Origin of the sequence: Buchnera aphidicola str. Ua (Uroleucon ambrosiae) (assembly GCF_000225465.1) — a bacterium.
Lineage (GTDB): Bacteria > Pseudomonadota > Gammaproteobacteria > Enterobacterales > Enterobacteriaceae > Buchnera > Buchnera aphidicola_B.
This window is the reverse complement of sequence record NC_017259.1, coordinates 519045-575873: the sequence shown is the minus strand read 5'-3', so window position 1 is coordinate 575873 and position 56829 is coordinate 519045. Positions and strand designations below refer to the sequence as shown.

Genomic DNA, 56829 nt, shown 5'->3' with positions numbered 1-56829 from the left:
GTAATAACCAACAAAAAACAGTTGTATATAATCCAGGCTTACATTTTAAATTACCATTTTTAGAAAAAGTTAAAATGTTAGATGTTCGTATTCATACTATGGATAATCAAGCAGATCGTTTTGTAACTAAAGAAAAAAAAGATTTGATTGTGGACTCTTATATAAAATGGCGCATTAATGATTTTAATCGATACTATCTTGCTACTGGCGGAGGAGATATTTTTCAAGCAGAAGTATTGTTGAAAAGAAAATTTAGTGATCGATTACGCTCTGAAATTGGTCGTTTAAATGTTAAAGAAATTGTGACAGATTCGCGAGGAAGATTAACTACTGATGTTCTTAATGAATTAAATAAAGGAACAATTAATCTAGAAAAAACATCTGCAATTAACGTGAATAGTATGAATGCATTAGGTATTCAAGTAGTAGATGTACGTATTAAACAAATTAATTTACCTATTGAAGTTTCGGATGCTATATATAATCGAATGAGAGCTGAAAGAGAAGCAGTAGCTCGTAGTCAACGTTCTCAAGGTCAAGAACAAGCGGAAAAAATACGTGCTGCAGCTGATTATCAAGTATCAACTATATTAGCTCAGGCGCAAAAAGAATCTTTAATTATCAAAGGCGAAGGAGAAGCTGCAGTAACAAAATTATTTGCAAATAATTTTAGTAAAGAACCAGATTTTTATTTTTTTATTCGTAGCTTGCGTGCTTATGAGAATAGCTTTAAAAATAATGAAAACATTATGTTAATTGATTCAAATAGTATTTTTTTTCAGTATATAAATAAAATAATGAAGCTAAAAGATTAATGCCTGAAATATAAAAATAAAAAATTGTAATTGTAATAGGTGGTATAAATAAAAAATGAAGAAAAATATTGTTATATTAGGCACACAATGGGGTGATGAAGGAAAAGGGAAAATAGTAGACTGTATTAGTTCAGATGCTGCATATGTTGTAAGATATCAAGGAGGACATAATGCTGGTCATACTTTAGTTATCAATGATCAAAAAATTGTTCTTCATTTAATTCCATCTGGATTATTGCATAAAAATGTTATTGGTATTATTGCAAATGGAGTTGTAGTTTCACCTACGGAATTAATAAAAGAAATACAAATGTTAGAAAAAAATAATATTATTGTTAATAAACGTTTATTTATTTCTAGTTCTTCTCCTTTAATTTTACCATATCATATTGAAATGGATCTTGCTCGTGAAAAAAAATTAGGCATGAACGCATTAGGAACAACAGGAAGAGGTATTGGACCTGCATATGAAGATAAAATTGCACGTCGAGCTTTACGTATAGGAGATTTAAAAAATGAAAAAACTTTATCTGTACGTTTAGAAAAAATAGTTGATTATTACAATCATCAATTCGTTAATTTTTATCAATATAAATCAATGAATTATAAAATAATTTTAAATAATTTATTACCAATAATAGAATTAATTTATGATATGATAAAAGATACTACTAATATTTTACATTCAGCTATTAAAAATAAGAAAAAAATAGTTTTTGAAGGTGCTCAAGGTACTTTATTAGACATTGATCATGGTACATATCCTTATGTAACTTCTTCTAATAGTACTATTGGTGGAGTAATGACAGGAACAGGAATAGGACCTAGAAATATAGATTGTATTATTGGTATAACAAAAGCATATTCTACAAGAGTTGGTTGTGGTCCCTTTCCTACTGAATTATTTGATAATATAGATAAACATTTTTCTAGTAAAGGTCATGAATTTGGTTCTACAACTGGAAGAAAAAGAAGAACAGGTTGGTTAGATGCTGTATCTTTATGTCGATCAGTGCATATTAATTCTATTTCCAGTTTATGTATAACAAAGTTAGATGTATTAGATGGATTAGATGAAATAAAAATTTGTACATCTTATAAAAATATTTATACTTCAGAAATAATATTGTTTCCTGACATCAATGAATGGGACGATGTTTTACCAATATATGAAACTCATCCTGGATGGAAGCAAAAAACATTAGGTATAAAAAAAATAGAAGATTTACCAAAGCAAGCACGTAATTATATCAATCGTATACAAGAAATAACAAATATTCCTATTAGCATCATTTCTACTGGTCCAGATCGTTCAGATATTATTTTTATTAATGATATTTTTCATATCAAAAAATCAATCATTTAAAATTACAATAATAAATTCATGATTGATTAATATATCATCATATTTATTATCAAATAATATATATGGAGAAGTAAATATGGTAGTCAATTCCTACCAAAAAAAAGTAATTAGTAAATGTCATAATTCTATTCCTAGTCGAGAATCTATCATTTTATGGTTAAAAAAATCTACAAACTTTATCAGTCAAAAAAATTTAGAAAAAAAATTTTGTATTCATAATGAAGAAAATAAGAAAATATTACGTCGTAGATTACGATTAATGGAACAAGATGGCCAAGTAATATATATTAAACATCGTTTTTATACAGTTCCTGAAAATTGCAAAATAATTAAAGGAACAGTAATAGGACATAAAGATGGTTATGGTTTTTTAAAAACAGAAATATTGAAAGATGATCTTTTTTTATCATCAGAACAAATGAAATATTGTATTCATGGTGATATTATCCTTGCTTATATTGTTTCTTCTAATAAATATAAAAGAAAGTCAGCAAAATTTTTAAAATTATTAAAAGCAAATAATATATTAATTGTTGGTAGATATTATGTTAATAAAAAAATTAATTTTGTTATCCCTGATGATGCGCGTTTTAATTTTAAAATTTCTATTATTTCAGATTTTAAAGATAAGATTGCTATAGGATCTATTGTAGTTGTAAAATTAATACAAAAATCTATACGAACTATCAAAATAAAAGGATATATAGTAGAGATTCTTGGAACAAAAATGGGTACTAATTTAGCTATAGATATCGCGTTACGTACATATTCTATTCCTTCTGTATGGTCAAAAGAAGTGAAAAATCAATTATATGATATTAATAATAAAGCAAAAAAAAATGATTTTAATCATCGTATTGATTTAAGACATTTACCTTTTATTACTATTGATGATGAAGATGCTCATGATTTTGACGACGCTGTTTTTTGTAAAAAAAAAAATAATACAGAAGAAAATTGGAATTTATGGGTAGCTATTGCAGATGTAAGTTTTTTTATTGAACCTAATACCGCTTTAGATAAAGAAGCTTTTTCAAGAGGAACATCTATATATTTCCCATCATTAGTAATACCTATGTTTCCAGAAAAAATTTCTACAGATTTATGTTCTTTAAAACCTTATGTTGAACGTTTATGTTTAATTTGTGAAATGAATTTATCTCATAAAGGCGAGTTAATAAGTTATAAACATTATGAAGCAGTTATATGCTCTCATGGACGATTTACATATAATGAAATTGCTAAAATATGGCATGGTGATCTTATTTTACAAGATAAATATAAAAAATTTTTAAAAGATATTCAAAATTTATTTTTTTTACAAAAAATTTTTAATCAGTATAAAGTATCTAAAAAAGGTATTTATTTTAATAATATAGAGCCAAAATTTATTTTAGATTCTAATTTTCGTATTAAAAAAATATGTGAAAAAATTCGAAATGATGCACATAAATTTATTGAATCATGTATGATTTTAGCAAATATATCTTCAGCTTGTTTTATTCAAAAATATGCACATCCTGTTTTATTTCGTAATCATGCACCCCCAAAAAAAGAAAATATTGTTCGTCTACGTTTGTTTTTACATGAAATAGGTTTAACATTATCAGGTGGAGAAATACCTCAATCTATTCATTATTCTAATCTATTAAAAAAAATTGCTAATCATTCTCAATATGAAATTATTCAAACAATATTACTACGTTCTATGACACAAGCTATATATTCTCCTGATAATTGTGGTCATTTTGGTTTATCTTTATCTAGTTATGTACATTTTACTTCACCTATTCGACGTTATCCTGATTTAATAGTACATAGAATTATTAAATATTTATTATTGCATGATAAAAAAAATATTATTCACGAAACAGATAATATTTATACAAATTGTTTATATAATACTGATACAATAAGAGAAATAGGAATGCATTGTTCTATGACTGAAAGACGCGCAGATGAAGCTAATAGAGATGTTATTGATTGGTTGAAATGTGATTTTATGTATAAAAAAATTGGTCACATATTAAATGGTGTAATTTCTAATGTTACTTCATTTGGATTTTTTGTGCGTTTAAATCAGTTTTTTATTGATGGATTAGTTCATATTACTTCTTTAAATGATGATTATTATTATTTTGATTCATTAAGTTTAAAATTAATTGGAAAATCTAATAAAAATATTTATCGTCTTGGTGATGCTTTGCAAGTTCAAGTAGTTTCTGTAAATTTAAAAGAACGAAAAATAGAATTATCTTTATATAAATCTTGTTGATATTTTTTTTCAGATGATTAAATTGTATTGATTTTTCTTATAAACTAAAATACTATATAAAATAATTAATTTTTTAAATTATTTAAAAGTTCCTTATTTTCTTTAAAAAAAAATATAAAATATTTTATAGAAAGCTAAATTATCCAAAGGATCAAATGTTCATGCGTCATTATGAAATAATATTTATTGTTCATCCTGATCACAGTGATAAAATACCATCACTTAATGAAAAATATAAAAAAATTATTGAAGAAGATAATGGAATTATACATCGTCTAGAAGATTGGGGTAGACGTCAATTATCATATTCTATTAATAAACTAAATAAAGCACATTATATTTTAATGAATATAGAAGCTTTTCCTAAAACTATTAATATTTTAGAAACAGATTTTCGTTTTAATAAAATCATTCTTAGAAATATGATTATGTGTGTAAAGAAAGCAATATGTGAATTATCTCCTATTTTAAAATTACAAGATGAAAAAAAAGAAAAAAATAAACATTGTTTTTTGAGTCAAAAAATAAATTTTTATTTTAATTAGTTTAAGCATATAGTATTTTACTACTTAAAATATTTTAGGAGAAAAATAGATGGCACGTTATTTCCGACGTAGAAAATTTTGCCGTTTTACTGCAGAAGGTATTCAAGAAATAGATTATAAAGATCTGTCTATTTTAAAAAATTATATTACAGAAAGTGGTAAAATTGTTCCAAGTCGTATCACAGGGACCAGAGCAAAATATCAAAGACAATTATCGAAAGCTATTAAACGAGCACGTTATCTTGCTTTATTACCATATACTGATCATCATCGTTAAAATTTTTAAAATCATTAATCAATATTGAGATAGAGAAAATAAATTATGGAAATTATTCTATTATCAAAAATTAATAAATTAGGTGATTCTGGAAAAGTAATTAATGTTAAATCTGGTTATGCAAGAAATTTTTTAATACCTACAGGAAAGGCTATTTTAGCTAATAAAAAAAATATTGAATCTTTTGAAGCTCAACGCATTGCGTTAGAACAAGAGAATATTAGTAAAATTCTTACAGCAAAAGAACGAGCTGAGAAAATACAAAAAATTAATTCAATAACAATTCTATCAAAAGTTGGAAAAGCAGGAAAAATATTTGGTTCTGTTGGTATTAGAAATATTATTAAAGAAATCATGTTATTAGGTTTAAAAGTCAATAAAAAAGAAATTCGCTTACCTAATGGTTTATTACGTAAAGTTGGTGAACATAGAGTAATTTTCCAACCGCATCAAAAAGTATCTATTGATTTTATAGTAAATATTATTGAAAAAAAATAATTATTTAACAGTATACTCTTAATACTATATTAATATACAATGGCATCAAATGTTGAATAAAATTTGTCAATTAGCACGTCATGCTGGTCATGCTGTTATGAATTTTTATAATTCTAAAGAATGTTTAAATATTACTTATAAATTTGATAACACTCCTGTTACGAATGTTGATCATGAAATTAATAATATCATTAAAAATGGACTTTTTTTAATAACCCCTAATATTCCAGTCATTTCTGAAGAAGAAAATTATAATTTAAATATTTGTAAAAATTGGAATAATTATTGGTTAATTGATCCATTAGATGGAACAAAAGAATTTTTAAAAAGAAATGGTGAGTTTACAGTAAATATTAGTTTAATTCAAAATGGTATTCCTATATTAGGTGTAATATATGTTCCGGTTTTAGATGTTTTATATTCTGCATATAAAAATCATGCATGGAAAGAAACAGAATTAGGTATAAAAGAAAAAATTCAAGTTGTACAATCAAAAATTCCATTATTATTGATTAGTCGCTCACATGTTGACAAAGAGTTAAAAGATTATTTATTAAAAATTAAACATTACAAAATAAAAAAATTAGGTTCCTCATTAAAATTTTGTTTAATAGCTGAAGGGAAAGCTCAAATGTATCCAAGATTCGGGAATACTCATATCTGGGATACTGCTGCGGGTCATGCTATTATTATTGCAGCTGGAGGGAAAATTATAACATGGACAAATGAAAATTTAAATTACTCATTATCTGCTCGTTGTTCTTTGATTAATCCTGGTTTTTGTGCATCTGTATTATAACTTTCTGATTACTTATATTTTATGTAATTAACTTTTAAAATATATAATTATTATGAATAAAATAGAAATAAAAATTTTAAGAAATCATATAAAAAAAAATTTTTTTTTACCTACTTTTTCAACTTTAGGATCATCTGGTTTAGATCTTAGAGCATGTCTTGAAGAAAAAATTAAACTTAAATCGCAAAAAACAATATTAATTCCAACTGGTATAGCAATATACATAGCTAATCCTAATATTACAGCATTGATTTTACCAAGATCTGGATTAGGTCATAAAAAAGGCATTGTGTTGGGTAATTTAGTTGGTTTAATTGATTCTGATTATCAAGGTGAATTAATGATATCTCTTTGGAATCGAAGTCAAAAAGATTTTTATATTTACCCAAATGCTCGAGTAGCTCAAATAGTATTTGTGCCTATTATTAGACCTAATTTTTCTTTAGTTAATGATTTTAATCTTACTACACGTTCAAAACAAGGTTTTGGTCATTCTGGTATTTTGTAAAGTAAGATATATTATATACCATATTTTTTACGATATTTTATCAAATCAGGAATATGTTTACTTAATTTTGAATCTTCCAATAAATAAGAAATTAAATCTTCAATAGTAATTATTGAAGTAATTTTATAGCTATTATTATTTGAAATATGTTGAATAGTAGATAAATTTCTTTTACCTTTTTCTTGTCTATCTAACAGAACAAAGATAGAAGAAATTGTTGCTTTTTGTTCTTCTATAATTTTAATAGAATGGTGTACTGCTGTTCCTGATGTCATTACATCATCTAAAATAATCACTTTTTTTCTATATATTTCTGTTCCAATTAAATCTCCTTTTTCTCCGTATGTTTTTTTTTCTTTTCGATTAAATGCATATGAAACATTAAAGTTATAGTGATGTTTTAATGCCATAGTTGTAGCAACAACTATAGGAATTCCTTTATATGCAGGACCAAATAATATATCAAAGTCTATTTTTGAATTCATAATAGAGTGAGCGTAGAATAAACCAATTTTTGTAATATCTTTTCCTGTAGATAGTAATCCTGAATTAAAAAAATAAGGACTAGTTCGTCCTGATTTTAATTTAAAAGTTCCAAATTGTAATGCTTTTTTTTTAAAAGAAAAATCAATAAATTCTTTTTTCCAGTGCATAAAAATTGCATCCTAATCAATCTTAAAAATTTAGAATAGAATTTTATATATTAATTTTGAATTGGTACTAAAATTAGTATTATTTTTTAGAGTAAATATTTATAAGAAGTTAATTATTTTTATGGCCCTTGCTGGATTTGAACCAGCGACCAAGCGATTATGAGTCGCCTGCTCTTACCACTGAGCTAAAGGGCCTTATGTTTTTATTATTCTTACTATAGATCAATTTTTTATAATAATCTAGAATTCTTTTTAAATATTTTATATTTTTTAAAAAATTTTTTTTATATATATATTTGACAGATATAAAAATTTTTGCTATATATATTTCTATTCCTCTGTAGTTCAGTTGGTAGAACGGCGGACTGTTAATCCGTATGTCACTGGTTCGAATCCAGTCGGAGGAGCAAAGCAAATAATAATTAATCAATAATTAATTTTAATTCTTTTGATAAATTTATTTTCTCTTTATATAATTTTGCACTTTTAACAATATAATCATCTACTCTATCTTCATAATCATTTTTCATTATAAAAATTATTTTTTTAATTTCTTCATAATTCATATCGCTTGTAATATATTGATTTAAATTATTTAAAAGTAGTATTCTTTTTTTGTTATCTCTTATTTTTTTTTCAAGATCAGAAATTTCTCTTTTAATTTTGTTTTTTCTTCTAAATTTATGTACAAATTCTAGTACATTTTTAAATGATTTAGTTGTGTGTGACATGATAAAAACCTTTTAATTTATATTTGATTATTTTATTTGAATCAAAAAATTATGCAATTGAAAAACAATATATCTACTTATTTATTTTATGATTATGAAACTTTTGGAAAAAATACTGCTTTAGATAAACCAGCTCAATTTGCATGTATTAGAACTGATATAGAATTTAATATAATTGATCAACCAAAATTTTTTTATTGTATTCCATCTGACGATTATTTACCAGATCCATATTCTGTTTTAATTACCTATATTACTCCTCAATATACACATAAATATGGAATTAATGAATATAATTTTTCTAAAAAAATATATGATATTTTGACAATACCTAATACTTGTATTATTGGTTATAATAATATTCATTTTGATGATGAAATTACACGCAATATTTTTTATAGAAATTTTTTTGATTCTTATGAATGGAGTTGGAAAAACAATAATTCTCGTTGGGATTTATTAAATTTATTACGAGCGTGTTATGCATTTCGGCCAAATAGTATAAAATGGCCGAAAAATAAACTAGGGCTCACGAGTTTTAAACTATCAGATATAACACAAGAAAACAATATTATGCATCAAAATGCGCATGATGCAATATCTGATGTATATGCAACAATTGAAGTTGCTAAACTTATTAAAACAAAAGAACCTAGATTATTTAACTTTTTTTTTAAAATGAGAAAAAAATGTGAGTTACAGAAATTAATTGACTTAACAAAATTTAAACCTATTGTTTATGTTTCTGGTTATTTTTCTGTTATGCACTACTGTTGTAGTATTATACTACCTATAACATATTATAAAAATAATAAAAATGTATTAATTGCTATAGATTTATTAAAAGACATCCAAAATATAATAAATTTTTTTAAAGTAAAATATATAAATGATGCTATTTGTATTAAAGATTTATTTAGTTTAGGAATAGTATTTGTATATTTAAATCGTTGTCCTATTTTAGCTCCAATTCAAACAATTCGAACAGAAGATTATCATCGATTAGATTATAATTTTTCTTTATGCAAAAAAAATATTAATTTAATTAAACAAAATGATTTTTTAATTAAATATATTAAAAAAATTTTTTTGAAACAAGATAATATGAAAAAATCTGTTAATATTGATTTAAAAATATATGATGCTTTTTTTAATTTTCATGATCAAAAAATGATAAAAGTTATTAGAAATACGCAACCAAAATTTTTAAAAAATATTAATTATAATTTTCATGATACTCGTTTAAAAATTTTATTATTTCGTTATCGTGCTCGTAATTTTTTTTAATACATTAAATCAATTTGAAAAAAAAAGATGGTTACGATATTGTATAGAAATGTTTAATCCAGAATTTTTAGAAAAATATCAAAATCAAATTAAAATATTATTAAAAGAAAATAGTTATAATTTTAAAAAAGTAATATTATTGAAGCAATTATTAAATTATTCAATTAAAAAATATCAGAAGTTGTTGGATGAAATAATTAATTTAAATTAATATATGAAATTTTTTTGAATTGATATCTTTTTAAATATATAAATATTTTTGTTAAGTAATTATCATGTTTAGAGTATAAAAAAATATTATTTTTAATAGTTTGCTGTAAGTTAAATTTATATATACAATTTTTAATATCTAATACAATTTTTTTTCTTGAATCAATAAAATTTATTGATGATGTTAAATGTAAAGTATCTTTAATTTCTTTTTTTAAGAATAAGAAATGCGTGCATCCTAATATAATTGTATCAGGTTTAATATTCAAATTTATCCACGGTTTAAAAATACTTTTTAAATCTTTTTGTGCAAATGGAATCTTTCTAATTTTTTTTTCAGCTATTAAAGCTAATTGATTTGTACTAATTATTTGAATGATATTATTAAAAGATTTTTGATATATCAATTTTTGAATATATTCTGAATGAATAGTTGTTCTAGTAGCTATTAAACCGATAATATTATTTTTTGTTATTTTTTCAGCAGTTTTTATATCAGGAAATATTCCAATAATTGGTAAATTAAATTTTTTTTTTAAAAAAGACACAGATACAGTACTCACGGTATTACAAGCAATAACTACTATATTAATAGGATAAAGTTTTTTAATTTTTTTAATAATTGAAATAATTCTTTGGATGATAAAATATTCTGTTTTATTTCCATAAGGAAATGCTTCATTATCTAAAAAATAAATATAATGAATATTTGGTAAAACTATTTTGATAGTTTGTAATATAGATAAACCACCAACACCAGAATCAAAGATAAGCATTATAAGAGTTTTGTTATAAATGAAATAAAATGATATATAATATTCAAAATTAAAATACATTAAATATTATTTAATTTTTAATAATTTATTTTGTTTCGTTAAATAAAAATAATTTCATTTGATTTTCAATAAGTTTACGATCTTCATAATTAGATGTATTTAATTGTTTTTCATTAATTAAAATTGTTTGTTGTTTCATCCATTTTTCCCATGCTATTTTTGAAATATGATTATATATTTTTTCTCCTAGTTTTCCAGGGTAAGATTGAAATTCTTGTCCTTGAGATTTTTTTTTCAAGAATTTGCAAAAAATTATTCGATTCATAATTTTTATAATCCTTTTGTTAAACATTATCTTTTTTAAAGATATCAAGTATTTTTTGTACTGGTTGAGGTAATCCTATATATTGAGGATTTTTTAAATCATACCAAATACCTTCTATATTGTATTGATGAAAGTTCAAAATATTAGTTAATTGAATGAATATTGGTTGAATATATAAAATAAAATGACTAAATTTGTGAGTAAATGATATCATTTTTTGAGAAGTATTAATATTTATTTTTTTTTCTTTTAACCAGATTAAAGCTTTTTTTTCATCATCAAATTTTGGGAAACAAAAAAGATTTTTCCAGATATCTTTTTTGGTATTTTTTGTTAACCAAAAATTATTTTTATATCTTATAACAATAAAATAAGATGTCTTTTTAGGGTATATTTTTTTTGTATTTTTAATAGGATAATGATCCCATTCTTTTTTAATATTTATAATACATTTTATATTTAATGGACAAAATTTACATTTTGGTTTAATTCGTGTACAAATTAATGAACCTAAATCCATCATACCTTGATTAAATTGACCAGTATGATGTATTGGTGTAATCGATTCAATTATATTCCATAATTTTTTTTCTGTTGTTTTATCTGTTAATGAACTAATAATCCCATAATAACGAATTAAAATTCTTTTGACATTTCCATCTAATATAGGATAATGAAAATTTAATGATAATGATAAAATAGCTCCTGCTGTAGACCTTCCTATTCCTGGTAATTTTATAACATTAATAAATTGATTTGGAAATATTCCATTATATTCTTTTGTTATTATTTTTGCTGATCTGTGAATGTTTTTTGCTCGATTATAATATCCAAGACCGCTCCAAACATATAAAATATTATCTAGTGTACTCTGATTAAGAGTATTAATATCAGGAAAGTATAACATAAATTTTTGAAAATAAGGAATTACAAATTTAACTTGTGTTTGTTGTAACATTATTTCAGATATCCAAATTTTATATAATGTTTTATTTTTTTGCCATGGTAAATTTTTTCTACCATGTTTATGGTACCAATTTATTATTAATTGTGAAAAAAAATATTTTGTCATTATCATTTCAACTATATAAGTAAAAATTTTTTAATTTCTTTGAAATAATTATTTTATTATTCTTAATAATAATTATAAAATTAATTGATTCATTAAATCAGAAAACATAAATAAATTATGAATAATAATATATTTACACTAAAATATAAAAAAGATGGTACTTTTTTGCGTGAAATTCATAGTTTTACATCGCGAAAAAGTCGTCTTACTATTTCTCAAATGAATGCTATTCAAAAATATTGGTCTTATATTGGTATTAATTTTCAAATTCAATTATTAAATTTATCATCTATATTTCATTCGAATCATTCATTTGTGTTAGAAATTGGTTTTGGTTCAGGAGAAAATATAATTCATAACGCTATCAATTTTCCTAAAAAAAATTTTTTAGGGATAGAAGTATATAAATCTGGAATAGGTTCGTGTTTAAATTTAGCACATATTCATCAGATTAAAAATTTGAGAATTATTTATTATGATGCCATTGAAGTAATGAATTATATGATTCCTAATGATATTTTATCTACTGTACAAATTTTTTTTCCAGATCCGTGGAATAAAAAACGTCACCATAAAAGAAGATTATTAAATAAAAAATTTTTAAAGATTATTGCAAAAAAATTAATAGTAAATGGTATATTACATATTGTTACTGATTCTGAATCATATGCTTTTTATATATTAAATGAAATTAAATACATGCATAAATATCATAACTTATCTGAAAATAATAATTTTGTTGAACGTTCTAAATCTCGTATAATAACAAAATTTGAAATAAAAGCACGTTTAAAAGGACATCATATTTTTAATTTAATGTTTCAGTTAATATAATATTATGATAATATACGATAACATTTAACTTAAAAAAATTTCTAGCAATATATTTAAAAAAAGTTTTCCTTTTTTTGTGATATACCAATAATTTTTGTGATCTATTATAAAACCTTCTTGTTTTGCTATTTGAATATTTTTTTCTATAGCATTTACATGAATATTAGTCATCTTGCTAAAATGATTTTTAAAAATAGGTTTATATAATCTTAAAACATTCATAAAATATTCAACTATTTTTTCTTTTTCAGATACTATATGTGTTGAATGTAGATAATTTCCATTTAAAAAATAATTAATATTTTTATTTTTTATAGTTCTGATAATTTGTCCATTTTTTTGAGTAATTTTTCCATGAGCACTACAACCTATACCTATATAATCTCCAAAATTCCAATAATTAAGATTATGTTTACATTGGTAATGAATTTTTGAATATGAAGATATTTCATATTTTTTATACCCTGATTTTTTTAATAATTTTTCTCCTTCAATAAACATTTGAAATATTAAATCTTCATGCGGTAATAATATATTTTTTTTATAAAATATAGTATTAGGTTCAATAGTAAATTGATACCATGATATATGAGATGGATTGTACTGAATAGCTATTTTTAAGTCTAATAATGCATCTTCTAATAATTGATGAGGCAAACCGTACATTAAATCTAAATTTAAATTATCATAATATTTTTTTGCTTCTATAATTGCAGATATTGCTTTTTTTTGATTATATGTGCGTTCTATTTGTTTTAATAAAGAAGAATTAAATGTTTGAATACCTAGTGATAAACGATTAATTCCAATATGTTTATAGTACATAAAATTCTGGTATTCTAATTTTGTAGGATTCGCTTCTATACTTATTTCTGTATTATGAAAAATTTGATTTCTTTTTTTTATACCTAATATTAATTTATTAATAGAATGTATTTTTAATAAACTAGGGGTTCCACCTCCAATAAAAATAGTATGAATTTTTCTGTTATTAATTTTTAATAAATCTTGTTCAAAATCTTTTAAAATATGTTTGACGTATTTTTCTTCAGGAATATTTTCTTGACTAACATATGAATAAAAATCACAATATCCACATTTTTTTAAACACCAAGGAATATGAATATATAAACTAATAGATGGTAATCTACACATAATGATATTTATCTTGTAAATAAGTTATATTATTATCATAATAATATTATTTTTTTTTCAAAAATTTAATATTTTATTATTTTTTATATGTCTATATTTTTTAAATGATTTTTTATTTTATATTGTGTTATTATTTTTTGAACATCAATTTTCAATCGTTAATTTCTATCTTTATTTTGTTAGATAATTTTTATAAAATCAAAATTTATTTTATATAAAATTATTTTTTTTTGGAATTAATTTGATGATAAATATAAGTATTTATTAGTTTTATTACTTTTTTGAAACATTATATTTTTAATAAAATATTTATTTCATATCATATTGATTTAACCAACTTTCTAGTATAATTACAGCAGCATAAGAATGAATTTTTTCCGTTTTTTTTAAGGCTTTAAAACCATTTTTATAAAACAGAATTGATTTAGCTTCTACAGTAGTTAAACGTTCATCATGCATTTTAACAGCAATATTAAATTTAGATTGTAATAAATTAGCAAATTTTTCTGATTTATTAGTGATAATTTGTTTTGTACCATTTATATTTAATGGTAAACCTACAATAATTAATTGAGGTTGCCAAAAATTTATTAAATATTTTACTGAATTCCAATTAGGATATCCATTTTGAGCATGTAAAAAGTGTAAAGGTCTTCCCTTTTTTATAATATTTTCTCCTACAGCTACTCCAATTTTTTTAATTCCAAAATCAAATGCAAGTATTATCATTTTATGATCTCTAGTATTGTATTTTATTTTCTATATAATCTAATAACATTCCAGTAATAGAGATATTTTTTTCTGATTCAATTTCACAAATACATGTTGGACTTGTGACATTAATTTCTATTAATTTATCTCCTATGACATCAAGACCAACAATAATTAAACCTTTTTTTTTCAAAATAGGAGATAAAGCATTAGCAATTTTCCAGTCTGTTTGACTTAAAGATTGTATTCTTCCTGTACCCCCAGCAGCTAAATTAGCTCTTGTTTCTCCAATTTTTGCAATTCTAGCTAAACACCAAGGTATTGCTTCTCCATTGATCATTAAAATTCTTTTATCTCCAAATTGTATATCTGATAAATAATTTTGTATCATACAATATTTTTTTTCATAATTTGTCATTGTTTCTGCAATTACTGAAAAATTTGGATCATTTTTTTTAATACGAAAAATATTAGTACCTCCCATACCATCTAGTGGTTTAATGATAATATCTTGATTTTTTTTCCAGAATTGACGAATTTGATTCATATTTCTTGTGACTAAAGTATTAGCAGTTAATTCCGGGAACCATGATATAAACATTTTTTCATTACAATCTCTTAAACTTTGGGGTTTATTAATTATTAAAACGCCCATATTTTCTGCACGTTCTAAAATATATGTTGAATAAATAAATTCAATATTAAATGGTGGATCTTTTCGCATTAAAATAACATCTAATTCACTTAAAGCCATATTTTTTTCTTGAGTAAATTTATACCATTTTTCTGCATTTTTTTTAACTTTTATTAAACGAATTCTTGCATATGGAATTCCTTTCATTAAATAAAGATCATTCATTTCCATATAATGTATAACATGATGTCTTTTTTGAGCTTCTAATATAATAGAAAAGCTTGAATCTTTTTTAATATTAATTAATTGGATAGAATCCATTACGATTCCAATTTTTATATTTATTTTTTTTTGCATATTTAATTTTATCGTTAATTGTTAAAAAAAGAAGATTTCGAGTACGTTTAATAACTAGTAACAGTTATTCAGTATTTAAAATATATTATTTTAATTATTTAATTTTTTAAATATTTTTTATAAAAAATTAATTTTTTATTGTGTAGTTAAAAAATTAAATAATTAAAAAAATATTTTCGTTATTCAATAATTGATTTTTTATTTATAAAATCAATGATAAATTAATTTTTTTACAGAAAATAGAATATTTAATCATATTTTGGACCTGCATAATTATCAAATCTAGACCAATGTCCATTAAAAGTTAAACGAATTGTACCAATTGGACCATTACGTTGTTTTCCTATTATAATTTCAGCAATGCCTTTAAAATCACTATTTTCATTATAAATTTCATCACGGTATATAAACATTATTAAATCTGCATCTTGTTCTAAAGAGCCTGATTCACGTAAATCAGAATTCACTGGTCTTTTGTCTGATCTTTGTTCTAAAGAACGATTTAGTTGTGATAATGCTATTACTGGAACTTGCAATTCTTTTGCTAATGCTTTTAACGTTCTAGATATTTCTGCAATTTCTAGTGTACGATTTTCAGATAGTGAAGGTACTCTCATTAGTTGTAAATAATCCACCATAATTAAAGTTAATCCATTATTTTCACGATAAATACGACGCGCTCGTGAACGTACTTCACTAGGAGTCAGTGCTGAAGAATCATCAATATAAATATTCTTTTTTTTAAGTAATATATTGATAGTTCCAGATATTCGAGCCCAATCTTCATTATTTAATTGCCCTGTTCTAATGTTTGTTTGATTAACTCGTGATAAAGAAGCTAACATACGCATCATAATTTGTTCACCAGGCATTTCTAAACTAAATATTAATACAGGTTTATCGTACAGCATAGCAGCATTTTCACATAAATTCATAGCAAACGTTGTTTTTCCCATAGAAGGTCTAGCTGCAATAATAATTAATTCAGAATGTTGTAAACCTGACGTTTTTTTATTCAAATCTTGATATCCAGTATTAATCCCTGTCACTCCATCATGTGGTGATAAAAACAATTTTTCAATGCTAGTAATTGTTTCATCAAGAATTTGTTCAATATTTTTTGGTCCTGAATCTTTTTTAAAGCGTTTTTCTGCAATTTTAAACACACTAGATTCTGCATAATCTAACAATTCTTCACTTTTTCTACCTTGTGTATCATATCCAGCATTAGCGATTTTATTAGCTACTAATATCATTTCTCTTACTATAGCACGTTCTCGAACAATATCAGCATATGCAGTAATATTTGCTGTACTGGGTGTATTTTTTGATAATTCTGCTAAATATGAAAATCTACCTACACTTTCTAATTTTCCTTTTTGTTCTAAAGATTCAGAAAGAGTAATTAAATCTATTGGATATCCTAAGTCAAGCAATTTTTGCATTTCTTGAAATATTAATTTATGAGGTTTACTAAAAAAATCATCAGCAACTACATGTTCTGAAACATTGTCCCATTGTTCATTATCTAACATTAATCCACCTAATACTGATTGCTCTGCTTCTAGAGAATGTGGTGGAATTTTTAATCTATTAATTTGATTTAAATATAATTTATTTTTAGTCATATTTATTGCATATACCATTATTTAGTGAATCTATATGAAATTATATCGTCATATTGCAATAATACACTTTCTATAGACTAATCTACTTGTAGTCGTTTTTAAAATATTTTGCATTTTTTTATCTATTATTTATATTTCATAAAATAAATAATAAAAAATATATTAATATACATCATATGAATTATTTTTATATTATAAGATTATTAGCTATTATTTTTTTATGTCATTCTTGATTAAATTTTTTAATATATTTTAAATATAGAATTTCATTAATAATTTATAATTAATAATATAAAAATTTTGATGTGATTAATATATTAATAATTAGAACTCATAAGATATTAATATTTAATAGGTTGAAAAATATTTAAAAAATAATATAGCATTTTTATAAGTTTGATTATATTAAATAAAATTTTTAAGATGTATAATTTAAATTAATATATTATGAGAATATTTTAAAATTGATTTAAAAAATGGAGTTTGGATTATGGCTAGTAGAGGTATAAATAAAGTTATTTTAATTGGACATTTAGGCCAAGACCCTGAAGTTCGTTATATGCCAAATGGTAATGCAGTAGTAAATATGACATTAGCTACTTCAGAAAATTGGAAAGATAAAAATACGGGAGAACATAAAGAGAAAACAGAATGGCATCGAATAGTATTATTTGGAAAATTAGCAGAAATTGCAGGTGAATATCTTCGAAAAGGCTCTCAAGTATATATTGAGGGAGCATTACAAACTAGAAAATGGCAAGATCAAAATGGCATTGAACGTTATACTACAGAAATTATTGTAAATATTGGTGGTACTATGCAAATGTTAGGTAGTCGAAATACTAATTTACAAACTTTATCAACTCATGAAAATAACAATATTGAAGAACAAATTAAAAAAACAGATCAAGTAGATTTTAAAAAAAATATAGTATCACATAACTCAAATAAAGATTTGGTTCACACGTCTTCAGAAATAGATTTTGATGATGAAATTCCTTTTTAAGGCTAATTTTTAAAAAAAATAATATTTTTTTTAAACAGCCCCAATTTTGGGGCTATATTTTTTTATTTTAAAAGCGACTTTTTGAAATTTAATAAAATAGAACAAAATTGATTTTTATTTGTAATAAATGGAGCATGAGCAGCTTTTTTTATAATTATTGAATGAGTTCTAGGCCATTTAGAATCAAGTATAGATGCTATTTTTTTAGGTATTAAATTATCTAATTCACCATATATTCTTAATATAGGTATTTTTAAATATGCCATGTCTACACGAAGATCAAATAAAAAAATAATTTCTAAACCATTATTTAATAATTCTATGTGAGGTGGAGATTGATAAAATATTTTTTTTAATATACTGATATCTTTAGAATGTTTTTTAGAATTTATTTGTTCTATATCTAAAAAAGTATTTATGGTTTGATGATATTTAGTTTTTAGATTATAATAAAATTTATGGATTATATGTTTTTTAATTCCAGGCCAGTTTTTTTTTTCTATAAAACAAGGAGAAGATGCTACATTAATTAAAGCTAAAGCATGTTGAGGGTAACATAATGCAAAATAATTAACAATTAATCCTCCAATAGACCATCCTATCCAAATAGCGTTTTTAGGCATTTTTTTATATAATATTTTAATAATTGTATCTATTTTTTCTGGTAAAAGATTTTTATTTTTTCCTGATCCAGGTAGATCAATTAAATAAAATTTAAAATCATATTGTAGTTGTTTAATAATAAACATCCAAATGTTTGAATTAATTCCCCATCCATTTAATAGAATTAAATTAATTTTTCCTGTTCCTATTGTATCCCAATGAAAATTATGCATGTTTTAACTCTTATAAAATATTCATTTAATATTAAATTTAAATTATCTTGTGTTTATTTTAATAAATTAGTAAAATTATTTATTAAAAAATTGATTTAAGTAATTCTTATGATCACTATTTCTAAAAATGCACAAAAATATCTTGTGTCGCTTTTATCGCATGAACCGATTGGAACTCACATCCGAGTATTTATATTACATCCAGGTACAAAAAATGCAGAATGCGGTCTAGCATTTTTACAAAAAGATGAAATAGATAATAATACAGATATTAAATTTAAATACGATAAATTTTTGATTTATATTAATAAAGAGATAATTAGTTATTTAAAAAAAGCAGAAATTGATTTAGTCACTGATCAACTGAGTTCTCAATTAACATTAAAAGCGCCGTATGCGAAAAATAATTACGCAATAAAACAATCTTCATTAACAGAAAAAATACAAAATTTTTTAAGTTTAGAAATCAACTCTAAATTAGAAATGCATGGAGGACAAGTACATTTAATTAAAATAGATTCAAATGGAACAGCTAAAATAAGATTTAGCGGTGGTTGTAATGGTTGCTCAATGATTGGATTGACTTTAAAAGAAATAGTAGAAAAAAAATTATTATCAACTTTTTCTGAAATTAAAAGAGTAGATGATGCAACAGAACATACACGTGGAGAACATTCATTTTATTAGTTTTCAATAGAAAATATTGTTCTTTTTTTTACAGACTCTATTATTCAATAACATATTAAATATTTCTAAATATTATCATTCATATCTTAATTTTTTTTTTCAATTATTTATTTTTATATTTTAATTTTTTATTAAAATGTGTTAAATGAGCATATATATGTTTGACAAAACTTATACAAAGGAATTAACTAAAAGAAGAACTTTTGCTATTATTTCTCATCCTGATGCTGGAAAAACTACTATTACCGAAAAGATGTTATTTTTTGGAAAAGCGATTCATATTTCTGGAGTTATTAAAGGTAGAGGAAATCAAAAATATGCTAAATCAGATTGGATGAATATTGAAAAAGCACGTGGTATTTCTGTTACTACTTCTGTTATGCAATTTACGTATAAAAATATTTTAATAAATTTATTAGATACTCCTGGTCATCAAGATTTTTCAGAAGATACATATCGTATTCTTACTGCAGTAGATTGTTGTTTAGTTATTATTGATGCAGCTAAAGGTATAGAAGAGCGAACCAAAAAACTCATAGAAGTTACGCGCATTCAAAATACTCCGATTATTACTTTTATCAATAAATTAGATCGTGATAGTCGCGAACCAATATCATTACTTGATGAAATTGAAAAAGAGTTAACAATGAATTGTGTTCCAATTACCTGGCCAATTAGTTGTGGAAAAAATTTTCAGGGTGTATATCATTTGTATGAAAAAAAAATTTATTTTTATAAAAATAAATTAGTAAAAAAACAATCATTTTTTCTTGATGATTTTACTGATTTTTCTAATTCTGTATTTTTAAAAAAAATGATTGGATCAGATTTATATGAATATATTTATCAAGAATTAGAACTAATTATACATATATATTCTAAATTTAATCATAAAAATTTTTTACAAGCAATCGATACACCTATTTTTTTTGGTAGTGCTTTAGGAGAATTTGGTATTGATCATATATTAAATAGTTTAATAAATTGGGCCCCTTCTCCTTTATATCGTAAAAGTAATAAACGTCAAGTGAATCCTCAAGAAAAAAAATTTACAGGTTTCATCTTCAAAATACAAGCTAATATGGATTTAAAACATCGAGATAGAATAGCTTTCATGAGAATTGTTTCAGGACAATATAAAAAAGGAATGAAATTAAAACATATAAGAATTAAAAAATATATCACTATTTCTGATGCGTTTTCTTTTTTAGCTGGAGAAAGAATATCAATTAAAGAAGCTTATCCTGGTGATATTATTGGATTACATAATCATGGAACAATTAAAATTGGAGATACTTTTACAGAAGGAGAAGATCTGAAATTTATTGGTATACCGATTTTTGCTCCAGAAATATTTCGTCAAATTTGTTTACAAAATCCATTGAAACAAAAACAATTAAAAAAAGGTTTAATAGAACTATCTGAAGAAGGAACAATTCAAGTCTTTCGTCCAATTATGAATAATTATTGTATTTTAGGTGCTATTGGAATCTTACAATTTGATGTAGTAATTGAACGTTTAAAAATAGAGTATAATATCGATGCAATATACAAAAAAGTTAATATTATTCTTGCTCGTTGGATTAGATTTAAAAATGATCATAGTATTAATGATTTTAAAAAAAAATATAGTTCTTATATAGCTTATGATACGAATAACAGTTTGATATATTTAGCACCTAGTGTTGCAAATTTACATATTGTTATGACACAAAATACTGATATTTTTTTTGATAAAATACGAGAATAAGAATAATTTTAAAAGTTTTAAAATAGTTATATTTTGTAATATATTCTTGGAATTTTAATTATGAAACGAATTTTTTTAATTGTTTTAGATTCTTTCGGAATTGGTTTTAGTTCTGATGCCTATAAATTTAACGATGTTGGTGCAAATACATTTGCTCATATAGTAGAAAAATGTTTTTTAGGTCAAGCAGATATAAACAGAAAAGGTGCTTTATATATTCCAAATTTAATTAAATTAGGAATCACTCATGCTGCAAGAGCTGCATCAAAAAAAAAATTATTAGGATATAATAATAATTTGAATGTTATTGGTAGTTATGGTTTTGCTAGTGAAATTTCTTCTGGAAAAGATACTACTTCTGGTCATTGGGAAATGGTAGGTGTTCCAGTTCTAGATAATTGGTGTTATTTTACAAACAAAAATAATAGTTTTCCTAAAGATATTTTAAATTATATTATTTGTTCTTCCAAACTCACAGGTTGTCTTGGAAATTGTCATGCATCAGGAACTGATATTATTAGTGATTTAGGAGAAGAGCATATTAGAACTAAAAAACCTATTATATATACTTCATCAGATTCTGTTTTACAAATAGCATGTCATGAAGTTTTTTTTGGTTTATCTAATTTATATACATTATGCAAAAATATTCGTATTTTTTTGGATAAAAACAAATATAAAGTTGCACGAGTGATTGCAAGACCATTTATTGGTCATAAAAAATCAGATTTTCAACGTACAGGCAATAGACGTGATTTTTCAATGAAACCTTTTTCTACTACAGTTATGCAAAAATTAATTGATGAAAAAAAAGGACAAGTAATTGCAATTGGTAAAGTATCTGATATTTATTCCGGAGTAGGAATTAGTAAACATATTAAATCTACAGGTTTGAATGAATTATGTCATAATACTATTGAAGAAATAAAAAAATCTAAAAATAATACTATGGTTTTTACTAATTTAGTAGATTTTGATTCGAATTGGGGGCATCGTCGTGATGTTGCTGGATATGCTAAAGGATTAGAGTTTTTTGATAAAAAATTGTCTCAAATAATAGATTTAGTACAAGCAAATGATATATTAATTTTAACTGCAGATCACGGATGTGATCCGACATGGACAGGTACTGATCATACTCGTGAAAATGTTCCTATATTAATGTATTCACCTAATCTTGAAAAAAAATTTTTAGGTCATCGAAAAACTTTTGCTGATATAGGTCAGACTATTGCAAAATATTTTTTATTGTCTAATATGTCATATGGTGAAAGTATGTTTTAAATATTTAGTTTGTACTTTTCTTATATTTTAAAAAGGAATCAATTAGTGTCTACACCTCACATTAATAGTAAAAAACATGATTTTTCAGATATAGTGCTTATGCCAGGAGATCCAGTACGAGCAAAATATATTGCTGAAAAATATTTAAATAAATATGTTCAAATTAACAATACGCGTTTAATGTTGGCTTATACTGGATTTTATAAAAATAAAAAAATATCAATAATGAGTCATGGAATAGGTATTCCGTCCGCTTCGCTTTATAGTCGAGAATTAATTACTGAATTTAATGTAAAAAAAATTATTCGTATAGGAACCTGTGGTGCTGTACGAGATGATATTAATTTACGTGATATAGTTATCAGTATGGGTGCATGCACTGATTCTAAAATTAATCGAATAAAATTTAACAATCATGATTTTGCTGCTATTGCAGATTTTGATATGCTTTTTAATTTAGTTAAAATTTCAAAAAAAATGAAGATTCCAGTTTTTGTTGGAAACTTTTTTACTACAGATTCTTTTTATAATGAAGATATCAATATGCTTAATCTTTTAAAAAAATATAACATTATTGGTGTAGATATGGAAACTGCAGGAATATATTCTGTAGCTGCTGAATTACACACACAAGCATTATCAATATGTACAGTATCAGATCATATTCTTAAAAAAGAATGTCTTTCATCTGAAGCAAGAGAATCAAGTTTTAATGAAATGATTGAAATAGCTTTAGAATCTACTTTATAAGAAATATTTTTTTTGGTGAGAAAGGGATTCGAACCCTTGATACGTTTCCATATACACGCTTTCCAGGCGTGCTCCTTAAGCCTCTCGGACACCTCACCGATTTTTTTATACATTTTAATAAAAAGATATAAACTGCGTCAAGTTTTAATTAAATTATTTTTAAATAATTTTGAAAATATTTTGTATAAAACGTTTTAATATATTTTGATATTTAAATATCAATATTATTTTTAAATAAAATTAGAAAAAACCATACTAATACTGATAGAATATATTTTATTTAAATAAAATATATTTTTATAATAATACATTGCTTACTAATATTTTATTATAATATATGTTTATTTCCCGCCAGTATAATATTCTGAGCAACTGGCATTGTTAACGAATTATCTTAGTAATAAAAAATAATATGACAGACAAAAAAAATATTTTTCTAATTGGACCTATGGGTGCTGGAAAAAGTACTATTGGTCGTCAATTAGCTCAACAATTAAATATGGAATTTTTTGATTCTGATCAAGAAATCGAGAAACGTACTGGAGCTGATATTAGTTGGGTTTTTGATGTAGAAGGTGAAAATGGTTTTCGCTTAAGAGAAAAAAAAATTATTGATGAACTAACTTCTAAAAAAGGAATTGTGCTTGCTACAGGAGGAGGTTCAGTAAATTTTAAAGAAAATCGTAATTTTTTATCTGCTCGTGGAATTGTTATATATTTAGAAACTACAATTGAAAAACAATTAGCTCGTACTAAAAGAGACAAATCAAGACCTTTATTACAAGTTTCTACTTCTCATCGTATTATATTAGAAAATTTAGCTAATGAAAGAAATCCTTTATATGAATCAATTGCAGATATAAAAGTGAAAACTGATGAACAAACTGCTAAATCTGTAGCTTTTAATATTATTCGTTTATTAAAAGATATACAATAAAAGTCTTAATATTAAAAATGAATGGAGCATTGAAATATTGTGGAACGATTAAAAGTTGTTCTAGGAGCACGTAGTTATCCTATTAGTATAGGTTTTGATATTATTCAAGAAGATAATATTTTCTGGCCTTTAAAACCTGGAAATCTAGCTATGCTAGTTACAAATAAAACACTAGCTAATCTTTTAAAGGATCGAGTTCTTTTTCATTTAAGAAAATCAGGAATTAAAATAGATCAGATAATTTTATCTGATGGCGAACAATACAAAACATTAAACGAAATGGAATTAATTCTTTCTGCATTATTAGAAAAACAACATGGTCGTGACACAACATTAATTGCATTAGGTGGTGGTGTTATAGGAGATTTAGCGGGTTTTGCAGCTTCTATTTATCAAAGAGGTGTACGTTTTATTCAAATTCCTACTACACTGTTATCTCAAGTAGATGCTGCTGTTGGTGGTAAAACAGGTGTTAATCATTTACTTGGAAAGAATATGATTGGTTCGTTTTGGCAACCATCTTCTGTCATTATAGATATTCATTTTTTAAAAAGTCTTCCTTATAATGAATTAATATCAGGCATGGCTGAAGTTATTAAATATGCAATTATTTTAGATCAACAGTTTTTTTGTTGGTTAGAAGATAACCTTAAAGAAATATTATTATTAGATCATCAGGCAATGTCTTATTGTATAAAAAAATGTTGTGCATTGAAATCACAGTTAATTTCTTTAGATGAACGAGAAAAAAATTTACGAGCGCTATTAAATCTAGGTCATACATATGGACATGCTATTGAAGTTCATGCAGGATATGGAAATTGGTTACATGGAGAAGCTGTTTCGGTAGGAATTGTTATGGCAGCACGTACTTCTGAATTGCTGGGATATCTTAAAAAAAGTGATTTTAGAAGAATATTAACATTATTAAAAAGAATAGGTTTACCTGTTAAAGGTCCGAAAAATATGTCAGCAGCTTCATATATTCCTTATATGATGAGAGATAAGAAAGTAATTTCAGGAGAAATTAGGTTAGTTTTACCTGTATCTATTGGAAAAGCAAAAATTTATAATAATGTAGATAAAAATATTATTTTAAGTGCTATTAAATATTCTCAATGATGATTGTTAAAATATTTATATTATTTTATTTATAGAATATATTTTCTTCTATAGTTTTATTTTGTCTTGATTTATTAATATTAATTATATACTTGATATATAAATATAATATCAAATATATAAAAAATATTTAAAAGTGTATTAATAATATTTTGTATATATTCTATTACTAATATATTCAACTATAAAAATAAAACTATAGAAAATAAGACATAATAAGATTATTAATATGTTAATAAAGTCTTTGTTAATATATAAATATTTTAAGTAATAATATATTTTCTAAATATTTATATAATATACTTTATAAGATCATAAATATCATTTGTTATGTTTCTAAATATTATTTTTATAATTAAATTTTTATACATATTTAATATTTAATTTGCATAGAATTCACTGTAAATATAAAATTTATTCTATTTTATTATATTAATCTTTTTTAGTGTAATTTTTAAATAATATATTACTATTTTATTGATTAATATATATCATAGACAGGACAAATAAAATGCAAAAGTTTTTTTTAGCTCCCTCAATTTTATCTGCTGATTTTTCACGTTTAGGAGAGGATACAAAAAAAGTAATAGATGCAGGAAGTGATTTAATACACTTTGATGTTATGGACAATCATTATGTCCCTAATTTAACTATGGGACCCATGATTTTGCAAGCATTACGTAATTATCATATTAAAGTTCCTATTGATGTTCATTTAATGATTAAACCAGTAGATAATTTAATTCCTTTATTTGCTAAAGCAGGAGCAACATTTATCACTTTTCATCCAGAATCTACGCTTCATGTTGAACGAACATTAAATTTAATTAAAGAAAATGGATGTAAAGCCGGGTTAGCAATTAATCCAGCAACTCCACTCAATGTTTTAGATTATATACTAGAAAAATTAGATTTAATTTTATTAATGTCAGTTAATCCAGGTTTTAGTAATCAATCTTTTTTACCATCTACTTTCAATAAAATACGTGAAGTTAGAAAAATTATTGATTCTAATTTTTTAGATATTCTTTTAGAAGTAGATGGAGGAATCAAGTTAGAGAATATTGCTGAAATTGCATTTTCTGGAGCAAATGTTTTTGTAATTGGTTCGGGATTATTTAAATATTCGAATTATGAATTAATTATTAAAAAAATTCGAAAAGAATTGAATCACGCTTATTCAAGATTTATCCATTAATTATTTTAACAAAATACAGGAAACATATGATTCTTAATAAACCCGTTTTATTTAGTGCAGTACAACCTTCTGGAAATTTAACTATTGGAAATTATATAGGTACCATGCGTCATTGGTCTAGTATGCAAAATAATTATGACTGTTTATATTGTATTGCTGATTTACATGCATTAACTAGTATAAAAAACAATATATTCAGTTTAAATACACTAATATTAGATACGTTATCTTTTTATTTAGCTTGTGGTGTAGATCCTAATAAAAGTATTATTTTTATTCAATCTCATGTACATCAACATAGTCAATTAAATTGGATTTTAAATTGTTTTAGTGAATTTTCAGAATTATTACGCATGACACAATTCAAAACAAAAATACATGAAAAAAAGACTTCTGAAAAAACAATTAATGCAGCTTTATTTAATTATCCGATTTTAATGGCTGCAGATATTTTATTATATCAAACTAATTTTGTTCCAGTAGGACAAGATCAAAAACAACATATAGAATTAACACGCAATATCGCTCAGCGTTTTAATAATTTATATGGTAGTATATTTACATTACCTGAATCATTAATTAGTCAATATGGTTCTAAAATTATGTCTTTATTAGAACCAAAAAAAAAAATGTCCAAATCTGATATAAATTATAAAAATGTAATTTATTTATTAGATGATATATATTCTATTAAGTTTAAGATAAAAAATGCTGTTACTGATTCAGAAATACCATCTAAAATATATTATGATATAGATAAAAAACCTGGGATTTCAAATTTATTAGAAATTCTTTCTGCTGTTACTCATAAAGATGTCAAGATTTTATTAAAAGAATTAGACGGTGTCATGTATTCTGAATTTAAAAAAATTGTTATTGATTATGTGTCTAAATTTTTAAATAGTTTACAAAAATCTTATTATAATTATCGTAGTAATGAATCTTATTTAAAAAAAATAGCTTATGATGGTGCGATTAAAGCACAATTAAAATCTAAAAAAACTTTAAAAAATATATATGATAAATTAGGTTTAATTAGATTTCATTAACTATTCAAATAAACCAGAATAATTTTTTCTAGTTTATTTTTTAAAATTTATAATGTATTTAAATATTAATAAAAATATATATTTGATAATATTTTTATTTTATTTTTTGATATTTTGTGTTGTAATAAATTAATAAAGATAACAAGAATACTATTCCGTATGATATGTTAGCATGAATTAAAGTAGTATATAATCCTTTATATTTTACTATTGGTCCACTGACAATAAATGTAAGTAAAGTTCCAATTGTTCCAAATAACAAAATAACATTTATTAATTTAGGAGAAGGGTGTTTTGTTTGTAATGATGCTATCGTAATAATTATAGTATAAATTGCGCTAGAAAAAAAACCTAAACTAATAATTATATATTGTTGTTTTATAAAACTTTCACTATGAATAAAAAAATACATTAGTACAGTTGAAATACCAGTTAGAAACATAAAGATACGATGTAAATTAAAAAATTTAATAACAAAACTAAAAAACCACATACCAAGCATATAAGACATCCAGAAACTACTTACTAAAGTACCAGTTTTTTTAATATCTATATGCATAATATTTGTAGAATATTGAGGCACCCATGATATGAAGCTTAACTGTCCTAAAATATAAAATAGTGCTGAGATAGATAATAAAAATATATTTAAATTCCATTTTTCTTTTGTTTCTTGAACATTTTTAATATTCATTTTAAATTTATCAAAATTTAAATTTATAGTAAGAACAAAAATTAAAACATAGATTATTCCTATACATATATAAGTCCAATACCAAATAATTTTTTTTTCTAAGAGATAAGCTGTAATAATTGGAAATATCATTCCAGACATACTAAAAAAAGAGTCAGTTAATAATAATTTTGCGCTTCTTTTAGAATCTAAATATAAGTGAGTAATAATAAATGTTCCTATTGACATTGTAATTCCACTGACTAATCCTAAAATAAACATATTAATTGAAAAAAATAATAAGCTACGACATAATACTATTCCAATTATAGCTAAAATAGTAAGTATAAAACCAAATATTAGTTGTTTTTTTAATGATATAATATCTATTAACCAAGAATTTAAAAATATTGCTGTTAATATACCTGCGTTTAAAAAAGTAAACGTATTGCTCATTTGAGATACAGATAAATTAAAATAATCAGAAATATCACCTATAATCATTCCTGTAACTACAACTAATGCGCCTGTAAAAGCATATGACAAAAAACTAATCCACGTTAGTCCTATTCGATTTATATCTTTCATTTTTTTTACCTTTTGATAAATTTTTATAATAATATTATAAATATATTATTTTTTATAAAATAAAATATACAGATAATAAAATATAACAATAATTTCTTATATATATTATTTATTTTATTACTTACTAAATTACACATGGATAAATGTTTCAAGCATCATAATTAAATGAGTTTAATTTTAATAAAATATCATGTATATTTTATTATTCACTTAAAATTTTTATTTTTTTAATAAAAAATTTTGTAATTTTTTTTGTTATAAAAAAACTTTTTTATAAAAATGAAAAATCAGGTAAAGAGTATAATTTTATATGTTTTAGTAAAAATCTATTATTCATTAGCTATTAATATGAACTAAAATGGTTGTTTTTATGAATGTTTTATTATGAGTTTTTAAAACTTTTTTTTAGAAATATATGAAAATGATTATATATCATCTAGTTGATAATAACATTTATGTGGATATTAATGAACATACTGAAAATAAGATAAATTAATATTCAGTCAGATGACTTTATAGAAAATATATTATGAAATGAATATAAAAATATTTTAACGTTAAGAAAATATAAATAAATATTAATCAATGATAAATCTTATATATTCTTTTCTAGATATTGTACTTTTTCTTAATTTTTCGATAAATTTTTTTTAATTATTTGTATGTGAACTATAGATTATTTAGTATTTTATAGTTATAAAATTATCAATAAAATATATTTTATGTTTTAATAATCTTCTTTTTATATCTAAAAATTTTTTGTTAACATTATGCTTATCCATATTATTAATTTTTTAAAAATATAATATTAAAATAAAGTTATAAAAAAATAATTTTTTTAAAATAATAAATAATTCACCAATAATTTGATTTATATTAAAAAATAAATAATTGAAAGATGATTCATAAAGATAATAATTTTATAATGTTGTTTATTATTAATAATATATTGTTTATTTTTTATACATATTATTTTAAGCATATCGTAAAATGCTATTTTTTCCATACCATATTTACACTCATCATAAAATAATTTGATATGATTATAATCATACAATTATTTATCGTTTTTTTTAAAAAATATTTTAAATATAGTTAAAACAAAAAAATTTATAGTAATATTATGTATTTAATATAAGGAATAATAATTTTATAAAACTTATTTTTATCTATTTTATGCATATAAAATACATGTATATAAAATATATATTAATATATAAATATATCTCGTTTAAAATTTTTATTAAGATTATATTTTTAAATTTTTTTAGAGAAAACGTGTTAAATATTTCATATATTTATTTTTGGAGTAAAAAAAATGATTTTTTTTCTTCTTAAAAGAACAATATTTTTCTTTTTAATATTATGTATAGTTCCAAAAACTGTTTCAATGTCGAGATCTTTATCTGATTTTTATTCAATATCTCATGTAGACATACAAAATAAATTTCATAATAATAACGAAAAATTAGGTTATGCTTTAGGTGTTTCATTAGGTAGTTATGTTAATCAATCTTTTGAAAAACAAAAAAAAATTGGAATTAATATAAATAAAAACAGCCTTTTAGAAGGCGTAGAAGATGCAATTTCTGGTAATTTAAAGTTATCACATGAAGAGATTTCATTAATTCTTTCAGAATTTGAAAAACGTTTAAACAAAGAAAGGAAAATTCAATTTGAAAAAAATTTAAAAACTAATTTAATTGAAGGAATATCATATATGAAAAATTTTTCTAAATTAAAAGGTGTTAAGAAAACACAAAGTGGTCTCTTATATCTTGTAGAAAAACAGGGAATGGGCAATAAAATTACTAACGATACAAAAATTACTGTACATTATAAAGGTACATTAATTAATGGAGTAGAATTTGATAATTCTTATAAACGAGGTAGTCCTGTTTCTTTAATGTTAAAAGATGTTATATTAGGTTGGCAAGAAGGTTTAAAATATATCCAAAAAGGTGGTAAAATTAAATTAGTTATCCCCCCAAATTTAGCATATGGAAAAAAAGAAATCAATGGCATACCAGGTAATTCTACTTTAATTTTTGATATTGAATTATTAGATGTAATGGATTAACTATAATTTATATTAATCATAATAGTTTTCAAATAATATATAAAATATTTTTTAATTATATTGGTATAAAATGTTCATCATGAATTATACAATATTAGTAACAGGTGCAGCTTATGGCACTCAAAATGCAAGTACAGCTTTTTTGTTTTGTAAATCTTTAATAAAAACTAACCATAAAATATTGAGTGTGTTTTTTTATGGTGATGGAGTATTAAATGCTAATAAAATGACTAAACCTGCACTAGATGAATTTAATTTAGTCGAAGGATGGCAACAATTAAAAAAAAAATATCAAATACCATTATATGTTTGTCATAGTTCTGCTTTAAGAAGAGGAATTCTAAAAAATGAAAAATCTTGTAATATATCGTGTCAAATAGGAAATTTAGCATTTTTTTTTCAATTGAGCAGTTTAGTAGAATTAGCTTATTCTATTAAACTTTCTGATCGCTTTATACAATTTTAATTTGGTATTTTATATTATAATGAATAAAATTGCGTGTATTTTTTCTCGTGCTCCACATGGAACTAGTTTTGGTAGAGAAGGATTAGATGCTATTTTTGGTCTTTCATCAATTTTAAAAAAAATAAGTGTATTTTTTATAGGTGATGGAGTTTTGCAATTAATACAAAATTATAAATTAGAAAAGATTTTATCGCGTGATTATACACCTGCTTTTTCTATTTTATCTATGTATGATATTAAAGATTTGTATTGTTGTGAGTCGTCATTAAAAGAAAGAGGATTAAATAATAATATAAATTTTACATTAAATATAACCATATTAGATGCATATTTATTACGCTTAAAATTAGAGCATGTTGATTTAATAATAAATTTTTAAGGTTTCTATAAAAATATGTTACATACTTTAATGAAATCTCCATTTGAAACTAACATGAATCTTCTTATAAGTATGTTAAAAAAATCAGATGATTTTTTAGGACTTCAAGATGGTGTATTAATTGGATTACAAGATAATATTTTTTTAAAAGAAATTATCAAATCTTCAGTGAAATTATATTTGATAAAAGAAGATGTTTATGCACGAGGTATTCATAAAAATATTTCTAGAAAATTTAGTTTAATTAGTTATGTTCATTTTGTTTCTTTAACACTCAAACATAAAAAACAAATGAATTGGTAACAATTTTAATCTATATTGCATTATTAATCTATCCAATCCTAACATTCTTCATAATAACAGTAAATATTTTTTATTTATAAAATTTTTATGTTTTTCAGACAATCAATATAACAATAGGAGTTTTTTATGGCCACAGTTAATCAATTGGTCCGTAAACCTCGCGTACGAAAAATTACTAAAAGTAATGTTCCAGCATTATCTAAAAGTCCACAGAAAAGAGGAGTATGTACTAGAGTTTATACCACTACACCAAAAAAACCTAATTCAGCATTACGTAAAGTATGTCGTGTTCGATTAACTAATGGTTTTGAAGTTACAGCTTATATTGGTGGAGAAGGGCATAATTTACAAGAACATTCTGTAATTTTAATACGAGGTGGTCGTGTTAAAGATTTACCTGGAGTAAGATATCATGTTGTTAGAGGATCATTAGATTGTGCAGGTGTGAAAGAACGAAAAAAAGGACGTTCTAAATATGGAGTAAAAAAAATAAAAGTATAAATAATTTTTATAAAAAACAAAAATCTTTATTTATTTTTTATCTTCTAAAATTTAATGGAGTTTATATGCCACGTCGTCGTATTATTAATGCTCGTAAAATTTTACCAGATCCAAAGTTTCATTCAGAGTTACTAGCTAAATTTATTAATATTCTTATGATAGATGGTAAAAAATCTATTGCTGAAGTTATTGTATATACTGCATTAAAAAATTTATCTAAACGTTGTGAAAAAAATGAATTAGATGCATTTGAAATAGCTTTAGAAAATGTTCGTCCAACAGTTGAAGTCAAATCTCGTCGTGTTGGTGGATCTACATATCAAGTTCCAGTAGAAGTAAGGCCAGTAAGAAGAAATGCCTTAGCTATGCGTTGGATTGTAGAATCTGCGCGTAAGCGCGTAGATAAATCTATGTCTTTACGTTTATCTAATGAATTATATGATGCTGTAGAAAATAAAGGCGCTTCAGTTAAAAAAAGAGAAGAAGTACATAAAATAGCTGAAGCAAATAAAGCTTTTGCTCATTATCGTTGGTGATATTATAATAATTTTTATCATACGTTTTAAACTATAAATTGAGACAATGATCTTAATTGGACTTTATACAGTCTAAATTTTACAATTTAAAAATGAGAGCATGATAATGTCTCGTATAACACCTATTACTCAATATCGTAATATTGGAATTAGTGCACATATAGATGCAGGTAAAACTACTACTACTGAAAGAATTTTATTTTATACAGGAATTAATCATAAAATTGGTGAAGTTCATGATGGTGCTGCTACTATGGATTGGATGGAGCAAGAACAAGAAAGAGGCATTACTATTACCTCTGCAGCTACTACTACTTTTTGGAGTGGTATGGCTAATCAATTTAAATCACATAGAATTAATATCATTGATACACCAGGGCATGTAGATTTTACAATCGAAGTAGAACGTTCTATGAGGGTGCTAGATGGTGCTGTAATGGTGTACTGTGCAGTAGGAGGAGTACAGCCACAGTCTGAAACTGTATGGCGTCAAGCAAATAAATATAATGTTCCCCGAATAGCTTTTATCAATAAAATGGATCGTATGGGAGCTAATTTTTTCAGAGTTGTAAAACAAATTAAAACTCGTTTAGGTGCTAATCCTGTGCCTTTACAGATAGCAATTGGTTCAGAAGATAGTTTTGTTGGTGTTGTTGATTTGATTAAAATGCAAGCTGTTTATTGGACAGATTCTGATCAGGGATTAACATTTACTTATAATGAAATTCCAAAAAATATGATTGCATTAGCAAAAAAATGGAATCAAAATTTAATTGAATCTGCAGTAGAAGCTAATGAAGATTTGTTAGAAAAGTATTTAAATGAGATACAGTTATCTGAACATGAAATTAAAATGGCATTAAGAAAACGTTGTTTAAATAATGAAATTATACTGATTACTTGTGGTTCTGCTTTTAAAAATAAAGGTGTTCAATCTCTTTTAGATGCAATTATTGAATACTTACCTGCTCCAAATGACATTCAAAATATTCAAGGTATTGTAAATCATAAACAGCATGCTTATTCTGTGAGAAATTCAAATGATCAAGAACCTTTTTCTGCTTTAGCTTTTAAAATTGCTAATGATCCATTTGTAGGTAATCTAACTTTTTTTCGTGTTTATTCGGGAGTAGTAAAATCTGGAGATACTGTATTTAATTCAGTAAAATCTCAACGAGAAAGATTTGGTAGAATTGTACAAATGCATGCAAATAAAAGAGAAGAAATAAAAGAAGTATATGCAGGCGATATAGCTGCAGCAATTGGTTTAAAAGATGTGACTACTGGTGATACCTTATGTGATGTTAATCAACCAATTATATTAGAGCGTATGGAATTTCCTGAACCAGTTATATCTATTGCCGTAGAACCTAAAACTAAAGTTGATCAAGAAAAAATGGGTTTAGCATTAGCACGATTAGCTAAAGAAGATCCTTCTTTTCGAGTTCGAACTGATCAAGAATCCAATCAAACTATTATTTCTGGTATGGGTGAGTTACATTTAGAAATTATAATTGATCGTATGAAAAGAGAGTTTAGTGTTGATGCTAATGTTGGACAACCGCAAGTAGCATATCGCGAAACAATTCTTAAAAAAGTGATAGATATTGAAGGTAAACATATTAAACAATCGGGTGGAAGAGGGCAATATGGACATGTTGTTATAGAATTATTTCCATTAAATTCAGGAGAAGAAAAATATTTATTTATAAATGATATTAAGGGAGGTGTGATACCTAATGAATATATTTCAGCAGTAGATAAAGGTATTCAAGAACAATTAAAGTATGGTCCATTAGCTGGTTATCCAGTAGTTAATATTGGTGTACGTCTTTATTTTGGTTCTTATCATGATGTTGATTCTTCTGAATTGGCTTTTAAATTAGCTGCCTCTATAGCATTTAAAGAAGGTTTTAAAAAAGCTACACCAATTTTGTTAGAACCTATTATGAAAGTAGAAATTGAGACTCCTGACGACTATATGGGAGATGTTATAGGTGATTTAAATCGTAGGAGAGGTGTTATTGAAGGAATGCAAGATTTATCTATAGGTAAAATTATAAATGCATGCGTTCCTCTATCTGAAATGTTTGGTTACGCTACTGATTTACGTTCACAAACTCAAGGTAGAGCTTCTTATTCAATGGAATTTTTAAAATATATAGAAGCCCCTATAAGTGTGTCTAAAAATATTATTGATAAAAGACAAAAGTAGAAGTTTGTTTGATGTTTTTCATTTAAAATAAAGATTTTATCTAAGGTAAAAATAATGTCTAAAGAAAAATTTAAACGTTTAAAACCTCATATAAATGTAGGTACTATTGGTCATGTAGATCATGGTAAAACAACATTGACTTCAGCTATTACAACAGTTTTATCTAAAAAATATGGTGGTTCTGCACGTGCTTTTGATCAAATAGATAATGCACCAGAAGAGAAAGCAAGAGGTATCACAATCAATACTTCTCATGTAGAATATGATACTGAGTTTAGACATTATGCACATGTAGATTGCCCAGGTCATGCAGATTATATAAAAAATATGATTACTGGTGCAGCTCAAATGGATGGTGCTATTTTAGTTGTTGCTGCTACTGATGGACCGATGCCTCAAACTCGTGAACATATTTTACTTGGAAGACAAGTAGGTGTACCGTACATTATTGTTTTTCTTAATAAATGTGATATGGTAGATGATGAAGAATTACTTGAATTAGTTGAAATGGAAGTTCGTGATTTATTAACACAATATGATTTTCCTGGAGATGATACTCCTATTATTCGAGGTTCAGCTCTAAAAGCTTTAGAAGGTGATCCTGAATGGGAGTCAAAAATTATTGATTTATCTAAATTTTTAGATAGTTATATTCCTGAACCAAAAAGAGCAATAGATCAGCCGTTTCTATTACCAATAGAAGATGTTTTTTCTATATCAGGAAGAGGTACAGTAGTAACAGGACGAGTAGAAAAAGGTGTTATTAAAGTTGGTGAAGAAGTAGAAATTGTTGGAATTAAAAAAACAACTAAAACTACTTGTACAGGTGTAGAAATGTTTAGAAAATTATTAGATGAAGGTCGTGCTGGAGAAAATGTAGGTGTTTTGCTTCGTGGAACAAAACGCGATGAAATTGAGAGAGGTCAAGTTTTAGCTAAACCAGGTAGTATTCATCCACATACAACATTTGAGTCGGAAGTTTATGTTTTATCCAAAGAAGAAGGTGGGCGCCATACTCCATTTTTTAAAGGATATCGTCCTCAATTTTATTTTAGAACTACTGATGTAACAGGTTCTATTGAATTACCAGAAGGTGTTGAAATGGTTATGCCAGGAGATAATATAAAAATGACTGTAACATTAATTAATCCTGTTGCTATGACTGATGGATTACGATTTGCTATACGTGAAGGTGGACGTACTGTTGGCGCTGGTGTAGTTTCAAAAATTTTAATTTAATAATTATGTTACAATATTTTATATTTATATCTAGTTGAATTTATTAAGAAAAGAGTATAAAATACTCTTTTCTTGATTGTTTTTAAAAACAATTAATTTTTTCTTTTAAAATAATTAAAATTTATTTTAAAGAAAAAATGTTTTAAAAATAAATTATATGATATACAGTAACTGTACTAAATATAAAAACATTCCTAATATAGGAGTTATATAGTTTTAATTTAATAATATCTGCTTTTGAATATAGATAATAATATATTCAGAGAAGATTAAATTTTTCATTTGTAAATAATTGGAGTTCTGGCTAATGCAGAACCAAAGAATCCGTATTCGTTTAAAAGCTTTTGATCATAGATTAATTGATCAATCAACTACTGAAATTGTTGAAACAGCAAAAAGAACTGGTGCACAAGTACGTGGACCTATTCCTCTTCCAACTCGTAAAGAACGTTTTACTATTTTAGTGTCTCCACATGTAAATAAAGATGCACGTGATCAGTATGAAATTCGTACACATAAGCGTTTAATTGATATAGTCGAGCCTACTGAAAAAACTGTTGATGCACTAATGCGACTAGATCTTGCTGCTGGTGTAGATGTGCAAATTAGTTTAGGCTAATTATATAGATTGATATAATAAAGGTATTTAATAAATGATCGGTTTAGTTGGTAAAAAACTTGGTATGACTCGTATTTTTACTAAAGAAGGAACATCAGTTCCTGTTACAGTAATTGAATTACAAGATAATCGAATTACACAAGTAAAAAATATAAATACTGATCGATATGATGCTATTCAAGTAACGACAGGCATAAAAAAAATTAATAGACTTAATAAACCAAAATCAGGTCATTTTTTAAAATCAGGAGTAGTTCCAGGTCGTGGTTTATGGGAATTTAGAATTACAAAAGACCAAATTTTTAAAATAGGAATGAGTATTAAAATTGATCTTTTTAATAATGTTAAAAAAGTTGATGTGACAGGTATTTCTAAAGGAAAAGGTTTTTGCGGCACAGTAAAACGCTGGAATTTTCATACTCAAGATGCAACTCATGGTAACTCTTTATCTCATAGAGTTCCTGGTTCTATCGGTCAGAATCAAACTCCGGGACGAGTATTCAAAGGAAAAAAAATGGCAGGACAATTAGGGAATAATCGCGTTACCGTTCAAAGCTTAAAAATAGTCCAGATTGATGAAAATAGAAATCTTCTTTTGGTAAAAGGTTCTGTCCCCGGTGCCACCGGTAGTAATCTTATCGTTAAACCAGCTATCAAGGCATGAGTAGTGAGGATTAAAAAATGGAATTAGTAGTGAAAGACGCACAAAGTGTTCTTAGTGTTTCTAGAATTATTTTTGGTCGAGATTTTAATGAAGCTCTAATTCATCAAGTTATTATTGCATATTCAGCATCTAGACGACAAGGTACAAGGGCACAAAAAAGTCGTGCTGAAGTTTCTGGATCTGGTAGAAAACCTTGGCGTCAAAAAGGTACTGGTCGTGCACGAGCTGGATCGTTTAGAAGTCCAATTTGGCGATCAGGTGGTGTGACATTTGCTGCAAAACCAAAAGACTATAGTCATAAAGTTAATAAAAAAATGTACCGCGGTGCATTAAAAAGTATTTTTTCTGAATTAATACGTCAAAAAAGATTAACAGTTTTTGAAAATTTTGTATTAGAGTTACCCAAAACAAAATTATTAGTACAAAAATTAAATAAGATTCATTTAAAAAATGTTTTGATTTTAACAAAAAAAATAGATAAAAATTTATTTCTTGCATCAAGAAATTTACATTCAGTTGATGTTAAAGATGTATATTCTATAGATCCTGTAAGTTTAATTGCTTTCGAACATATTATTATTACTGTTTCAGCAATTAAAAAAGTGGAGGAAATACTTTTATGATTTCTGAAGAACGTTTACTAAAAATACTACTTTCTCCACATATTTCTGAAAAGGCATCTACATCTATAGAAAAATTCAATACTATTGTTTTAAAGGTATTAAATAATTCTACAAAATATGAAATAAAATGTGCAATAAAAAAAATATTTAATGTAGAAGTGGATAGTATCAGGACATTAAAAATCAAAGGCAAAAAGAAGCGTCAATCTAACCGTATTATTCAAAGAAGTAATTGGAAGAAAGCATATATTAAAATTAAAAAAGGTTATAATTTAGATTTTATTGGTAATACAGAGTAGTCGGAGGACACAACAATGGCAATTGTTAAATGCAAACCGACATCTCCGGGTCGTCGCCACGTTATTAAAATTATGAATAATTCTCTTCATAAAGGAAAACCATATTCTTCATTATTGAGAAAAAAAAACAAAAGTGGAGGACGTAATAATAATGGACGAATCACGACTCGTCATATTGGTGGTGGACATAAAAGAGCATATCGTATTATAGATTTTAAAAGAAATAAAGATGGTATAGAAGCTATGATAGAAAGATTTGAATATGATCCAAATCGTTCTGCTAATATTGCTTTAATATTATATAAAGATGGTAATAGAAAATATATTTTAGCTCCAAAAGATTTAAAGATAGGAGATACTATTATTTCCGGAATACACTCTCCTATAAAAATAGGAAATGCTTTACCATTAAAATATATCCCAGCAGGTACATTAATTCATAATGTAGAAATGAAACCTGGAAAAGGTGGTCAAATAGCGCGTTCTGCAGGAAATTATGTTCAATTAGTAGCATTAGATAATGATTATGCTACTTTGCGTTTACGTTCTGGAGAAATGAGAAAAGTACAATCTAATTGCCGGGCTACTATTGGTGAAATAGGTAATTCTGAGCATATGTTAAAAGTATTAGGAAAAGCAGGAGCTGCTCGTTGGGTTGGAGTACGTCCTACTGTTCGTGGAACTGCTATGAATCCTATTGATCATCCTCATGGTGGTGGTGAAGGAAGGAATTTTGGTAAACATCCAGTAAGTCCATGGGGTCTTCAGACCAAAGGTAAAAAAACTCGTAAAAATAAACGTACTGAAAAATTTATTTTACGTCATCGTAAAAAATAATTATGACAAGGATCATATTATGCCACGTTCGCTTAAAAAAGGTCCTTTTATTGATATTAGTTTGTTAAAGAAAATAGAAAAATCAATTAAAATGAATGATAAAAAACCTATTAAAACATGGTCAAGACGTTCAACAATTTTTCCAAATATGGTAGGTTTAACAATATTAATTCATAATGGTCGTAATCATATCCCAGTTTTTATTACTGAAGAAATGGTAGGTCATAAATTAGGAGAATTTTCTTTAACTCGAACTTATAGAGGACATACTTCTGATAAAAAAGTAAAAAACGTTAATTTTAAAAAATATAAAGAGGAGTAAATGGAAACTGTAGCTCAACATCGTCAAGCACGTTCTTCAGCTCAAAAAGTACGTTTAATCATCAATTTAATACGTAATAAAAAAGTACCAGAAGCATTAAATATTTTAACTTATACTAACAAAAAAGCAGCTATTTTAGTTAAAAAAGTACTTGAATCGGCTATAGCTAACGCAGAACATAATGATGGTATAGATATAGATCAATTAAAAATTAAACGAATATTTGTTAATGAAGGTTCAACCATGAAAAGAATGATGCCACGTGCTAAAGGACGTGCAGATCGTATTTTAAAACGTACTAGTCATATTACTGTGATTGTATCTGATCGTTAACATTGAGGAGAATCAGTGATGGGTCAGAAAGTACATCCCAATGGTATGCGATTGGGTATAATAAAAAAATGGAATTCTGTTTGGTTTGCTAATACTAAAGATTTTGCTAATAATTTAGATAGCGATTATAAAGTTCGTCAGTTTTTAATGAAAGCACTCGAAAAAGCTTCTATTTCTCGCATTATTATTGAGAGACCAGCAAAAAGTATACGAGTAACTATTTACACTGCTAGACCAGGTATTGTTATTGGTAAAAAGGGAGAAGATGTTGAAAAATTAAGAGCAGCTATTGCAAAAATTACTAAAGTTCCAGTTCAAATTAATATTTCTGAAGTACGTAAACCTGAATTAGATGCTAAACTTGTATCTGATAGTATTACTTCTCAATTAGAACGAAGAGTAATGTTTCGACGTGCAATGAAAAGATCTGTTCAAAATGCAATGAGACAAGGTGCGAAAGGTATTAAAGTTGAGGTTAGTGGTCGTTTGGGTGGAGCAGAAATAGCTCGTAGAGAATGGTATAGAGAAGGAAGAGTTCCTTTGCATACTTTACGTGCAAATATTGATTATAGTGTTTCTGAAGCTCATACAACTTATGGTGTAATAGGAGTTAAAGTATGGATTTTTAAAGGTGAAATATTAGGTGGTATGCAAACAATTGAACAATTAGAGAAACCTTCTATTCAGGCAAAAAAGCAATTTCGTAAAAATAGAAAATAAGAAAAAGAGAGAAACTAATAATGTTACAACCAAAACGTACTAAATTTCGAAAAATGCATAAAGGTCGCAATCGTGGTTTAGCCTCTGGCACTCATATTGAATTTGGAACTTTTGGTTTAAAAGCCATTGATAGAGGACGTTTAACTTCTCGTCAAATTGAATCTGCAAGGAGAACTATAACTCGCTGTATTAAAAGACAAGGAAAAATGTGGATACGTATATTTCCCGATAAACCTATTACGCAAAAACCATTAGAAGTGAGAATGGGTAAAGGAAAAGGAAATGTTGAATATTGGGTAGCTTTAATACAACCTGGAAAAATTCTTTATGAGTTAGATGGAGTTACTGAAGCAGAGTCTCGTGAAGCATTTAAATTAGCCGCAGCCAAGTTACCAATTAAAACTACTTTTGTAAATAAGATGGTGATGTAATGAACGCAATAGTAGAGTTAAGAAAAAAAACTAAAAAAGATTTACATATAGAACTTTTACAATTATTAAGAGAAAGATTTAATCTTCGTATGCAATCTGTTTCTGGAAAATTAAAACAACCTCATTTATTGCGTATAGTAAGACGTAACATTGCAAAAATTAAGACTTTATTAGCTGAAAAAGAGAAATTAAAATAATGGAAAAAATTCGAACGCTACAAGGTCGAGTAATTAGTAATAAAATGCAAAAATCTGCTGTAGTTGCTATTGAGCGTTTTGTTAAACATGTAATTTATAAAAAATTTATTAAACGTACTACAAAACTTCATATTCATGATGAAGAAAATCAATGTAATGTAGGTGATTTAATAGAAATTAGAGAATCTCGTCCGATTTCTAAAACTAAATCTTGGGTATTAGTTCGCGTGATTGAAAAGACGATATTTTAAAATAAGAACAATAAAAATAATATTAAGGTGTATATATAAATTAATAAATAATAAAAAACGTTGTTATGAAAAATATTTTTAGTATTTATTAATAAAAATTATTGGAGTACTAAACATATGATTCAAGAACAAACGATTTTATGTGTTGCTGATAACTCTGGTGCACGTTCTGCTATGTGTATTAAAGTATTAGGTGGTTCACGTCGTCGTTATGCAGCGATTGGTGATGTTATTAAAATTACTATTAAAGAAGCAATTCCTCGAGGAAAAGTCAAGAAAGGAGAAGTTTTAAAAGCAGTAGTTGTTAGAACTAAAAAAGGAGTTAGACGAACTGATGGTTCAATTATTCGTTTTGATAATAATGCTTGTGTTGTTTTAAACAACAATGAACAACCTATTGGCACTCGAATTTTTGGACCTGTAACTCGTGAATTACGCACAGAGAAATTTATGAAAATTATTTCATTAGCTCCTGAAGTTCTTTAGATTTTTAATAATACAAATTTTAAGGAATATAAAATGGCATCAAAATTGCGTCGTAATGATGCGGTTATTATATTAACTGGAAAAGATAAAGGTAAAAAAAGTAATATTAAAAAAATTTTATCTTCAAATAAAGCTATTGTTAATAAAATAAATTTAATTAAAAAACATCAAAAACCTATTCCATCTCAAAACCAAAATGGAGGTATAATAGAAAGAGAAGCACCTATTCATATATCTAATCTTGCAATTTTTAATCCAGAATCTAATAAATCTGATCGTGTTGGTTTTAGATTAGAAGAAGGGAAAAAAATTCGTTTTTTTAAATCGAATAAAAAAACTATTTAATAGTTTGGAGTGATATAATGACAACATTTTATAGTTATTATAAATCTATTGTTGTAAATAAACTCATGTTACAAAAAAAATATCGTTCTTTAATGCAAGTTCCTAAAATTGATAAAATTACTTTAAATATGGGTTTGGGAGCATCAGCTTCTGATAAAAAAATTTTAGATAATGCTATATCAGATTTAACTATAATATCTGGACAAAAACCAGTTATCACTAAAGCGCGTAAATCTGTTGCTAGTTTTAAAATTCGTCAAGGTTATCCAATAGGATGTAAAGTGACATTACGTGGTCAAAAAAAATGGGATTTTTTTGAACGTTTGATTGTAATTGCTATACCGCGTATTCGTGATTTTCGTGGATTATCTAATAATGCTTTTGATGGACAAGGAAATTATAGTTTAGGAATAAGAGAACAAATTATTTTTCCTGAAATTGATTATGATAAAATTGATCGCGTGCGAGGATTAGATATAACAATAACGACTACTGCTAAATCTAATGATGAAGGTCGTTTATTATTGTCTGCTTTTAATTTTCCTTTTCGTCGATAAAAAATAAGGTTATTCAATGGCCAAGCAATCAATGAAGGCACGTGAAATAAAACGCGTGAAATTAGCTAATAAATTTTATATACAACGCAACGAATTAAAAAAAATTATTTCTAATATGAAATGTTCAGAAGAAGAACGTTGGAATGCAGTATTAAAGTTACAAACTTTTCCACGTGATTCTAGCCCATCTCGCCAAAGAAATAGATGTCGTCAAACTGGTCGTCCACATGCTTTTTTACGTAAATTTGGATTAAGTCGTATCAAAGTAAGAGAAGCAGCTATGAAAGGCGAAATACCTGGTTTAAAAAAAGCAAGTTGGTAAAATATATTTTTAGTTTTTTGGAGTTTAAAAAAAATGAGTATACATGATCCAATAGCAGATATGTTAACACGTATTCGAAATGGTCAGTCAGCTAATAAATATTCTATCATAATGCCTTCATCTAAATTAAAAAAATCAATTATAAAATTATTAAAAGAAGAAGGTTATATTAAAGATTATGAAATATTTGGTACAACTAAACCGCAATTGAAAGTTATTTTAAAATATTTTCAAGGAAAGGCAGTAGTAGAAACTATTGAACGCATTAGTCGTCCTAGTTTGCGTATATATAAAAATAAAAAGAATTTACCTACAGTCATGGCTGGTTTGGGAATAGCAATAATTTCAACTTCTCAAGGTGTTATGACAGATCGTATTGCTCGTCAAGAAGGTATTGGCGGTGAAGTTATTTGTTATGTATCTTAATTGGGGGAAGAATGTCTCGTATTGCTAAATGTCCAATTATCATTCCTTCTGATATTAATGTTCAATTATATTCACAAAGTATATCCGTACAAGGGAAATATGGTAATCTTTCTCGTATTATTAATAAATCTGTTAAAATTGAATATGTAAATAATACAATATTGTTTTCACCACGTCTTGGTTTTTCTGATGGTTGGGCTCAAGCAGGAACTGCAAGAGCGCTTGTAAATTCTATGGTTATAGGTGTCTCAAAACAATTTATTAAAAAATTACAATTATCTGGAGTAGGATATCGAGTCTCAGTTATAAAAGGTAATAAAATTAATATGTCGCTAGGTTATTCTCATACTATTACATATTATATTCCTAAGGGAATTGATATAGAAAATCCATCTCCAACAGAAATTATTATTCGAGGGATAGACAAACAATTAGTAGGACAAACTGCAGCTAATTTACGTTCATATCGTATACCAGAGCCATATAAAGGAAAAGGTATTCGATATTCAGACGAAGTTGTTCGTATTAAAGAGGCTAAAAAGAAATAAAATGATTGTATTGAGTAAAAAAAAAACCATTTCTCGTATACGCAGATCTATGAAAACACGATGTAAAATAAAAAAATTAGGCGCGATGAGATTAGTTATACATCGTACTTCACGTCATATGTATGCTCAAATTATTTCTTCTATAGAATCAAAAGTATTCGCGTATGCTTCAACATTAGAAAAAAATATTAATTCTAATCTAAAATATACAGGTAATAAAATAGCTGCTGCTTTAGTAGGTAAAATTATTGCAGAACGTGCTTTGAAAAAAGGAATACATTGTGTTTCTTTTGATCGATCTGGTTTTAAGTATCATGGTCGTATAAAAGTATTAGCTGAATCTGCTCGTGCAGTAGGACTTAAGTTTTAAGGTGAAAATTTATCATGGCTAATCTTGAAAAAAAAAATAATAGTGACTTACAAGAAAAATTAATTACAGTAAATCGTGTTTCAAAAACTGTAAAGGGTGGCCGTATATTTTCTTTTACTGCATTAACTGTAGTAGGAAATGGAGACGGAAAAGTTGGATTTGGTTATGGAAAAGCTCGTGAAGTTCCTGCAGCTATTCAAAAAGCTATGGAAAAAGCTAGACGTAATATGGTTATTATACCATTAGTTAATAAAACTTTACAACATCCATTAAAAGGATCTCACACTGGATCTAATATTTTTATGAAACCTGCTTCTGACGGAACTGGAATTATTGCAGGTGGAGCTATGCGTGCAGTTTTAGAAGTAGCAGGAGTACATAATGTTTTAGCTAAAACTTATGGCTCTACTAATCCAATTAATGTAGTTCGAGCTACTATGAATGGTTTAATGAATATGAAATCCCCAAACATGATTGCTGCGAAACGTAATAAACGTGTAGAAGATATATTAGGATAAATTATATTTAATGAAAAAAATAAAAATTACTCAAATCAAAAGTTCTATAGGCAGACTCCCTAAACATAAAAAAACATTAATTGGATTAGGATTACGTCATATTGGACATACGGTAGTAAGAGAAAATACAAAATCGATTCAAGGTATGGTGAAAAAAATTTCTTATATTTTAAAAATACAAGAGGAATAGTATAAATGTATTTAAATACTCTTATTTCATCGCATGGAGCTCGTAAAAATCGTAAAAGATTAGGTCGTGGTATAGGTTCAGGATTTGGAAAAACTGCAGGACGCGGTCATAAAGGTCAAAAATCTAGATCTGGTAGCAGTATTCGTCGTGGTTTTGAAGGAGGTCAAATGCCTTTATATAGAAGACTTCCTAAATTTGGTTTTAATTCTAGAAAAAAAAATATAACTGCAGAAGTTCGTTTATCAGATTTATCAAATTTAACTACTGATATTGTTAATGTTGAGATATTAAAAACAGCTAATATTATTAAAAAAAATATTAAATATGTTAAAATAATTCTTTCAGGTAAGATAAAAAAATCATTAATAATCAAAGGTATACGTGTAACTCAAGGTGCTCGTATTGCAATTGAAAATTTTGGTGGAACAATTGAAGGATAAGTATTGAATAATGGTGAAGAAACTAGAATCAAATTTTAAAAAGACTAAAAAAAATTTTAATGAATTAAAACAAAGAATAATTTTTGTGATCGTAGCTCTTATTGTTTTTCGTATTGGTTCTTTTATTCCTATTCCTGGTATCAATACTATTATTTTATCTAAAATATTAAACGAACAAAAAGGGACTATTTTTGATATGTTTAATATGTTTTCTGGTGGAGCGCTGAGTCGCGCTTCTATTTTTTCTTTAGGAATAATGCCATATATTTCAGCTTCCATTATTATTCAATTATTGACATTAATATATCCAACATTATCTGAAATAAAAAAAGAAGGAGAATCAGGACGTCATAAAATTAATCAATATACTAGATATGGAACGTTAATATTAGCTATTTTACAATCTGTTGGAGTTGCTACAAGCCTTCCTAATCTTATTGGCACGCATGCAATTATGATTAATCCAAATTTTTCTTTTTATTTCATTGCGATATTAAGTTTAGTAACCGGAACTATATTTTTGATGTGGTTAGGAGAATTAATTACTGAATATGGTATTGGAAATGGTATTTCAATTATTATTTTTATAGGAATTATAGCAGGTTTACCTTCTGCAATTGGAAATACTATTGAAAAAACTAGAGAAGGTGATTTATCTTTTTTATTGTTTTTTATAATTTTGTTAGTTATTTTTTTAGTTATTTTTTTTGTAGTTTTTATAGAAAGAGGACAAAGAAACATCATTGTACATTATGCTCAACGTCAACAAGGTCGTCGTATTTATACTGCTCAAAGTACTCATTTACCTTTAAAAATTAATATGTCTGGCGTGATGCCAGCTATTTTTGCATCGAGTGTTGTTTTATTTCCTGCTACTATTATCTCTTGGTTTAGATCTAGTGATCAATGGATATGGTTAAAAAGAATTTTATTTTATTTACAACCTAATCAACCTTTATATTTAATTTTATATGTATCTGCAATAATATTTTTTTGTTTTTTTTATACAACATTAGTTTTTAATCCTCGTGAAACAGCAGATAATTTAAAAAAATCAGGTGCTTTTATTTCAGGTATTCGACCTGGTGAACAAACAGCAAAGTATATTCATAAAATTATGTTACGATTAACATTAGTTGGATCTTTTTATATTACTTTTATTTGTTTGATTCCAGAATTGATGCGAAGTGCTATGAATGTTCCTTTTTATTTTGGTGGTACTTCATTATTGATTGTTGTTGTAGTTATTATGGATTTTATATCTCAAATACAAACGTTGATTATGTCTAATCAATATGAGTCTATATTAAAAAAAGCTAATTTAAATTAATATATTTAAGGATGATAATGAAAGTACAAGCTTCTGTAAAAGTATTATGTAGAAATTGTAAAATAATTAGAAGAAAAAATGTTGTGAGAGTAATATGTCGTACTGATCCAAAACATAAACAACGTCAAGGATAATTTAATATAAATATATTATTTAATTTATATAAAAAATATTTTTACGTATATGATTATTGCAAATAATTAATAGGACAGACATTATATGGCACGTATTGCAGGTATAAATATTCCTGAAAATAAACATACTTTAATTGCATTAACTGCAATATATGGTATTGGAAAAAAACGTTCTAAACTTATTTGTTTTATTTCAAAAATTCCTGAATATTCTAAAATTATAGATTTAAATGAAGAACAAATTGAAATGTTAAGAATACAAGTTGCTAAATATATTGTTGAAGGAGATTTAAGAAGAGAAACTACACTTAATATTAAACGTTTAATTGATTTAAACTGTTATCGTGGTTTACGTCATCGTAGAAGTCTTCCTGTGCATGGACAAAGAACGAAAACAAATGCTAGAACTTGTAAAGGCCCTCGAAAACCGATAAAAAAATAATTTAGGTAAGAATTTATTATGATTAAAAATTCATCAGCTATTCGTACACGTAAACGTGTTAAAAAACAAATTTTAGATGGTATAGCACATATTCATGCATCTTTTAATAACACTATTGTCACTATTACTGATCGACAAGGAAATTCTTTAGGTTGGGCAACGTCTGGTGGTTCTGGTTTTAGAGGATCTCGAAAATCTACTCCTTTTGCTGCACAAGTCGCTGCTGAACGTTGTGCTGAGATTGTAAAAGATTATGGTATAAAAAATTTAGAAGTTATGGTCAAAGGTCCAGGTCCAGGTAGAGAATCTACTATTAGAGCTTTAAATGCAGCTGGATTTCGTATTACTAACATAACTGATGTAACACCAATTCCTCATAATGGTTGTCGCCCTCCTAAAAAACGTCGTGTGTAATTTTTAAAAATCTTTTTATAGAAAGAGAAATAAAATGGCAAAATATATAGGTCCAAAATTAAAATTAAGTCGACGAGAAGGAACTGATTTATTTTTAAAATCAGGACTTCGTTCAATAGAATCAAAATGTAAATTAGAGCAACCGCCTGGACAACATGGTATTAAAAAACCTAGATTATCTGATTATGCTGTTCAATTACGAGAAAAGCAAAAAGTGCGTCGTTTATATGGTATTTTAGAGCGTCAATTTAAAATTTATTATAAAAAAGCAGCGCGTTTAACAGGTAATACTGGAGCTAATTTATTACAATTATTAGAATCTAGATTAGACAATGTTGTCTATCGAATGGGTTTTGGTTGTACTCGTGCAGAATCAAGGCAATTAATTAATCATAAAGCTGTTATGGTCAATAAAAAAATTGTTAATATTTCTTCATATCAAGTAGCTCCTAATGATCAAGTTTCTATTAGAGTAAAATCTCAAAATCAATCAAGAATAAAAGCAGCATTAGAACTTGTTGAGCAAAGAGAAAAACCAATATGGTTAGAAGTAAATTCAAGTAAAATGGAAGGTGTTTTTAAAAGATTCCCTGAACGTTCTGATTTATCTGCAGAAATTAATGAATATTTAATTGTTGAATTGTATTCTAAGTAATAACTTAAATATTACTTAATTTTTTAAAGGAGATTACATTCATGCAGAATTCTACAATGGGTTTTTTGAAACCACGTCTAGTGGATATTGAACAAATTAGCCCCACTCATACAAAAGTAACTTTAGAACCATTGGAAAGAGGATTCGGTCATACATTAGGAAATGCACTTCGTAGAATTCTTCTTTCTTCTATGCCTGGATGCGCAGTAACTGAAGTTGAAATTGATGGAGTATTGCATGAATATAGTACTAAAGAAGGCATACAAGAAGATGTGTTGGAAATATTATTAAATTTAAAAGAATTAGCAGTAAAAGTACATGGAAAAGATGAAGCTATTCTTTTATTAAATAAATCTGGTATTGGATCTGTAACAGCTGGTGATATTATACATAATAGTGATGTTGAAATTATTAAACCAGAACATATCATTTGTAATTTAACTTACGATACTGCATCTATTCAGATGAGAATTAAAGTACAACGTGGAAGAGGTTATGTACCTGCTGCTACTAGAGTTCATTCTGAAGAAGACATACGACCAATTGGATGTTTATTGTTAGATGCTTGTTATAGTCCTATAGATCGAATTTCTTATAATGTCGAAGCAGCACGTGTAGAACAAAGAACTGATTTAGATAAACTAGTAATTGAAATGGAAACTAACGGGACAATTGATCCAGAAGAAGCAATTCGTAGAGCAGCTACTATTTTATCAGAACAATTAGAAGCATTTGTTGATTTAAGAGATGTTCGTATACCTGAAATAAAAGAAGAAAAACCAGAATTTGAACCTATTTTATTACGTCCCGTAGATGATTTAGAATTAACTGTACGATCAGCTAATTGTCTTAAAGCAGAATCAATACATTATATAGGTGATTTAGTTCAAAGAACAGAAGTCGAACTTTTAAAAACTCCTAATTTAGGAAAAAAATCTTTAACTGAAATTAAAGATATACTCGCTTCTCGTAATTTATCTCTTGGAATGAAACTAGATAATTGGCCGCCAGAAAATATTTTAGATGAATAGTGTATATTTTATTTGATATTAATAAATTGCTAGAAGGAATAAATGTATGCGTCACCGCAAAAGTGGTCGTCAATTAAATCGTAATAGTAGCCATCTGAACGCGATGTTAAAAAATATGGCTTGTTCTTTATTTAAATATGAAATTATTAAAACTACTTTATCTAAAGCAAAAGAACTTCGTCGTATTGCAGAACCTATTATTACTTTATCTAAAATAGATACTATTTCAAATAGACGTTTGGTCTTTTCTCGTATCCGAGATAATGCAATAGTAGCAAAATTATTTGTAAATTTAGGTCCATTATTTTTAAATAGATTGGGTGGTTATACTCGTATTTTAAAATGCGGATTTAGATCGGGAGATAAAGCTCCAATGGCTTATATTGAACTAGTTGATCGTGTTAAAGATAATAAAAAAGAAGAAATTTTAAAACAAAATTAAATTATTTTTAAATATTATTATTAATAATACAAACAATTTATTTTATTTAAAAAAATAAGCAAACGGATTGCTTCCGTTTGCTTATTTCTTATATAATAGTACCAGGTTTAAAAAGATTTTTTTTATATTTAATAATATGTTTTATATCTATTATTTTTTTTCCTGGTAATTGTATTTTTTGAATATTCAGTATTTGATAAGATGTATTAATTTGAATACCATATTTATTTACACAAATAATTTCGCCTATAGATTTTTGGTTATTTGTTATAGGTATTACTGTTGATTGCCATACTTTTATGTTTATATTTTTTAATATTAAATAACATATAGGCCATGGATTAAATGCTCGAATGCAACGTTCTAATTGTTGAGCATTTGAATTCCAGTTTAATAAAGCATCTATTTTATTTATTTTTTTTGATAAAGTAATATATTTTTTGTTTTGTTTCTTTTTAATAATTTTATTTAATATAATATTTTGTAATGTTTCTAATAACCCTTGTATTCCTATTTTAATTAATTTTAAAGATAAACTTTTTGTGGTATCTTTTAAAGATATTTCACATTCCATTGAGTATATTATTTCTCCAGAATCAATTTGATCATTCATGTTAATAATACTTATTCCAGTTGTTTTATCTCCATGTAAAATAGATGATTGAATCGGAGTTGCTCCACGCCATCTTGGTAATAGTGAAGGATGAATATTAATACATCCTTTAGAAAATATAGTTAAAATATTTTTTGGTATAATTTTTCCATAAGCTACTACAATCATAATATCAGCATTAAGCTGTAATATTGTATTTTTGAAAATTTGATTACTTAAATTTAAAGGTTGGTAAACAGGAATATTATGTTTGATAGATAAGATTTTAACAGGGGAAAAATGAATTTTTTGTCCTCTTCCAGATGCACGATCTGGTTGAGTAAGAACTGCAATAACTTTATGAGAAGAAGTAATTAATGCATTAAGATGTGCAGCTGAAAAATATTCTGTTCCAGCAAAAATAATTTTTAATTTATTCAAATTAATTAGATTCCTTTAGTAAAAATTTTTTTATTTTTTTTTAATTTTTGGAATTTTTTTTCAATTCTATCTTTTTTAAATTTTGATAAATAATCAATAAATAATTTACCTTGAAGATGATCTATTTCATGCTGTATACATACAGACATAATTGATTTTGCTTCTATTTCTTTTTTTTCTCCATACTGATTAATAGATTTTACTCTAATATAATTAAAGCGTGGAATAGACGCGCGATATTCTGGAATTGATAAACAACCTTCTTGAATACTAATATGACCTTCTTTTTGAATAATTTTAGGGTTAATTAAGACTAAATTAGTGTCTTTTTTTTGCATTATATTAATAACTATAATTTGTAACTGAATATTAACTTGGGTAGCTGCCAAACCAATTCCTTCTTTTTCGTGCATTGTATCTATCATATTATTAATAATTTTCTTTGTGTTTTTGTTAATTTCCGTTACAGGTTTAGCAATAAGTCTTAAACGTGTATCAGGATAATAAAGTATTTGTAAACAAGACATATATATTTTAGATATAAGATAGTTAAATTTGATATATTAGTATAGACTTTTTTATTATAATTAAAAGTTTAGTTATATTTTTTAAAATAAAAAATACATGTTATTTTAAATCAAAATACATGTACATGATATTATAATATTTTATATGTTTATATATTCACAATATTTATGATAAAATTTACATGTAGAATATATTACTAAACATTTAAATTTTTAAGTATATAATTGAGGATATAATGTTTGATATATTAATATATTTATTTGAAAATTCTGTGCATACTAAATCAAAAATTTCTATTGATTATGATAATTTAACTAATGATTTATCAGATATAGGATTTCAAAAAAGAGATATTTATAATGCTTTACGTTGGTTAAAAAATCTTTCTTGTTATAAAAATAATATTCTTGCATCTATTAATGTATTATCAAAACAGATTTCTACTCGAATTTATACTCAAGAAGAGTCTCTCAAATTAAATGTTGATTGTCGTGGTTTTATTCTTTTTTTAGAACAATTAGAGATATTAACATTAGAAACAAGAGAGATGATTATTGAAAGAATTATGGATTTAGATATGAATGAATTACATCTTGAAGATTTAAAATGGATTGTATTAATTGTTTTATTTAATGTGCCCGGATGTGAATCAGTATATGGAAAACTAGAAAATTTATTATTTAATTTTCAAGAAGATATTATTCATTAAATATTTCATGATGTATATAAAAGATAGTATTTTGTTATTTATGAGCTAAGATAATGAATAAAAATTGTTTTTCACATTCTTTAAGTTATTGTGTAAAAATGTTAAAAAATAAACATGTAATTGCTTATCCTACAGAATCAATGTTTGGACTTGGATGCGATCCTAATAGCGAAGAAGCTGTAAAAAAATTACTTAAGTTAAAAAATAGAAATATGGAAAAAGGTTTTATATTAGTAGCTGCACATTTTAATCAAATTACACAGTATATTAATGAAGAAAATATATCACAAGCACAAAAAAATAAAATGTTGTTTTTTTGGCCAGGACATTTTACTTTTCTTGTTCCTGCAAAATTTTCAGTTCCTTATTGGTTAACTGGTAAATTTAATACTATAGCTGTTCGTATTAGTGCGCATAATGAAATAATAAGATTATGTAATGCATTTGGAGGAGCATTAATATCTACAAGTGCTAATATTTCTAGTATGCCTCCATGTATTACTTCTGAAGCAGTTTCGAAATGTTTTGGTAATACTTTTCCATTATTACATGGTAAAATAGGTGCTGAAAAACATCCTTCCAAAATTATTAATCTTATTAATGGGAAGTTAATTCGTCATGTTTAAATGTCAAGATTTTAATTATGCTGTATTTGGAAATCCGATTAATCATACTCAATCTCCTATAATTCATAAATACTTTTCTGTGCAAACAAATATTTTACATACTTATCAAGCTGTTTATGTTCCATTAGATAGTTTGTATTCTTTTTTAAGTTTTTTTTTTAAAAATAATGGTGTTGGAGCAAATATTACTGCTCCATTTAAAAAAGAAGCTTATTTTTTTTGCAATAAATTAACTGAACAAGCTAAGATTGCTCAATCAGTTAATACATTAAAAAAATTAAAGAATCAAGATATTTTAGGCGATAATACAGATGGAATTGGATTATTATCTGATTTAATAAGATTAAATTTTATAAAAAAAAAATATTCAATTTTAATACTTGGTGCTGGTGGTGCTGTTCAAGGGATTTTATTTGCTCTCTTATCATTTGGATGTTCGATATTTATTTTAAATAGAACTGTATTAAATGCTGAAAAAATAGTTACACAATTTCAGAAATATGGCAATATACAAGTGCTAAAAAAAAATGAACTCAAAATAAAATATTTTGATTTAGTTATTAATGCACGATCAAAAATTTCTGAAACAAATAATGATATTATTCCATTATCTTTGCTTTGTTTAAAAAAAACACATTTTTATGATATAAATTATCAAAAAAATAATACGAAATTTATTGATTGGTGTATTAGTATTGGTGCTCATTTTGTTTCTAATGGCATAGGAATGTTAGCTTTTCAAGCTGCTCATGCATTTTTTTTATGGCACAATGTTATGCCAAAAATTCATTATATTATTGATATTTTAAGAAAAACATATTCTGTTGAAAAAAAACGTGTTTAATTTTTACTCATATTAAAAAATTAGCATTTTAAAATTTTAATTAATATTATAAAAATTACTTGACTCTTTTTTTTGATCTGTTATTTATAATAACGTTACATTAAAAAATAAATATTATATAAAATAGTCCCCTTCGTCTAGAGGTCTAGGACACCGCCCTTTCACGGCGGCAACAGGGGTTCAAATCCCCTAGGGGACGATAAATAAAAATATTTATAAAATCTTATATACTAATTAAAATAATTGTGTTATTCTCAAGATAACTTTTAAAATAAAGTTAAATTTTAACAAGCTCTTTAAAAATTCGGAAAAACAAGCATTAAATAAATTATTTTTTGAAACACCTGTGGGTTGTAAGGTTAAGCAAATAAGCGTACATGGTGAATGCCTTGGCAGTCAGAGGCGAAGAAGGACGTGCTAATCTGCGAAAAGCGTCGGCAAGCTGATATGAAGCGCAATAACCGTCGATTTCCGAATGGGGAAACCCGATGCATTTAATGTATCATTATTAACTGAATTCAATAAGTTAATAAGGCAAACCAAGGGAACTGAAACATCTAAGTACCTTGAGGAAAAGAAATCAATTGAGATTCCCTTAGTAGTGGCGAGCGAAAAGGGAACAGCCTAGAACTATAATCAATTTAAATTATAATAGAATGATTTGGAAAATTCAGCGATACAAGGTGATAGCCCTGTATATAAAATAATTTATATTGTGAGTTCAATAAGTAGAGCGGGACACGAGAAATCCTGTTTGAAGACGGGGGGACCATCCTCCAAGGCTAAATACTCCTGACTGACCGATAGTGAACTAGTACCGTAAGGGAAAGGCGAAAAGAACCCCGGCGAGGGGAGTGAAATAGAACCTGAAACCGTGTACGTACAAGCAGTGGAAGCGCAAATGTTAATATTTATTGTGTGACTGCGTACCTTTTGTATAATGGGTCAGCGACTTGTGCTCTGTAGCAAGGTTAACTGAATAAGGGAGCCGAAGGGAAACCGAGTCCTAAATAGGCGTTAAGTTGCAGGGTACAGACCCGAAACCCGGTGATCTAGCCACGGGCAGGTTGAAGGTTGGGTAAAACCAACTGGAGGACCGAACCGACTGATGTTGAAAAATCAGCGGATGACCTATGGCTAGGGGTGAAAGGCCAATCAAACCGGGAGATAGCTGGTTCTCCCCGAAAGCTATTTAGGTAGCGCCTCGTGAATTCATCTTCGGGGGTAGAGCACTGTTTCGACTAGGGGGCCATCCCGGCTTACCAACTCGATGCAAACTCCGAATACCGTAGAATGTTATCACGGGAGACACACAGCGGGTGCTAACGTTCGTTGTGGAAAGGGAAACAACCCAGACCGCCAGCTAAGGTCCCAAAGTCATAGTTAAGTGGGAAACGATGTGGGAAGGCATAAACAACCAGGATGTTGGCTTAGAAGCAGCCATCATTTAAAGAAAGCGTAATAGCTCACTGGTCAAGTCGGCCTGCGCGGAAGATATAACGGGGCTCAAACTATGCACCGAAGCTGCGGCAATAAAAATATATTTTTTGTTGGGTAGGGGAGCGTTCTGTAAGCCGATGAAGATGTATTGTAAAATACATTGGAGGTATCAGAAGTGCGAATGCTGACATGAGTAACGATAAAGCAGGTGAAAAACCTGCTCGCCGAAAAACTAAGGTTTCCTGTCCAACGTTAATCGGGGCAGGGTAAGCCGACCCCTAAGATGAGGCTGCAAAGCGTAATCGATGGACAACAGGTTAATATTCCTGTGCTTAATATTACTGCGAAGGGGGGACGAAGAAGGTTAGGTTATCCAGGTGACGGTTATCCTGGTTTAAATGTGTAGGTATGATAATTAGGTAAATCCGATTATCTTTAATCTGAGGCATGATGACGAATCATTTAGGTGATGAAGTAACTAACACCATGCTTCCAAGAAAAGCCTCTAAGCATCAGGTAATATTAAATCGTACCCTAAACCGACACAGGTAGTTAAGTAGAGAATACTAAGGCGCTTGAGAGAACCCAGGTGAAGGAACTAGGCAAAATAGTGCCGTAACTTCGGGAGAAGGCACGCTAGTGTTAAGT

At 25.9% G+C, this 56829-nt stretch carries 72 protein-coding genes, 4 tRNA genes and 1 rRNA gene (2 of these 77 running past the window's edge); 62 read left to right on the top strand and 15 right to left on the bottom strand.

Annotated elements, in window-relative coordinates:
- The 8 genes from hflC to dut all read left to right on the top strand — a co-directional run.
- Nucleotides 1–815, top strand: partial view of a protease modulator HflC gene (hflC, locus tag BUAMB_RS02700; protein ID WP_014500233.1) — the 3' portion only. Its footprint begins 115 nt before the window's first position; only the last 815 of its 930 coding nucleotides appear in the window; its start codon lies off the left edge, out of view; its stop codon occupies nt 813–815.
- Nucleotides 816–870: 55 nt separating this feature from the next.
- A complete protein-coding gene (locus BUAMB_RS02695; RefSeq protein WP_014500232.1) occupies nt 871–2181 on the top strand; it encodes an adenylosuccinate synthase in 1311 nt (436 codons plus the stop codon).
- A gap of 76 nt (nt 2182–2257) precedes the next feature.
- Nucleotides 2258–4456 (top strand): ribonuclease R, encoded by a 2199-nt coding sequence (gene rnr / locus BUAMB_RS02690; RefSeq protein ID WP_014500231.1) that lies wholly within the window; start codon nt 2258–2260, stop codon nt 4454–4456.
- A gap of 161 nt (nt 4457–4617) precedes the next feature.
- On the top strand, nt 4618–5001 hold the full coding sequence (rpsF, locus tag BUAMB_RS02685; RefSeq protein ID WP_014500230.1) for a 30S ribosomal protein S6: 384 nt from the start codon (nt 4618–4620) through the stop codon (nt 4999–5001).
- A gap of 49 nt (nt 5002–5050) precedes the next feature.
- Nucleotides 5051–5278, top strand: a complete 228-nt coding sequence (rpsR, locus tag BUAMB_RS02680; RefSeq protein WP_014500229.1) for a 30S ribosomal protein S18 — start codon at nt 5051–5053, stop codon at nt 5276–5278.
- A 45-nt stretch (nt 5279–5323) separates the two neighbouring features.
- Entirely contained in the window at nt 5324–5776 is a 453-nt protein-coding gene (rplI, locus tag BUAMB_RS02675; RefSeq protein WP_014500228.1) for a 50S ribosomal protein L9, read from the top strand.
- 49 nt (nt 5777–5825) lie between these two features.
- Entirely contained in the window at nt 5826–6575 is a 750-nt protein-coding gene (gene cysQ, locus BUAMB_RS02670; protein WP_014500227.1) for a 3'(2'),5'-bisphosphate nucleotidase CysQ, read from the top strand.
- A 49-nt stretch (nt 6576–6624) separates the two neighbouring features.
- Nucleotides 6625–7083 carry a dUTP diphosphatase gene (gene dut / locus BUAMB_RS02665; protein WP_226988383.1) on the top strand — a complete coding sequence of 153 codons (459 nt, stop codon included), beginning with the start codon at nt 6625–6627 and terminating at the stop codon, nt 7081–7083.
- Between the two features lie 11 nt (nt 7084–7094).
- Here dut and pyrE read toward each other — a convergent pair whose 3' ends face one another.
- Nucleotides 7095–7736 (bottom strand): orotate phosphoribosyltransferase, encoded by a 642-nt coding sequence (gene pyrE / locus BUAMB_RS02660; protein WP_014500225.1) that lies wholly within the window; start codon nt 7734–7736, stop codon nt 7095–7097.
- A gap of 122 nt (nt 7737–7858) precedes the next feature.
- Nucleotides 7859–7931: transfer RNA gene (locus BUAMB_RS02655), tRNA-Ile, on the bottom strand.
- 139 nt (nt 7932–8070) lie between these two features.
- Between BUAMB_RS02655 and BUAMB_RS02650 the strand changes: the two genes are divergently transcribed.
- Nucleotides 8071–8143 (top strand) — tRNA-Asn (locus BUAMB_RS02650).
- A gap of 15 nt (nt 8144–8158) precedes the next feature.
- Here the strand turns inward: BUAMB_RS02650 and BUAMB_RS02645 are convergent.
- Nucleotides 8159–8467, bottom strand: coding sequence for a DUF496 family protein (locus BUAMB_RS02645; RefSeq protein ID WP_014500224.1), 309 nt, complete (start codon nt 8465–8467; stop codon nt 8159–8161).
- A gap of 51 nt (nt 8468–8518) precedes the next feature.
- Between BUAMB_RS02645 and sbcB the strand changes: the two genes are divergently transcribed.
- Both sbcB and BUAMB_RS03155 read left to right on the top strand, forming a co-directional pair.
- A complete protein-coding gene (sbcB, locus tag BUAMB_RS02640; RefSeq protein WP_264356764.1) occupies nt 8519–9754 on the top strand; it encodes an exodeoxyribonuclease I in 1236 nt (411 codons plus the stop codon).
- A 49-nt stretch (nt 9755–9803) separates the two neighbouring features.
- Nucleotides 9804–9965 carry a hypothetical protein gene (locus BUAMB_RS03155; RefSeq protein WP_264356762.1) on the top strand — a complete coding sequence of 54 codons (162 nt, stop codon included), beginning with the start codon at nt 9804–9806 and terminating at the stop codon, nt 9963–9965.
- On the opposite strand, the gene murI is transcribed toward BUAMB_RS03155, so the two are convergent.
- The 3 genes from murI to mutY all read right to left on the bottom strand — a co-directional run bounded on the left by murI (nt 9952) and on the right by mutY (nt 12137).
- Nucleotides 9952–10740: a glutamate racemase gene (gene murI, locus BUAMB_RS02635; RefSeq protein ID WP_014500223.1), complete on the bottom strand. Its 789-nt coding sequence runs from the start codon at nt 10738–10740 to the stop codon at nt 9952–9954. The genes BUAMB_RS03155 and murI overlap by 14 nt on opposite strands.
- Before the next feature lie 85 nt (nt 10741–10825).
- On the bottom strand, nt 10826–11065 hold the full coding sequence (locus BUAMB_RS02630; RefSeq protein ID WP_014500222.1) for an oxidative damage protection protein: 240 nt from the start codon (nt 11063–11065) through the stop codon (nt 10826–10828).
- A gap of 19 nt (nt 11066–11084) precedes the next feature.
- A complete protein-coding gene (mutY, locus tag BUAMB_RS02625; RefSeq protein WP_014500221.1) occupies nt 11085–12137 on the bottom strand; it encodes an A/G-specific adenine glycosylase in 1053 nt (350 codons plus the stop codon).
- A gap of 117 nt (nt 12138–12254) precedes the next feature.
- On the opposite strand from mutY, the gene trmB reads away from it, so the two are divergent.
- Nucleotides 12255–12971 (top strand): tRNA (guanosine(46)-N7)-methyltransferase TrmB, encoded by a 717-nt coding sequence (gene trmB, locus BUAMB_RS02620; RefSeq protein ID WP_014500220.1) that lies wholly within the window; start codon nt 12255–12257, stop codon nt 12969–12971.
- Nucleotides 12972–12995: 24 nt separating this feature from the next.
- Here trmB and hemW read toward each other — a convergent pair whose 3' ends face one another.
- The 4 genes from hemW to dnaB form a co-directional block, all read right to left on the bottom strand.
- Entirely contained in the window at nt 12996–14126 is a 1131-nt protein-coding gene (gene hemW, locus BUAMB_RS02615) for a radical SAM family heme chaperone HemW (protein WP_014500219.1), read from the bottom strand.
- A 309-nt stretch (nt 14127–14435) separates the two neighbouring features.
- Nucleotides 14436–14855 (bottom strand): Holliday junction resolvase RuvX, encoded by a 420-nt coding sequence (gene ruvX, locus BUAMB_RS02610; RefSeq protein WP_014500218.1) that lies wholly within the window; start codon nt 14853–14855, stop codon nt 14436–14438.
- 10 nt (nt 14856–14865) lie between these two features.
- Nucleotides 14866–15828 carry a glutathione synthase gene (gene gshB / locus BUAMB_RS02605; RefSeq protein ID WP_014500217.1) on the bottom strand — a complete coding sequence of 321 codons (963 nt, stop codon included), beginning with the start codon at nt 15826–15828 and terminating at the stop codon, nt 14866–14868.
- A 248-nt stretch (nt 15829–16076) separates the two neighbouring features.
- Nucleotides 16077–17474, bottom strand: coding sequence for a replicative DNA helicase (dnaB, locus tag BUAMB_RS02600; protein WP_014500216.1), 1398 nt, complete (start codon nt 17472–17474; stop codon nt 16077–16079).
- A gap of 472 nt (nt 17475–17946) precedes the next feature.
- Here dnaB and BUAMB_RS02595 point away from each other — a divergent pair, with 472 nt between their 5' ends.
- The gene (locus BUAMB_RS02595) at nt 17947–18462 is read left to right on the top strand and encodes a single-stranded DNA-binding protein (protein ID WP_014500215.1); all 516 of its coding nucleotides are present in this window, start codon (nt 17947–17949) and stop codon (nt 18460–18462) included.
- A 62-nt stretch (nt 18463–18524) separates the two neighbouring features.
- On the opposite strand, the gene bioH is transcribed toward BUAMB_RS02595, so the two are convergent.
- A complete protein-coding gene (bioH, locus tag BUAMB_RS02590) occupies nt 18525–19298 on the bottom strand; it encodes a pimeloyl-ACP methyl ester esterase BioH (protein ID WP_014500214.1) in 774 nt (257 codons plus the stop codon).
- 108 nt (nt 19299–19406) lie between these two features.
- On the opposite strand from bioH, the gene BUAMB_RS02585 reads away from it, so the two are divergent.
- From BUAMB_RS02585 to deoD, 4 genes are all read left to right on the top strand, one after another.
- The gene (locus BUAMB_RS02585) at nt 19407–19985 is read left to right on the top strand and encodes an NfuA family Fe-S biogenesis protein (RefSeq protein ID WP_014500213.1); all 579 of its coding nucleotides are present in this window, start codon (nt 19407–19409) and stop codon (nt 19983–19985) included.
- A gap of 157 nt (nt 19986–20142) precedes the next feature.
- Nucleotides 20143–21735, top strand: coding sequence for a peptide chain release factor 3 (locus BUAMB_RS02580; RefSeq protein WP_014500212.1), 1593 nt, complete (start codon nt 20143–20145; stop codon nt 21733–21735).
- A gap of 60 nt (nt 21736–21795) precedes the next feature.
- Nucleotides 21796–23019, top strand: a complete 1224-nt coding sequence (locus BUAMB_RS02575; protein WP_014500211.1) for a phosphopentomutase — start codon at nt 21796–21798, stop codon at nt 23017–23019.
- A 45-nt stretch (nt 23020–23064) separates the two neighbouring features.
- On the top strand, nt 23065–23769 hold the full coding sequence (deoD, locus tag BUAMB_RS02570; RefSeq protein WP_014500210.1) for a purine-nucleoside phosphorylase: 705 nt from the start codon (nt 23065–23067) through the stop codon (nt 23767–23769).
- Nucleotides 23770–23782: 13 nt separating this feature from the next.
- Here the strand turns inward: deoD and BUAMB_RS02565 are convergent.
- Nucleotides 23783–23867: transfer RNA gene (locus BUAMB_RS02565), tRNA-Ser, on the bottom strand.
- 314 nt (nt 23868–24181) lie between these two features.
- On the opposite strand from BUAMB_RS02565, the gene aroK reads away from it, so the two are divergent.
- The 4 genes from aroK (at nt 24182) to trpS (ending at nt 28075) form a co-directional block, all read left to right on the top strand.
- Nucleotides 24182–24706 (top strand): shikimate kinase AroK, encoded by a 525-nt coding sequence (gene aroK, locus BUAMB_RS02560; protein ID WP_014500209.1) that lies wholly within the window; start codon nt 24182–24184, stop codon nt 24704–24706.
- 39 nt (nt 24707–24745) lie between these two features.
- Nucleotides 24746–25828 (top strand): 3-dehydroquinate synthase, encoded by a 1083-nt coding sequence (gene aroB / locus BUAMB_RS02555; protein ID WP_014500208.1) that lies wholly within the window; start codon nt 24746–24748, stop codon nt 25826–25828.
- Nucleotides 25829–26339: 511 nt separating this feature from the next.
- The gene (rpe, locus tag BUAMB_RS02550) at nt 26340–27026 is read left to right on the top strand and encodes a ribulose-phosphate 3-epimerase (protein ID WP_014500207.1); all 687 of its coding nucleotides are present in this window, start codon (nt 26340–26342) and stop codon (nt 27024–27026) included.
- A gap of 26 nt (nt 27027–27052) precedes the next feature.
- Complete coding sequence (trpS, locus tag BUAMB_RS02545; RefSeq protein ID WP_014500206.1) at nt 27053–28075, top strand: tryptophan--tRNA ligase; 1023 nt, start codon at nt 27053–27055, stop codon at nt 28073–28075.
- A gap of 94 nt (nt 28076–28169) precedes the next feature.
- Here the strand turns inward: trpS and tsgA are convergent, their stop codons facing one another.
- The gene (gene tsgA / locus BUAMB_RS02540; RefSeq protein ID WP_014500205.1) at nt 28170–29336 is read right to left on the bottom strand and encodes an MFS transporter TsgA; all 1167 of its coding nucleotides are present in this window, start codon (nt 29334–29336) and stop codon (nt 28170–28172) included.
- A gap of 1318 nt (nt 29337–30654) precedes the next feature.
- Between tsgA and fkpA the strand changes: the two genes are divergently transcribed.
- From fkpA to rplQ, 36 genes are all read left to right on the top strand, one after another.
- Nucleotides 30655–31416: an FKBP-type peptidyl-prolyl cis-trans isomerase gene (fkpA, locus tag BUAMB_RS02530; RefSeq protein WP_014500204.1), complete on the top strand. Its 762-nt coding sequence runs from the start codon at nt 30655–30657 to the stop codon at nt 31414–31416.
- A 79-nt stretch (nt 31417–31495) separates the two neighbouring features.
- Complete coding sequence (gene tusD, locus BUAMB_RS02525; RefSeq protein WP_014500203.1) at nt 31496–31882, top strand: sulfurtransferase complex subunit TusD; 387 nt, start codon at nt 31496–31498, stop codon at nt 31880–31882.
- Nucleotides 31883–31901: 19 nt separating this feature from the next.
- Nucleotides 31902–32261 (top strand): sulfurtransferase complex subunit TusC, encoded by a 360-nt coding sequence (gene tusC, locus BUAMB_RS02520; RefSeq protein ID WP_014500202.1) that lies wholly within the window; start codon nt 31902–31904, stop codon nt 32259–32261.
- Nucleotides 32262–32276: 15 nt separating this feature from the next.
- Nucleotides 32277–32564 (top strand): sulfurtransferase complex subunit TusB, encoded by a 288-nt coding sequence (tusB, locus tag BUAMB_RS02515; protein WP_014500201.1) that lies wholly within the window; start codon nt 32277–32279, stop codon nt 32562–32564.
- Between the two features lie 126 nt (nt 32565–32690).
- Nucleotides 32691–33065, top strand: a complete 375-nt coding sequence (gene rpsL / locus BUAMB_RS02510; protein WP_014500200.1) for a 30S ribosomal protein S12 — start codon at nt 32691–32693, stop codon at nt 33063–33065.
- Between the two features lie 65 nt (nt 33066–33130).
- A complete protein-coding gene (rpsG, locus tag BUAMB_RS02505) occupies nt 33131–33601 on the top strand; it encodes a 30S ribosomal protein S7 (protein ID WP_014500199.1) in 471 nt (156 codons plus the stop codon).
- A 106-nt stretch (nt 33602–33707) separates the two neighbouring features.
- Nucleotides 33708–35816, top strand: coding sequence for an elongation factor G (gene fusA, locus BUAMB_RS02500; RefSeq protein WP_014500198.1), 2109 nt, complete (start codon nt 33708–33710; stop codon nt 35814–35816).
- A gap of 54 nt (nt 35817–35870) precedes the next feature.
- Nucleotides 35871–37055 carry an elongation factor Tu gene (gene tuf / locus BUAMB_RS02495; protein ID WP_014500197.1) on the top strand — a complete coding sequence of 395 codons (1185 nt, stop codon included), beginning with the start codon at nt 35871–35873 and terminating at the stop codon, nt 37053–37055.
- A gap of 307 nt (nt 37056–37362) precedes the next feature.
- Nucleotides 37363–37674 (top strand): 30S ribosomal protein S10, encoded by a 312-nt coding sequence (gene rpsJ, locus BUAMB_RS02490; protein WP_009874476.1) that lies wholly within the window; start codon nt 37363–37365, stop codon nt 37672–37674.
- Nucleotides 37675–37708: 34 nt separating this feature from the next.
- Nucleotides 37709–38338 carry a 50S ribosomal protein L3 gene (rplC, locus tag BUAMB_RS02485; protein WP_014500196.1) on the top strand — a complete coding sequence of 210 codons (630 nt, stop codon included), beginning with the start codon at nt 37709–37711 and terminating at the stop codon, nt 38336–38338.
- Between the two features lie 17 nt (nt 38339–38355).
- The gene (gene rplD, locus BUAMB_RS02480) at nt 38356–38961 is read left to right on the top strand and encodes a 50S ribosomal protein L4 (RefSeq protein ID WP_014500195.1); all 606 of its coding nucleotides are present in this window, start codon (nt 38356–38358) and stop codon (nt 38959–38961) included.
- Nucleotides 38958–39260, top strand: coding sequence for a 50S ribosomal protein L23 (rplW, locus tag BUAMB_RS02475; RefSeq protein WP_014500194.1), 303 nt, complete (start codon nt 38958–38960; stop codon nt 39258–39260). Before rplD ends, rplW begins: the two co-directional genes overlap by 4 nt.
- A gap of 15 nt (nt 39261–39275) precedes the next feature.
- Nucleotides 39276–40097, top strand: a complete 822-nt coding sequence (rplB, locus tag BUAMB_RS02470) for a 50S ribosomal protein L2 (protein WP_014500193.1) — start codon at nt 39276–39278, stop codon at nt 40095–40097.
- 19 nt (nt 40098–40116) lie between these two features.
- Entirely contained in the window at nt 40117–40419 is a 303-nt protein-coding gene (rpsS, locus tag BUAMB_RS02465) for a 30S ribosomal protein S19 (RefSeq protein WP_014500192.1), read from the top strand.
- A complete protein-coding gene (gene rplV / locus BUAMB_RS02460) occupies nt 40420–40752 on the top strand; it encodes a 50S ribosomal protein L22 (RefSeq protein WP_014500191.1) in 333 nt (110 codons plus the stop codon).
- Between the two features lie 18 nt (nt 40753–40770).
- Complete coding sequence (gene rpsC / locus BUAMB_RS02455; protein ID WP_014500190.1) at nt 40771–41472, top strand: 30S ribosomal protein S3; 702 nt, start codon at nt 40771–40773, stop codon at nt 41470–41472.
- A gap of 20 nt (nt 41473–41492) precedes the next feature.
- Complete coding sequence (rplP, locus tag BUAMB_RS02450; RefSeq protein WP_014500189.1) at nt 41493–41903, top strand: 50S ribosomal protein L16; 411 nt, start codon at nt 41493–41495, stop codon at nt 41901–41903.
- Nucleotides 41903–42100 carry a 50S ribosomal protein L29 gene (gene rpmC / locus BUAMB_RS02445; protein ID WP_014500188.1) on the top strand — a complete coding sequence of 66 codons (198 nt, stop codon included), beginning with the start codon at nt 41903–41905 and terminating at the stop codon, nt 42098–42100. The genes rplP and rpmC overlap by 1 nt, the downstream gene beginning before the upstream one ends.
- Nucleotides 42097–42351 carry a 30S ribosomal protein S17 gene (gene rpsQ, locus BUAMB_RS02440; protein WP_044035075.1) on the top strand — a complete coding sequence of 85 codons (255 nt, stop codon included), beginning with the start codon at nt 42097–42099 and terminating at the stop codon, nt 42349–42351. Before rpmC ends, rpsQ begins: the two co-directional genes overlap by 4 nt.
- A gap of 117 nt (nt 42352–42468) precedes the next feature.
- Complete coding sequence (gene rplN, locus BUAMB_RS02435) at nt 42469–42837, top strand: 50S ribosomal protein L14 (RefSeq protein ID WP_014500186.1); 369 nt, start codon at nt 42469–42471, stop codon at nt 42835–42837.
- A 33-nt stretch (nt 42838–42870) separates the two neighbouring features.
- Entirely contained in the window at nt 42871–43182 is a 312-nt protein-coding gene (gene rplX, locus BUAMB_RS02430; protein ID WP_014500185.1) for a 50S ribosomal protein L24, read from the top strand.
- A 17-nt stretch (nt 43183–43199) separates the two neighbouring features.
- The gene (rplE, locus tag BUAMB_RS02425; RefSeq protein WP_014500184.1) at nt 43200–43739 is read left to right on the top strand and encodes a 50S ribosomal protein L5; all 540 of its coding nucleotides are present in this window, start codon (nt 43200–43202) and stop codon (nt 43737–43739) included.
- A 16-nt stretch (nt 43740–43755) separates the two neighbouring features.
- Nucleotides 43756–44061: a 30S ribosomal protein S14 gene (rpsN, locus tag BUAMB_RS02420; RefSeq protein WP_014500183.1), complete on the top strand. Its 306-nt coding sequence runs from the start codon at nt 43756–43758 to the stop codon at nt 44059–44061.
- 33 nt (nt 44062–44094) lie between these two features.
- Nucleotides 44095–44487 (top strand): 30S ribosomal protein S8, encoded by a 393-nt coding sequence (gene rpsH / locus BUAMB_RS02415; protein ID WP_014500182.1) that lies wholly within the window; start codon nt 44095–44097, stop codon nt 44485–44487.
- 11 nt (nt 44488–44498) lie between these two features.
- A complete protein-coding gene (gene rplF, locus BUAMB_RS02410; protein WP_014500181.1) occupies nt 44499–45035 on the top strand; it encodes a 50S ribosomal protein L6 in 537 nt (178 codons plus the stop codon).
- 1 nt (nt 45036) lies between these two features.
- Complete coding sequence (gene rplR, locus BUAMB_RS02405) at nt 45037–45405, top strand: 50S ribosomal protein L18 (protein WP_014500180.1); 369 nt, start codon at nt 45037–45039, stop codon at nt 45403–45405.
- A 14-nt stretch (nt 45406–45419) separates the two neighbouring features.
- The gene (gene rpsE / locus BUAMB_RS02400) at nt 45420–45923 is read left to right on the top strand and encodes a 30S ribosomal protein S5 (RefSeq protein WP_014500179.1); all 504 of its coding nucleotides are present in this window, start codon (nt 45420–45422) and stop codon (nt 45921–45923) included.
- A 10-nt stretch (nt 45924–45933) separates the two neighbouring features.
- A complete protein-coding gene (gene rpmD, locus BUAMB_RS02395) occupies nt 45934–46113 on the top strand; it encodes a 50S ribosomal protein L30 (protein ID WP_014500178.1) in 180 nt (59 codons plus the stop codon).
- Between the two features lie 5 nt (nt 46114–46118).
- Nucleotides 46119–46553, top strand: a complete 435-nt coding sequence (gene rplO / locus BUAMB_RS02390; RefSeq protein ID WP_014500177.1) for a 50S ribosomal protein L15 — start codon at nt 46119–46121, stop codon at nt 46551–46553.
- A 10-nt stretch (nt 46554–46563) separates the two neighbouring features.
- Nucleotides 46564–47883 carry a preprotein translocase subunit SecY gene (gene secY / locus BUAMB_RS02385; RefSeq protein WP_014500176.1) on the top strand — a complete coding sequence of 440 codons (1320 nt, stop codon included), beginning with the start codon at nt 46564–46566 and terminating at the stop codon, nt 47881–47883.
- A 17-nt stretch (nt 47884–47900) separates the two neighbouring features.
- Nucleotides 47901–48017, top strand: a complete 117-nt coding sequence (rpmJ, locus tag BUAMB_RS02380; RefSeq protein WP_014500175.1) for a 50S ribosomal protein L36 — start codon at nt 47901–47903, stop codon at nt 48015–48017.
- Between the two features lie 85 nt (nt 48018–48102).
- On the top strand, nt 48103–48459 hold the full coding sequence (gene rpsM / locus BUAMB_RS02375) for a 30S ribosomal protein S13 (protein ID WP_014500174.1): 357 nt from the start codon (nt 48103–48105) through the stop codon (nt 48457–48459).
- A gap of 18 nt (nt 48460–48477) precedes the next feature.
- Complete coding sequence (gene rpsK / locus BUAMB_RS02370) at nt 48478–48873, top strand: 30S ribosomal protein S11 (RefSeq protein WP_014500173.1); 396 nt, start codon at nt 48478–48480, stop codon at nt 48871–48873.
- Between the two features lie 34 nt (nt 48874–48907).
- Nucleotides 48908–49528, top strand: a complete 621-nt coding sequence (gene rpsD / locus BUAMB_RS02365; protein ID WP_014500172.1) for a 30S ribosomal protein S4 — start codon at nt 48908–48910, stop codon at nt 49526–49528.
- A gap of 41 nt (nt 49529–49569) precedes the next feature.
- A complete protein-coding gene (locus BUAMB_RS02360) occupies nt 49570–50559 on the top strand; it encodes a DNA-directed RNA polymerase subunit alpha (protein ID WP_014500171.1) in 990 nt (329 codons plus the stop codon).
- A gap of 46 nt (nt 50560–50605) precedes the next feature.
- Nucleotides 50606–51001 carry a 50S ribosomal protein L17 gene (rplQ, locus tag BUAMB_RS02355; protein ID WP_014500170.1) on the top strand — a complete coding sequence of 132 codons (396 nt, stop codon included), beginning with the start codon at nt 50606–50608 and terminating at the stop codon, nt 50999–51001.
- A gap of 88 nt (nt 51002–51089) precedes the next feature.
- Here the strand turns inward: rplQ and fmt are convergent, their stop codons facing one another.
- A complete protein-coding gene (gene fmt / locus BUAMB_RS02350) occupies nt 51090–52034 on the bottom strand; it encodes a methionyl-tRNA formyltransferase (RefSeq protein WP_014500169.1) in 945 nt (314 codons plus the stop codon).
- 5 nt (nt 52035–52039) lie between these two features.
- A complete protein-coding gene (def, locus tag BUAMB_RS02345; RefSeq protein ID WP_014500168.1) occupies nt 52040–52561 on the bottom strand; it encodes a peptide deformylase in 522 nt (173 codons plus the stop codon).
- 236 nt (nt 52562–52797) lie between these two features.
- Between def and BUAMB_RS02340 the strand changes: the two genes are divergently transcribed.
- The 5 genes from BUAMB_RS02340 to BUAMB_RS02320 form a co-directional block, all read left to right on the top strand.
- Nucleotides 52798–53271, top strand: a complete 474-nt coding sequence (locus BUAMB_RS02340; protein ID WP_014500167.1) for a DUF494 family protein — start codon at nt 52798–52800, stop codon at nt 53269–53271.
- A gap of 98 nt (nt 53272–53369) precedes the next feature.
- Complete coding sequence (locus BUAMB_RS02335; protein WP_144011094.1) at nt 53370–53897, top strand: Sua5/YciO/YrdC/YwlC family protein; 528 nt, start codon at nt 53370–53372, stop codon at nt 53895–53897.
- Entirely contained in the window at nt 53890–54741 is an 852-nt protein-coding gene (gene aroE, locus BUAMB_RS02330; protein ID WP_014500165.1) for a shikimate dehydrogenase, read from the top strand. Before BUAMB_RS02335 ends, aroE begins: the two co-directional genes overlap by 8 nt.
- Nucleotides 54742–54867: 126 nt before the next feature.
- Nucleotides 54868–54940 (top strand) — tRNA-Glu (locus BUAMB_RS02325).
- A 158-nt stretch (nt 54941–55098) separates the two neighbouring features.
- Nucleotides 55099–56829: ribosomal RNA gene (locus BUAMB_RS02320) — 23S ribosomal RNA — on the top strand; it runs 1189 nt beyond the window's last position.

Bases quoted from the DNA above. Each gene is read 5' to 3' on its own strand.
- BUAMB_RS02695 (WP_014500232.1), top strand. From the start codon at position 871: ATGAAGAAAAATATTGTTATATTAGGCACACAATGGGGTGATGAAGGA.
- rnr (WP_014500231.1), top strand. From the start codon at position 2,258: ATGGTAGTCAATTCCTACCAAAAAAAAGTAATTAGTAAATGTCATAAT.
- rpsF (WP_014500230.1), top strand. From the start codon at position 4,618: ATGCGTCATTATGAAATAATATTTATTGTTCATCCTGATCACAGTGAT.
- rpsR (WP_014500229.1), top strand. From the start codon at position 5,051: ATGGCACGTTATTTCCGACGTAGAAAATTTTGCCGTTTTACTGCAGAA.
- rplI (WP_014500228.1), top strand. From the start codon at position 5,324: ATGGAAATTATTCTATTATCAAAAATTAATAAATTAGGTGATTCTGGA.
- cysQ (WP_014500227.1), top strand. From the start codon at position 5,826: ATGTTGAATAAAATTTGTCAATTAGCACGTCATGCTGGTCATGCTGTT.
- pyrE (WP_014500225.1), bottom strand. From the start codon at position 7,736: ATGCACTGGAAAAAAGAATTTATTGATTTTTCTTTTAAAAAAAAAGCA.
- BUAMB_RS02645 (WP_014500224.1), bottom strand. From the start codon at position 8,467: ATGTCACACACAACTAAATCATTTAAAAATGTACTAGAATTTGTACAT.
- sbcB (WP_264356764.1), top strand. From the start codon at position 8,519: ATGCAATTGAAAAACAATATATCTACTTATTTATTTTATGATTATGAA.
- BUAMB_RS03155 (WP_264356762.1), top strand. From the start codon at position 9,804: ATGTTTAATCCAGAATTTTTAGAAAAATATCAAAATCAAATTAAAATA.
- murI (WP_014500223.1), bottom strand. From the start codon at position 10,740: ATGCTTATCTTTGATTCTGGTGTTGGTGGTTTATCTATATTACAAACT.
- BUAMB_RS02630 (WP_014500222.1), bottom strand. From the start codon at position 11,065: ATGAATCGAATAATTTTTTGCAAATTCTTGAAAAAAAAATCTCAAGGA.
- mutY (WP_014500221.1), bottom strand. From the start codon at position 12,137: ATGACAAAATATTTTTTTTCACAATTAATAATAAATTGGTACCATAAA.
- trmB (WP_014500220.1), top strand. From the start codon at position 12,255: ATGAATAATAATATATTTACACTAAAATATAAAAAAGATGGTACTTTT.
- hemW (WP_014500219.1), bottom strand. From the start codon at position 14,126: ATGTGTAGATTACCATCTATTAGTTTATATATTCATATTCCTTGGTGT.
- ruvX (WP_014500218.1), bottom strand. From the start codon at position 14,855: ATGATAATACTTGCATTTGATTTTGGAATTAAAAAAATTGGAGTAGCT.
- gshB (WP_014500217.1), bottom strand. From the start codon at position 15,828: ATGCAAAAAAAAATAAATATAAAAATTGGAATCGTAATGGATTCTATC.
- dnaB (WP_014500216.1), bottom strand. From the start codon at position 17,474: ATGGTATATGCAATAAATATGACTAAAAATAAATTATATTTAAATCAA.
- BUAMB_RS02595 (WP_014500215.1), top strand. From the start codon at position 17,947: ATGGCTAGTAGAGGTATAAATAAAGTTATTTTAATTGGACATTTAGGC.
- bioH (WP_014500214.1), bottom strand. From the start codon at position 19,298: ATGCATAATTTTCATTGGGATACAATAGGAACAGGAAAAATTAATTTA.
- BUAMB_RS02585 (WP_014500213.1), top strand. From the start codon at position 19,407: ATGATCACTATTTCTAAAAATGCACAAAAATATCTTGTGTCGCTTTTA.
- BUAMB_RS02580 (WP_014500212.1), top strand. From the start codon at position 20,143: ATGTTTGACAAAACTTATACAAAGGAATTAACTAAAAGAAGAACTTTT.
- BUAMB_RS02575 (WP_014500211.1), top strand. From the start codon at position 21,796: ATGAAACGAATTTTTTTAATTGTTTTAGATTCTTTCGGAATTGGTTTT.
- aroK (WP_014500209.1), top strand. From the start codon at position 24,182: ATGACAGACAAAAAAAATATTTTTCTAATTGGACCTATGGGTGCTGGA.
- rpe (WP_014500207.1), top strand. From the start codon at position 26,340: ATGCAAAAGTTTTTTTTAGCTCCCTCAATTTTATCTGCTGATTTTTCA.
- trpS (WP_014500206.1), top strand. From the start codon at position 27,053: ATGATTCTTAATAAACCCGTTTTATTTAGTGCAGTACAACCTTCTGGA.
- tsgA (WP_014500205.1), bottom strand. From the start codon at position 29,336: ATGAAAGATATAAATCGAATAGGACTAACGTGGATTAGTTTTTTGTCA.
- fkpA (WP_014500204.1), top strand. From the start codon at position 30,655: ATGATTTTTTTTCTTCTTAAAAGAACAATATTTTTCTTTTTAATATTA.
- tusD (WP_014500203.1), top strand. From the start codon at position 31,496: ATGAATTATACAATATTAGTAACAGGTGCAGCTTATGGCACTCAAAAT.
- tusC (WP_014500202.1), top strand. From the start codon at position 31,902: ATGAATAAAATTGCGTGTATTTTTTCTCGTGCTCCACATGGAACTAGT.
- tusB (WP_014500201.1), top strand. From the start codon at position 32,277: ATGTTACATACTTTAATGAAATCTCCATTTGAAACTAACATGAATCTT.
- rpsL (WP_014500200.1), top strand. From the start codon at position 32,691: ATGGCCACAGTTAATCAATTGGTCCGTAAACCTCGCGTACGAAAAATT.
- rpsG (WP_014500199.1), top strand. From the start codon at position 33,131: ATGCCACGTCGTCGTATTATTAATGCTCGTAAAATTTTACCAGATCCA.
- fusA (WP_014500198.1), top strand. From the start codon at position 33,708: ATGTCTCGTATAACACCTATTACTCAATATCGTAATATTGGAATTAGT.
- tuf (WP_014500197.1), top strand. From the start codon at position 35,871: ATGTCTAAAGAAAAATTTAAACGTTTAAAACCTCATATAAATGTAGGT.
- rpsJ (WP_009874476.1), top strand. From the start codon at position 37,363: ATGCAGAACCAAAGAATCCGTATTCGTTTAAAAGCTTTTGATCATAGA.
- rplC (WP_014500196.1), top strand. From the start codon at position 37,709: ATGATCGGTTTAGTTGGTAAAAAACTTGGTATGACTCGTATTTTTACT.
- rplD (WP_014500195.1), top strand. From the start codon at position 38,356: ATGGAATTAGTAGTGAAAGACGCACAAAGTGTTCTTAGTGTTTCTAGA.
- rplW (WP_014500194.1), top strand. From the start codon at position 38,958: ATGATTTCTGAAGAACGTTTACTAAAAATACTACTTTCTCCACATATT.
- rplB (WP_014500193.1), top strand. From the start codon at position 39,276: ATGGCAATTGTTAAATGCAAACCGACATCTCCGGGTCGTCGCCACGTT.
- rpsS (WP_014500192.1), top strand. From the start codon at position 40,117: ATGCCACGTTCGCTTAAAAAAGGTCCTTTTATTGATATTAGTTTGTTA.
- rplV (WP_014500191.1), top strand. From the start codon at position 40,420: ATGGAAACTGTAGCTCAACATCGTCAAGCACGTTCTTCAGCTCAAAAA.
- rpsC (WP_014500190.1), top strand. From the start codon at position 40,771: ATGGGTCAGAAAGTACATCCCAATGGTATGCGATTGGGTATAATAAAA.
- rplP (WP_014500189.1), top strand. From the start codon at position 41,493: ATGTTACAACCAAAACGTACTAAATTTCGAAAAATGCATAAAGGTCGC.
- rpmC (WP_014500188.1), top strand. From the start codon at position 41,903: ATGAACGCAATAGTAGAGTTAAGAAAAAAAACTAAAAAAGATTTACAT.
- rplN (WP_014500186.1), top strand. From the start codon at position 42,469: ATGATTCAAGAACAAACGATTTTATGTGTTGCTGATAACTCTGGTGCA.
- rplX (WP_014500185.1), top strand. From the start codon at position 42,871: ATGGCATCAAAATTGCGTCGTAATGATGCGGTTATTATATTAACTGGA.
- rplE (WP_014500184.1), top strand. From the start codon at position 43,200: ATGACAACATTTTATAGTTATTATAAATCTATTGTTGTAAATAAACTC.
- rpsN (WP_014500183.1), top strand. From the start codon at position 43,756: ATGGCCAAGCAATCAATGAAGGCACGTGAAATAAAACGCGTGAAATTA.
- rpsH (WP_014500182.1), top strand. From the start codon at position 44,095: ATGAGTATACATGATCCAATAGCAGATATGTTAACACGTATTCGAAAT.
- rplF (WP_014500181.1), top strand. From the start codon at position 44,499: ATGTCTCGTATTGCTAAATGTCCAATTATCATTCCTTCTGATATTAAT.
- rplR (WP_014500180.1), top strand. From the start codon at position 45,037: ATGATTGTATTGAGTAAAAAAAAAACCATTTCTCGTATACGCAGATCT.
- rpsE (WP_014500179.1), top strand. From the start codon at position 45,420: ATGGCTAATCTTGAAAAAAAAAATAATAGTGACTTACAAGAAAAATTA.
- rpmD (WP_014500178.1), top strand. From the start codon at position 45,934: ATGAAAAAAATAAAAATTACTCAAATCAAAAGTTCTATAGGCAGACTC.
- rplO (WP_014500177.1), top strand. From the start codon at position 46,119: ATGTATTTAAATACTCTTATTTCATCGCATGGAGCTCGTAAAAATCGT.
- secY (WP_014500176.1), top strand. From the start codon at position 46,564: ATGGTGAAGAAACTAGAATCAAATTTTAAAAAGACTAAAAAAAATTTT.
- rpmJ (WP_014500175.1), top strand. From the start codon at position 47,901: ATGAAAGTACAAGCTTCTGTAAAAGTATTATGTAGAAATTGTAAAATA.
- rpsM (WP_014500174.1), top strand. From the start codon at position 48,103: ATGGCACGTATTGCAGGTATAAATATTCCTGAAAATAAACATACTTTA.
- rpsK (WP_014500173.1), top strand. From the start codon at position 48,478: ATGATTAAAAATTCATCAGCTATTCGTACACGTAAACGTGTTAAAAAA.
- rpsD (WP_014500172.1), top strand. From the start codon at position 48,908: ATGGCAAAATATATAGGTCCAAAATTAAAATTAAGTCGACGAGAAGGA.
- BUAMB_RS02360 (WP_014500171.1), top strand. From the start codon at position 49,570: ATGCAGAATTCTACAATGGGTTTTTTGAAACCACGTCTAGTGGATATT.
- rplQ (WP_014500170.1), top strand. From the start codon at position 50,606: ATGCGTCACCGCAAAAGTGGTCGTCAATTAAATCGTAATAGTAGCCAT.
- def (WP_014500168.1), bottom strand. From the start codon at position 52,561: ATGTCTTGTTTACAAATACTTTATTATCCTGATACACGTTTAAGACTT.
- BUAMB_RS02340 (WP_014500167.1), top strand. From the start codon at position 52,798: ATGTTTGATATATTAATATATTTATTTGAAAATTCTGTGCATACTAAA.
- BUAMB_RS02335 (WP_144011094.1), top strand. From the start codon at position 53,370: ATGTTAAAAAATAAACATGTAATTGCTTATCCTACAGAATCAATGTTT.
- aroE (WP_014500165.1), top strand. From the start codon at position 53,890: ATGTTTAAATGTCAAGATTTTAATTATGCTGTATTTGGAAATCCGATT.